Origin of the sequence: Nostoc sp. FACHB-190, from assembly GCF_014696905.1 — a bacterium.
In the GTDB taxonomy this organism is placed as follows: domain Bacteria; phylum Cyanobacteriota; class Cyanobacteriia; order Cyanobacteriales; family Nostocaceae; genus Nostoc_B.
In genome coordinates this window covers 57,672-115,342 of record NZ_JACJQW010000004.1, presented here as the reverse complement: position 1 = coordinate 115,342, position 57,671 = coordinate 57,672, and the positions used below count along the sequence as shown (strand labels likewise).

The 57,671-nt window shown below is 40.4% G+C and carries 50 protein-coding genes and 1 tRNA gene (2 of these 51 cut by a window edge); 33 read left to right on the top strand and 18 right to left on the bottom strand.

The features are described 5' to 3' along the window. A protein-coding gene (locus H6G28_RS06860; protein WP_190669859.1) for a B12-binding domain-containing radical SAM protein crosses the window boundary here: on the top strand, positions 1–437 show its 3' end. 1,153 nt of this gene lie to the left of the window's left edge; 437 of the gene's 1,590 nt are visible here — the last part of the coding sequence; its start codon lies off the left edge, out of view; it ends in the stop codon at positions 435–437. Between the two features lie 60 nt (positions 438–497). Here H6G28_RS06860 and H6G28_RS06855 read toward each other — a convergent pair whose 3' ends face one another. Next, on the bottom strand, positions 498–1,322 hold the full coding sequence (locus H6G28_RS06855; RefSeq protein ID WP_190589800.1) for a lectin OAA family protein: 825 nt from the start codon (positions 1,320–1,322) through the stop codon (positions 498–500). Between the two features lie 905 nt (positions 1,323–2,227). Further along, the gene (locus H6G28_RS06850) at positions 2,228–2,899 is read right to left on the bottom strand and encodes a LuxR C-terminal-related transcriptional regulator (RefSeq protein WP_190669857.1); all 672 of its coding nucleotides are present in this window, start codon (positions 2,897–2,899) and stop codon (positions 2,228–2,230) included. A 94-nt stretch (positions 2,900–2,993) separates the two neighbouring features. On the opposite strand from H6G28_RS06850, the gene H6G28_RS06845 reads away from it, so the two are divergent. After that, positions 2,994–3,827: a sulfurtransferase gene (locus H6G28_RS06845; RefSeq protein ID WP_190669856.1), complete on the top strand. Its 834-nt coding sequence runs from the start codon at positions 2,994–2,996 to the stop codon at positions 3,825–3,827. 74 nt (positions 3,828–3,901) lie between these two features. On the opposite strand, the gene H6G28_RS06840 is transcribed toward H6G28_RS06845, so the two are convergent. Both H6G28_RS06840 and H6G28_RS06835 read right to left on the bottom strand, forming a co-directional pair. Beyond that, positions 3,902–6,034 carry a serine/threonine-protein kinase gene (locus H6G28_RS06840; RefSeq protein ID WP_190669854.1) on the bottom strand — a complete coding sequence of 711 codons (2,133 nt, stop codon included), beginning with the start codon at positions 6,032–6,034 and terminating at the stop codon, positions 3,902–3,904. 108 nt (positions 6,035–6,142) lie between these two features. After that, a complete protein-coding gene (locus H6G28_RS06835; RefSeq protein WP_190669852.1) occupies positions 6,143–7,828 on the bottom strand; it encodes a serine/threonine-protein kinase in 1,686 nt (561 codons plus the stop codon). 414 nt (positions 7,829–8,242) lie between these two features. Between H6G28_RS06835 and H6G28_RS06830 the strand changes: the two genes are divergently transcribed. Both H6G28_RS06830 and H6G28_RS06825 read left to right on the top strand, forming a co-directional pair. After that, a complete protein-coding gene (locus H6G28_RS06830) occupies positions 8,243–9,817 on the top strand; it encodes a phenylacetate--CoA ligase family protein (RefSeq protein ID WP_190669850.1) in 1,575 nt (524 codons plus the stop codon). Positions 9,818–9,955: 138 nt separating this feature from the next. After that, positions 9,956–10,639 (top strand): TetR/AcrR family transcriptional regulator, encoded by a 684-nt coding sequence (locus tag H6G28_RS06825; protein ID WP_190669848.1) that lies wholly within the window; start codon positions 9,956–9,958, stop codon positions 10,637–10,639. A 149-nt stretch (positions 10,640–10,788) separates the two neighbouring features. Here H6G28_RS06825 and H6G28_RS06820 read toward each other — a convergent pair whose 3' ends face one another. Continuing rightward, positions 10,789–11,226, bottom strand: coding sequence for a hypothetical protein (locus H6G28_RS06820; protein WP_190669846.1), 438 nt, complete (start codon positions 11,224–11,226; stop codon positions 10,789–10,791). 13 nt (positions 11,227–11,239) lie between these two features. Continuing rightward, complete coding sequence (locus tag H6G28_RS06815; RefSeq protein WP_206758255.1) at positions 11,240–12,184, bottom strand: hypothetical protein; 945 nt, start codon at positions 12,182–12,184, stop codon at positions 11,240–11,242. 458 nt (positions 12,185–12,642) lie between these two features. Between H6G28_RS06815 and H6G28_RS06810 the strand changes: the two genes are divergently transcribed. The 4 genes from H6G28_RS06810 (at position 12,643) to H6G28_RS06795 (ending at position 16,537) form a co-directional block, all read left to right on the top strand. Then, on the top strand, positions 12,643–12,957 hold the full coding sequence (locus H6G28_RS06810; protein WP_190589789.1) for a DUF6825 family protein: 315 nt from the start codon (positions 12,643–12,645) through the stop codon (positions 12,955–12,957). Positions 12,958–13,111: 154 nt separating this feature from the next. Beyond that, the gene (locus tag H6G28_RS06805; RefSeq protein ID WP_190589887.1) at positions 13,112–14,797 is read left to right on the top strand and encodes an ABC1 kinase family protein; all 1,686 of its coding nucleotides are present in this window, start codon (positions 13,112–13,114) and stop codon (positions 14,795–14,797) included. Between the two features lie 18 nt (positions 14,798–14,815). Beyond that, positions 14,816–15,544 carry a PP2C family protein-serine/threonine phosphatase gene (locus H6G28_RS06800; protein WP_190589788.1) on the top strand — a complete coding sequence of 243 codons (729 nt, stop codon included), beginning with the start codon at positions 14,816–14,818 and terminating at the stop codon, positions 15,542–15,544. 795 nt (positions 15,545–16,339) lie between these two features. Beyond that, entirely contained in the window at positions 16,340–16,537 is a 198-nt protein-coding gene (locus H6G28_RS06795) for an NblA/ycf18 family protein (protein ID WP_015113604.1), read from the top strand. A gap of 379 nt (positions 16,538–16,916) precedes the next feature. On the opposite strand, the gene H6G28_RS06790 is transcribed toward H6G28_RS06795, so the two are convergent. The 4 genes from H6G28_RS06790 to H6G28_RS06775 form a co-directional block, all read right to left on the bottom strand. Continuing rightward, on the bottom strand, positions 16,917–18,509 hold the full coding sequence (locus tag H6G28_RS06790; RefSeq protein WP_190589787.1) for a serine/threonine-protein kinase: 1,593 nt from the start codon (positions 18,507–18,509) through the stop codon (positions 16,917–16,919). A 758-nt stretch (positions 18,510–19,267) separates the two neighbouring features. After that, complete coding sequence (locus H6G28_RS06785; protein ID WP_190589786.1) at positions 19,268–19,717, bottom strand: hypothetical protein; 450 nt, start codon at positions 19,715–19,717, stop codon at positions 19,268–19,270. 88 nt (positions 19,718–19,805) lie between these two features. Continuing rightward, positions 19,806–20,966 (bottom strand): anhydro-N-acetylmuramic acid kinase, encoded by a 1,161-nt coding sequence (locus H6G28_RS06780; protein ID WP_190589785.1) that lies wholly within the window; start codon positions 20,964–20,966, stop codon positions 19,806–19,808. Positions 20,967–21,334: 368 nt separating this feature from the next. Continuing rightward, positions 21,335–24,046: a DUF3536 domain-containing protein gene (locus tag H6G28_RS06775; protein ID WP_190589784.1), complete on the bottom strand. Its 2,712-nt coding sequence runs from the start codon at positions 24,044–24,046 to the stop codon at positions 21,335–21,337. Positions 24,047–24,850: 804 nt separating this feature from the next. Here H6G28_RS06775 and cax point away from each other — a divergent pair. The 3 genes from cax to H6G28_RS06760 all read left to right on the top strand — a co-directional run bounded on the left by cax (position 24,851) and on the right by H6G28_RS06760 (position 26,957). Continuing rightward, complete coding sequence (cax, locus tag H6G28_RS06770; RefSeq protein WP_190669845.1) at positions 24,851–25,942, top strand: calcium/proton exchanger; 1,092 nt, start codon at positions 24,851–24,853, stop codon at positions 25,940–25,942. Further along, entirely contained in the window at positions 25,935–26,099 is a 165-nt protein-coding gene (locus tag H6G28_RS06765; RefSeq protein ID WP_190669843.1) for a hypothetical protein, read from the top strand. The genes cax and H6G28_RS06765 overlap by 8 nt, the downstream gene beginning before the upstream one ends. 255 nt (positions 26,100–26,354) lie before the next feature. Next, positions 26,355–26,957, top strand: coding sequence for a peptidoglycan-binding domain-containing protein (locus tag H6G28_RS06760; RefSeq protein ID WP_242048187.1), 603 nt, complete (start codon positions 26,355–26,357; stop codon positions 26,955–26,957). Positions 26,958–27,039: 82 nt separating this feature from the next. Here the strand turns inward: H6G28_RS06760 and H6G28_RS06755 are convergent, their stop codons facing one another. Both H6G28_RS06755 and H6G28_RS06745 read right to left on the bottom strand, forming a co-directional pair. After that, positions 27,040–29,460, bottom strand: a complete 2,421-nt coding sequence (locus tag H6G28_RS06755; protein ID WP_190669841.1) for a sucrose synthase — start codon at positions 29,458–29,460, stop codon at positions 27,040–27,042. 1,018 nt (positions 29,461–30,478) lie between these two features. Next, a tRNA-His gene (locus H6G28_RS06745) sits at positions 30,479–30,551 on the bottom strand. A 127-nt stretch (positions 30,552–30,678) separates the two neighbouring features. On the opposite strand from H6G28_RS06745, the gene H6G28_RS06740 reads away from it, so the two are divergent. The 3 genes from H6G28_RS06740 to cobA are packed head-to-tail and all read left to right on the top strand — an operon-like array spanning position 30,679 to position 32,617. Further along, positions 30,679–31,059, top strand: a complete 381-nt coding sequence (locus H6G28_RS06740) for a DUF4359 domain-containing protein (protein ID WP_190589885.1) — start codon at positions 30,679–30,681, stop codon at positions 31,057–31,059. 59 nt (positions 31,060–31,118) lie between these two features. Then, positions 31,119–31,841 carry a sirohydrochlorin chelatase gene (locus tag H6G28_RS06735; RefSeq protein ID WP_190589780.1) on the top strand — a complete coding sequence of 241 codons (723 nt, stop codon included), beginning with the start codon at positions 31,119–31,121 and terminating at the stop codon, positions 31,839–31,841. Further along, a complete protein-coding gene (gene cobA / locus H6G28_RS06730) occupies positions 31,838–32,617 on the top strand; it encodes a uroporphyrinogen-III C-methyltransferase (protein ID WP_190669839.1) in 780 nt (259 codons plus the stop codon). Before H6G28_RS06735 ends, cobA begins: the two co-directional genes overlap by 4 nt. Positions 32,618–33,577: 960 nt before the next feature. Here cobA and H6G28_RS06725 read toward each other — a convergent pair. After that, complete coding sequence (locus H6G28_RS06725; RefSeq protein ID WP_190589778.1) at positions 33,578–33,769, bottom strand: hypothetical protein; 192 nt, start codon at positions 33,767–33,769, stop codon at positions 33,578–33,580. A 158-nt stretch (positions 33,770–33,927) separates the two neighbouring features. Between H6G28_RS06725 and H6G28_RS06720 the strand changes: the two genes are divergently transcribed. Further along, the gene (locus H6G28_RS06720; RefSeq protein WP_190669837.1) at positions 33,928–34,878 is read left to right on the top strand and encodes a hypothetical protein; all 951 of its coding nucleotides are present in this window, start codon (positions 33,928–33,930) and stop codon (positions 34,876–34,878) included. A 218-nt stretch (positions 34,879–35,096) separates the two neighbouring features. Here the strand turns inward: H6G28_RS06720 and H6G28_RS06715 are convergent, their stop codons facing one another. Both H6G28_RS06715 and H6G28_RS06710 read right to left on the bottom strand, forming a co-directional pair. Beyond that, on the bottom strand, positions 35,097–35,468 hold the full coding sequence (locus H6G28_RS06715; protein ID WP_190669835.1) for a response regulator: 372 nt from the start codon (positions 35,466–35,468) through the stop codon (positions 35,097–35,099). A 54-nt stretch (positions 35,469–35,522) separates the two neighbouring features. Next, positions 35,523–36,644, bottom strand: coding sequence for a response regulator (locus H6G28_RS06710; protein ID WP_190669833.1), 1,122 nt, complete (start codon positions 36,642–36,644; stop codon positions 35,523–35,525). A 1,024-nt stretch (positions 36,645–37,668) separates the two neighbouring features. On the opposite strand from H6G28_RS06710, the gene H6G28_RS06705 reads away from it, so the two are divergent. From H6G28_RS06705 to H6G28_RS06620, 18 genes are all read left to right on the top strand, one after another. Beyond that, positions 37,669–38,385 carry a Uma2 family endonuclease gene (locus H6G28_RS06705; RefSeq protein WP_190589774.1) on the top strand — a complete coding sequence of 239 codons (717 nt, stop codon included), beginning with the start codon at positions 37,669–37,671 and terminating at the stop codon, positions 38,383–38,385. A gap of 321 nt (positions 38,386–38,706) precedes the next feature. Next, the gene (locus H6G28_RS06700; protein ID WP_190589773.1) at positions 38,707–39,645 is read left to right on the top strand and encodes an RluA family pseudouridine synthase; all 939 of its coding nucleotides are present in this window, start codon (positions 38,707–38,709) and stop codon (positions 39,643–39,645) included. Positions 39,646–40,424: 779 nt separating this feature from the next. Next, entirely contained in the window at positions 40,425–40,943 is a 519-nt protein-coding gene (locus H6G28_RS06695) for a phycocyanin/phycoerythrocyanin subunit beta (protein WP_190589772.1), read from the top strand. Positions 40,944–41,016: 73 nt separating this feature from the next. After that, a complete protein-coding gene (locus tag H6G28_RS06690) occupies positions 41,017–41,505 on the top strand; it encodes a phycocyanin alpha subunit (protein WP_190669831.1) in 489 nt (162 codons plus the stop codon). Between the two features lie 136 nt (positions 41,506–41,641). Then, positions 41,642–42,478: a phycobilisome linker polypeptide gene (locus tag H6G28_RS06685; protein WP_190589770.1), complete on the top strand. Its 837-nt coding sequence runs from the start codon at positions 41,642–41,644 to the stop codon at positions 42,476–42,478. Positions 42,479–42,592: 114 nt separating this feature from the next. Further along, positions 42,593–43,366 carry a HEAT repeat domain-containing protein gene (locus tag H6G28_RS06680; protein WP_190669829.1) on the top strand — a complete coding sequence of 258 codons (774 nt, stop codon included), beginning with the start codon at positions 42,593–42,595 and terminating at the stop codon, positions 43,364–43,366. Between the two features lie 322 nt (positions 43,367–43,688). Next, a complete protein-coding gene (locus H6G28_RS06675; RefSeq protein WP_190669826.1) occupies positions 43,689–44,324 on the top strand; it encodes a HEAT repeat domain-containing protein in 636 nt (211 codons plus the stop codon). Between the two features lie 563 nt (positions 44,325–44,887). Then, positions 44,888–45,409 (top strand): C-phycocyanin subunit beta, encoded by a 522-nt coding sequence (gene cpcB / locus H6G28_RS06670; RefSeq protein ID WP_190589767.1) that lies wholly within the window; start codon positions 44,888–44,890, stop codon positions 45,407–45,409. A gap of 79 nt (positions 45,410–45,488) precedes the next feature. Then, positions 45,489–45,980 (top strand): C-phycocyanin subunit alpha, encoded by a 492-nt coding sequence (gene cpcA, locus H6G28_RS06665; protein WP_190589766.1) that lies wholly within the window; start codon positions 45,489–45,491, stop codon positions 45,978–45,980. A 229-nt stretch (positions 45,981–46,209) separates the two neighbouring features. Further along, entirely contained in the window at positions 46,210–47,070 is an 861-nt protein-coding gene (locus H6G28_RS06660) for a phycobilisome linker polypeptide (protein WP_190589765.1), read from the top strand. 45 nt (positions 47,071–47,115) lie between these two features. Beyond that, positions 47,116–47,358, top strand: a complete 243-nt coding sequence (gene cpcD / locus H6G28_RS06655) for a rod-capping linker protein CpcD (protein ID WP_062292420.1) — start codon at positions 47,116–47,118, stop codon at positions 47,356–47,358. A 10-nt stretch (positions 47,359–47,368) separates the two neighbouring features. Then, on the top strand, positions 47,369–48,199 hold the full coding sequence (cpcE, locus tag H6G28_RS06650) for a C-phycocyanin alpha-cysteine-84 phycocyanobilin lyase subunit CpcE (RefSeq protein WP_190589764.1): 831 nt from the start codon (positions 47,369–47,371) through the stop codon (positions 48,197–48,199). 73 nt (positions 48,200–48,272) lie between these two features. Then, on the top strand, positions 48,273–48,872 hold the full coding sequence (gene cpcF, locus H6G28_RS06645; protein ID WP_190589763.1) for a C-phycocyanin alpha-cysteine-84 phycocyanobilin lyase subunit CpcF: 600 nt from the start codon (positions 48,273–48,275) through the stop codon (positions 48,870–48,872). A gap of 41 nt (positions 48,873–48,913) precedes the next feature. After that, positions 48,914–49,753: a phycobilisome rod-core linker protein CpcG1 gene (gene cpcG1, locus H6G28_RS06640; protein WP_190589762.1), complete on the top strand. Its 840-nt coding sequence runs from the start codon at positions 48,914–48,916 to the stop codon at positions 49,751–49,753. Between the two features lie 70 nt (positions 49,754–49,823). Beyond that, complete coding sequence (gene cpcG2, locus H6G28_RS06635; RefSeq protein ID WP_190589761.1) at positions 49,824–50,567, top strand: phycobilisome rod-core linker protein CpcG2; 744 nt, start codon at positions 49,824–49,826, stop codon at positions 50,565–50,567. Positions 50,568–50,779: 212 nt separating this feature from the next. Beyond that, positions 50,780–51,493 (top strand): phycobilisome rod-core linker protein CpcG3, encoded by a 714-nt coding sequence (gene cpcG3, locus H6G28_RS06630; protein WP_190589760.1) that lies wholly within the window; start codon positions 50,780–50,782, stop codon positions 51,491–51,493. A gap of 111 nt (positions 51,494–51,604) precedes the next feature. Next, on the top strand, positions 51,605–52,372 hold the full coding sequence (gene cpcG4 / locus H6G28_RS06625; protein WP_190589759.1) for a phycobilisome rod-core linker protein CpcG4: 768 nt from the start codon (positions 51,605–51,607) through the stop codon (positions 52,370–52,372). A 338-nt stretch (positions 52,373–52,710) separates the two neighbouring features. Next, positions 52,711–55,317 carry a bifunctional serine/threonine-protein kinase/ABC transporter substrate-binding protein gene (locus tag H6G28_RS06620; RefSeq protein WP_190669824.1) on the top strand — a complete coding sequence of 869 codons (2,607 nt, stop codon included), beginning with the start codon at positions 52,711–52,713 and terminating at the stop codon, positions 55,315–55,317. Between the two features lie 166 nt (positions 55,318–55,483). On the opposite strand, the gene pstB is transcribed toward H6G28_RS06620, so the two are convergent. From pstB to pstC, 3 genes are all read right to left on the bottom strand, one after another. After that, positions 55,484–56,290 (bottom strand): phosphate ABC transporter ATP-binding protein PstB, encoded by an 807-nt coding sequence (gene pstB / locus H6G28_RS06615; RefSeq protein WP_190589757.1) that lies wholly within the window; start codon positions 56,288–56,290, stop codon positions 55,484–55,486. A gap of 130 nt (positions 56,291–56,420) precedes the next feature. Further along, a complete protein-coding gene (gene pstA / locus H6G28_RS06610) occupies positions 56,421–57,302 on the bottom strand; it encodes a phosphate ABC transporter permease PstA (RefSeq protein ID WP_190589756.1) in 882 nt (293 codons plus the stop codon). Between the two features lie 20 nt (positions 57,303–57,322). Next, positions 57,323–57,671, bottom strand: partial view of a phosphate ABC transporter permease subunit PstC gene (pstC, locus tag H6G28_RS06605; RefSeq protein ID WP_190589755.1) — the 3' portion only. The gene runs 602 nt beyond the window's last position; only the last 349 of its 951 coding nucleotides appear in the window; its start codon lies off the right edge, out of view; its stop codon occupies positions 57,323–57,325.

Genomic DNA, 57,671 nt, shown 5'->3' with positions numbered 1-57,671 from the left:
AGAATACCTTAATGAATTTCATCCCCTCACGCTCCATTGATGAAATTGCGAGAGAATATGTAGAAGGCTTATGGACTTTATATGAACCCAGAAACTATCTAAGACGCTGTTTTCAGCAATGTCTGAGTCTTGGTTCCCTCCCCCAGCGAAAACAAACTATGCAATTGTCTCCAGGAAAGGCATTGCGGCTGGTTGTTAAGTTAATCTGGCTTCAAGGTTTACGTCAACCAGAAATTCGTGTGCAGTTCTGGCAACAACTCTGGGCAATTCTGCGGACAAAACCGCAAGTTCTGAATATGTATTTAGGACTATGTGCTGCGGGAGAACATTTTTGGGAGTATCGGGTTTTAGCTAGACAACGAATTACTCAACAATTAGGCTACGACCCACTGATAGTCTCTGCGTTACCTAAGCCAGAACCAGTACTAGTCAAGTAGGATATGCGATCGCATATCCTACCTGACTGACTATACTAATCTTTATGCGCGATCGCCTTTTTAGATTTTGGTGGCGCGGAAACCGATGGGGCCTTCACCAGCATAAGTAATGGTTCCGGTTAAGGTTTTGCCACCATCATTAGATGTAACATTCACCGCCACTACATTTTGTCCGGCGCGACTACCAATTACCCAAGTTCCACCTGCATTCCAAGGCGCGGAAGAACCTCCCCATTGGTTTTCTACGTTGTAGTTATTGCTACCAAACAGGTTGCCTCTAAAACCGATGGGGCCTTCGCCTGTATATGTGTTAGTTCCAGTTAAGGTTTTGCCGCCATCATTAGATGTAACATTGAGTGCTACTACATTTTGATTATCCCGGCTGCCCAGTACCCAAGTACCACCAGGATTCCAAGGTGCAGAAGAACCTCCCCATTGGTTTTCTACAGTGTAGACACTGCCGTTTGCAGCCGCACTCTTAAAGCCGATGGGGCCTTCGCCTGCATAAGTTATTGTTCCGTTAAAGGTGTTACCACCATCGTTGGATGTGATATCAATTGCCACAACATTTTGATTTCCCCGGCTGCCTAGTACCCAATTTCCACCTGCATTCCAAGGCGCAGAAGAACCTCCCCACTGATTTTCTACTTTATATGTGTCGCTGGTAGTTAAGGTAGCTCTAAAACCAATGGGGCCTTCACCAGCATAAGTGGTGGTTCCATTTAGAGTCTTACCATTGTCGTTTGATGTAACTTTGAGCGCGACAACACGTTGATTTGATCTACCTCCAATTACCCATGCGCCACCGGGATTCCAAGGAGCAGAAGCACCACCCCACTGATTTTGGACGATATAGAGATTGTTAATTGTTGCAGTAACTGTCATTTTTTTCTCCAATATTTTTGATAATTGAGTTCAGAGTTCTCCTTTAAGAACCCCATTTGATTTCTGAAAACATAGATGAATCCCAGCACAATTGAAAGTGAATTATTTCACTCATTTACAACTTTTATGGGTATTGCAAAGCTTACTAGCTCAAAGCTAGTTAAGCCCTTTTTATATATGTGTCTTCAGAAATCAAATAGGATTCCTACAGAGCAATTTCCAAAGCAAGTCTAAAATCTGGCTAGAGACTTTTTAGAAGCTGTTTAGTGTACATCAAAGCCTTATTTTAGACTTGCTATATTCTTTCGATATCTTGGCAAACTTGGGGCGGTTTTATTTATTGTTCAGATTGATTTATTAAATCAATCATAGATATAGGGAACTATCAAGAAGTTATCAATGTATTTTGATTTTTTACAAAATCAAATGTGATAACTATGTGATAATACTATTCAATGAATTTTTATTTGTCAATACGTTAAACAGCTATTTGCTGCTTTAATTTAATTTACAAATCAAGAAATAAGTCTAGCAATCCGACAGTTAAGACATTTAAGACTATTCAAGTTAATAAAATCGGACATTTAAGACAGTTAACAAGTTAATTCAGTATTTCTTATGTAAGTTATAAATAAATATTTATTTATTAAAAGGCTAGTAAAGTAGAGACAAGGCAAAGACATTGGTAAATTACAGCACTTTTGCAGTAAGTAAGTGAAGTAGACTATGAGTAATAAGTAATGAGTAATAAGCAGGACTTACGCAAAAATTGCTCAAAAGCTTAATTTATCGTAGACGCGAAGCGGCTTCCCGCAGGGTACCGCCAAGTCGCCAAGAACGCCAAGAAATCTTAGAGTTTACGTAAGTCCTAATAAGTAAATTTATTACTCATTACTCATTACTCATTACTTTTTTGGTAGTTGTTTGAACTGGGTAATTGTAGAAAGCTTTGCTAACATTTGCGTGCGAGATGAAACTTCTAACTTGCGGAACATTCTTTTTAAAGCTTGTTTAACAGAGTTTTGGGTAATCCACAATTCACGACTTATTTCTGCGTTGCTACAACCTTGCGCTACTAGTATAGCAATTTCCACTTCTCTAGGGGTTAAATTTGCGGTTTGGAAAGGTGGATGTGGGGATTTTGTCATTGTTACCCAAGTGGAAATATGCAGACAAATCGCACTTAAATCTGTGAGGTTTTGCGAATCGAATGCAGGTATGTTTTGTTGACGGGTAAAACCTAATGCGCCTACTAATTTACCAGTGCTGACAATTGGCCCGGCCATGACATGATAGTGATCAGGACGGGGACAAATCAATTTCCATGTTTTTGGTTCGACTACTAAGGCTTCGTGAACTGGGGCGTGGCGTTCTAGTAAGTAACGTGCGACTGGGTTGTATTGGGGTGATAAAGCTATTAGTATTGCTTTGTCAATCAGATGAGTTTGATCAAAGAAAAATAGCCCACTGCGTGTAGCGGCAAAATACTGACTGATATCTGTGGATATGTGCGATCGCAATGTCTGTTCATCTTGAGCTTGAGCAATTGCCCGAAATATATCTTGTAATGCGACCATAGGCAAATTGTACACTTTCGAGGTCTAGAAGTAATATCGCCCCAAATTTATCTTAGAGCAATGTACTGAGTGTAGATTTTGGGATAAATTAACTATGACTGCCAATTCTGATTACGCTGATCCATCAGTTATCGTTGATACCCAATGGTTAGCAGATCATCTCCATGATCCTCATGTTCGTATTGTTGAAGTAGATACAAGTCCAGAGCTTTACAAAAATGCCCATCTACCGGGTGCTGTATTTTGGAATATTTTTACAGACTTACTTTTACCAGATTTCAAAATTAATTTAGATGCGATCGCTTTTACCAAACTCATGGCACGCTCTGGTATCACCAATGATACAACAGTTATTGCTTATGGCAATTATCCCGGTATCGGTGGCTGGATTTTTTGGTTGTTAAAAGTCTTTGGTCATGATAATGTCCGAGTTCTCAATGGCGGCTATCAAAAATGGCAGTCAGAAAATCGTCCACTCGCAACTGAGTTATCTACATTTCCATCCACTGATTATCAACCCCAAGCGCCTGATCATAGTTTGAGAGTCTTACATCCTGAAGTTGAAGCTGCAAGTCATCAACAGGAACCCATTTTGTTAGATGTCCGCACAATTCAAGAATACAACGGTGAGTGGTTTTTTAATCAGCCACCCAAAGCCAATGAACGCACTGGACATATCCCTAGCGCAGTTCATCTTGAGCATATCCTGACACTGAATGAGGACGGTACTTTTAAATCATTTGCTGAATTGAAAAATCTTTATACCAGCCAAGGTATTACACCTGATAAAGAAATTTTTCCTTATTGTGCGATCGGTGGACGTTCTGGATATATTTGGTTTGTTTTAAAGTATTTACTAGGCTATCCAAATGTTCGCAATTACGACGGCTCTTGGAATGAATGGAGTCGCCTGAATGACTTATCGTAGGGAACAGGTGATAGGTGACAGGTAACAGTTTTGATGATGTTGGGTTCTGTTCCTCTACCCAACCCTAGTCTCTATCAAAGTTTCTGTTCTGTTCCCACAGGCGTAGGTGTTTCTGTAGGCGTTTCTATCGGTGTGGGGGTTTCTATGGGTGTTTCTGTAGGTGTGGGTGTGGGTGTCTCCACAGGGATGGGACTTTCCGCAGAGATGGTGAGTTGATAATCTACTGGAGTTGTGGCTGTAGAAACAATCACAAACTCGTAGTATCCTTTTTCTGGTAGCTCTGTAGTTAAAGTGCGTTTTGTTGAGTCTTCTAAGAGTTTGAGTTTACCAGAAGGGGAATAAATTGATAACAAAACTTTAGAACTAGCTTTGAGGTTTAAGTCTAAGGTTTGCCCTTGAGCTAGTCCAGCTATGAAAACTTTACCACTTCCTGGTTTGAGAGTTCCACTGACGGTTTCACTTGTTGCGCCTGTATCAAAGACAATCTTGGCAAAAGCATTGCCATTGAGGATAGCATTTAGTTGATCGTTCACAAACCCATGCCAAACTTGACCGATGGGTTCATTCATAAAATTTCGTCCACGCTGTTCGGGAAAGACGCGGTAAAAAGCTGCATCGCCTAAATCATATAAAGCGCGACTACCAACGTTAATGTTATTTACGGCAGCTTTCCAGCGATCGCGGTCGGTTGCGGTATAATTCCCTAGTTGCCGTCGGGATTGGTCGCTGAGAAAGGCTAGTTTACCTAATAATTCATCCGCAGTTTTATCCCAAGTCGCCCGCAGACTTTCATCTTCTGGTTTATTGCTGAGGGTGCGTCCTTGTAAACTCGGATTTCTCCGCCAAAAAATTTGATTCACCACGTTTATATAAAAGTCTTGATCAATTCCCAGTGCTTGACGGCGATCGCTTAATTTTTCTTTGCGTTGCTTTTCTTCTGGGGAATAATTATCGGAAGCATCCACAGGTTGAGTAACTGTTGGTGTGGGTGTGGGTTCGACATTTCCACCATCACCACGATTGCGATTTGTGCCTATCCAAACAGCTCCAATCACACCCACTACAGCTAATGTTGCCATAAAAGTTTTCGTTGTTGTCCACCGACTTTTGGCTTGGGGAATAGGTGCGGGAGAGGGCGAAATTGGGCGGGGTGGTGTGGAGTTGATATGAGGAGAAGGAGAGACAGCGACAGTTGCAGATGTTTCTGGCGCTGGTGGTACTGGTGGTTGAGTGATGGGGTAGTTAATTGGTGTTGGGTTCAGGACGTACAGAACTTGACTAGCAGATTGATAGCGATCGCTTGGTCGGGGTGCTAACATTTTGTCTAACACCTGTCCTAACATCGGACTCAGACTAACTTCTTGATGCCATTTCCAAGTTAGGGTGTAGTTATCTAATAATTCTTGCGGTTGTTTACCGGTTAATAATACTAATATGGTGACAGCTAAAGCATATAAGTCACTATGGGGAGATACTGCACCAGTTTGCATTTGTTCCGATGGTGCAAAACCGATTTTTCCTAGTAGGGTTGGTGCAGGCATTTGACCTGCTGCATCTGGTTGGTAATATTGAGAAGCTACGGTGGCGACTACTTGTTTAACACCACCAAAATCAATTAAGACTGGCAGTTGGTCGGCGGCGCGTAAAATTAAATTATCTGGGGAAATATCTCGATGTATTACACCCAGGGAGTGAATATAATCTAAAACTGGTAAAATTTGCTGTAATAGTTGTCTGACTTCTACTTCTGTAAATCGTAACCCTTGCTGCTTGCGGGTATTTAATAAGGAATTGTAAGTTTGTCCTTCGACATAATCTTGGACTAAAAACAAATATTCCTTACCTTGAAGATTTGTGCGAAACAGTTCCCGAAAGCGGGGAATTTGGGGATGTTGCAATTTATAGAGAACGCTGGCTTCGCGCTGAAACAGTTCTTCGGCTTTTTGCAGCACGTAGGCTGTTTGCACTTGGGGAGAAAATTCTTTTAAAACACAAAGTTCGCGGAAACGGTTGATATCTTCCGCTAAATAAGTGCGTCCAAACCCACCTTGTCCGAGTTGACGAACAATTACATAGCGATCGCTTAAAGTTAACCCAGGTTGGATACCATAACTTACAGGTACATCTTGCAAATTTTCACCACACTGGAGACAAAACCGACTACCTGCGGGATTTACATGACCTTTAGAGCAATAAAATTTAGTCATTAGTGCTGAGTGCTGAGTTTTAAGTAATATATTTTCGTTTTATTCCCCCTGCACCTCTGCACCCCTGCACCCCTGCTTCCATACTCACTCATCACCCTGACACCTTAACTAATTGTTCGATTGTATTTTACTAACTTTATCAGCCGCGATCGCATACCAAATTTGACCGTAAGTTTGTTGGTTCTGTTTCTCCCGTTGTTTTCCGGGAAATAACTCTTCAAATTTTTGATTGGTTTCTCTGTTCAACTGACTCATTGTATAGTCACCGAACTTTCCACTTCTGGCTTGCTGTCTCCATCTTTCGTAATCTTGTTGACTGTAACTACCCAATTTCCGGCGGGCTGCGGGACTAAGTTCAGCCTGTTCTAGTTTATCCAACAAGTCATCAGCAATTCTCAACCATTCATCCCGCAAAGCCTTATCTTCTGATTTTGAGGTGATGGTTCGCCCTTGCATTTCCGGCTTTTGGCTATAAAACAACGAGTCTACCATACGAATAAAGAAGACTTCAGAAATTTCTAATTCTTGGCGACGCGCCATTACATCCCCGTTTCCTTTGTTACTGACTGGTTGCGCTAGGGGATTCGGTAATGATGGCATTGTGGGCAGAGAAATGGAAGGTATGCTGATAGATGTGATACCCCGCACAACCGCATTTACCGCCGCCCAAGTTCCCGCCACGGTTAACCCAACTATGGCTGTACCCGCCATACTCACAGCAAAGGGACGTAACCACATAGGTAAAGGTAATTTGCGGCTGACAGCTTGAGTTCTTTGATGAATTTTACTGACAATAGCGTTAGCGCGTTTCTGCCCAGGGGCAACAATTTGAGTTTTCAACTTGGTAAGATAAGGATTGCTGGGTTGGGTGACAGCAGGCGATGGTAAATCTTTGAGGACTTGTTCGGCTGTTTGATAGCGATCGCTTGGTTTATAAGCCAGCATTTTTTTCAATACCGATTCTAATTTGGGGCTAACTTTAATTTCCTTACCCCAATACCACAGCCCTTGATAGCTGTCGTATAATTTTTGCGGTTCCTTCCCTGTTAATAATACGAGTATTGTCACCGCTAAAGAATATAAATCACTACTTAAAAATACTTTTCCCTGGCGAATCTGTTCTTCTGGTGCGTAGCCTTTTTTACCTAACAAAGTATGATTCACGGCTAACTTAGTAAACCAAAAACCTTGGGAAGCGGGTAACTGCTTCACCCCACCAAAATCAATTAATACAGGTAAATGGTCAGAACGTCGCCAAATTAAATTATCTGGTGAAATATCCCGGTGAACAACATCTTTAGAGTGGATGTAGGACAACACAGGTAAAATTTGTTGCAGCAGCAGAATCACTTCTTCTTCACTAAAAGTTTGTCCTTGAGCTTGACGCTGTTCTAATAACTGGCAATAATTTTCACCCTGGATATAATCTTGCACCAAAAAGAAAAAATCTTTACTGCCTAACTGCACCTGTAAAGAAGCATGAAACCGAGGAATTTGTGGGTGCTGGAGTTGCTTCAGCACATTGGCTTCCCTTTCAAATAACTCCTTGGCTTTTTGTAAATCTTGCTGTGCTTGGACTTGGGGTGCAAATTCCTTCAGCACACACATTTGATTCGCTTTTTGTTTATCTTCCGCCAAATAAGTACGTCCAAAACCGCCCTGCCCTAGCTGACGTATAATGTGATAGCGTTGATTAACAATCTGCCCAACCGCAAGCGGTAACGGTTCACCACAAGAGGTACAAAACCGATTACTTTCAAAATTTGCGTGTTGTTTACTGCAATAAACCTGCATGGTGCTGAAGGATAAGGTAGGGTTTTTATAAATTACTACAGCTGAGGTAGTTCTGTTTACGGACAACTCACCATATACACCAATCTTCTTAAAATAGACTCTATTGGTGGTAAGGGATACTCAGTCAAATCAATAGTAATTGTACTGTCTTGCAACCGCAGAAAACGCCAAACTGTGCCAGTCGTAACAGTTCCATAAATGGTATCTGCAACACATTGTCCTAAACCGCCTTTTAAGAGTCAGGTTGAAATCTTTAGGACTTAAGCAAGAACTCTCTTAAACTCTTAGAACTTCGTGTCCTACCCTGCGGGAAGCCGCTATCGCGTCTATGTGTCCTTTGCGGTTCGTTTTTTCATACTTCTGCGTAGTTTAAAATCAAATCTAGCTTGATATTCAACGACTGGATATAGATTTATGAACGCCAATTCCCAACAACAGCGCAGTATTAAGGCATTTACGGACTTTATCTTTACTCCTATAGAAACCCTACTACAGAGACATCACAACACTGTTAGTTCACAAACAGTCTTAACATTGTTTCGGGATGTGGCGGCGAATGTGCCAGCATACAAGGCATTTTTAGCCGAAAGAGGCATTAATCCAGCGACAATTCAAAGTTTAGAAGATTTTCAGCAATTACCTGCGATCGCTAAAGAAAATTATATACAACGTTATCCTCTGCCAGATTTATGCCGCAATGGACAGTTAGCAGAGTGCGATATGATAGCTGCTTCCTCTGGTTCTACAGGTAAACCCACATTTTGGCCTCGCTTCTTCACCGATGAACTGCAAATAGCCACCCGCTTTGAGCAAATTTTTCATGATAGTTTTTTTGCAGATACTCGACGCACCCTGGCTGTAGTTTGTTTCACCCTGGGAACTTGGGTGGGGGGAATGTTCACTACAAATTGTTGTCGCTATTTAGCGAGTAAAGGTTATCCCATCACCCTTATTACTCCTGGTAACAACAAAGAAGAAATCTTGCGCGTCGTTCAAGAACTAGGGGGAAACTTTGAACAAGTGGTTCTGTTGGGATATCCGCCATTTCTCAAAGATGTTATTGATACTGGTTTAAGTCGTGGCGTGCAGTGGTCACAATATCACATCAAACTAGTTATGGCGGGAGAAGTATTCAGCGAAGAATGGCGCAGTTTAGTTAGTGACAGGCTAGGTTCCCAAAATCCTTGTTATGATTTCGCCTCACTTTATGGAACTGCGGATGCTGGGGTGCTGGGAAATGAAACACCGTTGAGTATTTGCATTCGCCGTTTCTTAGCAAACAACCCCGATGCTGCTAGAACTTTATTCGGCGAATCTCGTCTACCCACATTAGTACAATATGACCCCACCAGTCGCTTTTTTGAGGTGCAGAATAACTCCTTATTATTTTCTGGCGATAATGGCATTCCTCTAGTACGTTACGACATCCTCGACACTGGCGGAATTATTACCTACGATGCAATGCTTGAGTTTTTAGCAGAATGGAACTTCAACCCACTAGAAACACTCAGTACTCAAAACTCAGCACTCAGCACTCAGCACTCAGCACTCAACACTCAGCACTCAGCACTCAGCACTCAGCACTTATTGAGAGGAATACACCCCTTACCTTTCGTCTACGTTTTTGGACGCTCTAATTTTACCGTGTCTTATTTTGGTGCCAATATCTATCCTGAAAATGTCTCTGTCGGTTTAGAACAACCCGCAGTACAAGGGTGGGTAACAGGGAAATTCGTCTTGCAAGTCAAAGAAGATGCAGACAAGAACCGATTTTTATCTGTAGTTGTAGAACTCGCACCCGATGTTGAAGAAAGTGAAGACAAACGCCAAGTTATCACCGAGTCAATTTTGGCGCAACTTTTACGCCTCAACGGTGAGTTTGCTAATTATGTCCCCCCAGAATATCAAACACCACAGGTAACTTTAAGCGCAACAGGCGATCGCGAATATTTCCCCATCGGCGTTAAGCATCGTTACACACGTAGATAGACATTTCGTAAAGCTTTATTAATCTCAGTAGTATTAGTCTGTTATAACTTTGCAACTCTTTGTTAGATATTGTAGTAAGTTGCTTAATAAAATCTTATTCAACCTTAAATATAATGCAAGTAAGTACTTGCAAGCAAAATGACTAAAAACATCCGTTCATCCACCCTCACCCGCACACGTTTAATTACAGCAGCCTCACAGGTATTTGCCAGTTTAGGTGTGCAAGGCGCAACCACCCGCGAAATAGCTCGCGTTGCTGGCGTGAATGAAGTCACTTTATTTCGTCACTTTGCCAGCAAAGAACAACTCCTGAAAGCAGTTATTGAAAATGCTGTAGCACTCCAGTTAGAAGCTTTGGCTCATCCCGAAACCTGGACACAAAATCTCAGTGTTGATTTGAGACACTATGCCAAACTTTATAACTCCATGTTAGAAGCGCAAGAAGATTTAATTCGTACTTTTATTGGGGAAGCTAAACGTCATCCAGAAGCAGCTAAACAAGTTATTCAAGAAGCTGCTCAACCTTTAAGCGAAAAACTCATTACTTACCTCAAATCTTGCCAGCAAAATGGTACAGTTAGACCCGAACTTGACCCCGCACCAGCAGTTGATATGTTTACGGGAATGCTATTAGCAGCTATGCTCTGTCATAATGCTAAACTCAAGTACAAGAGTTATACCAGTGATGAATATATTGAAACTTGTGTAGATATTTTTGTCCGGGGTATTAGTTTAGCTCCTGTGCCAGTTATCAATGCAGGTAAGATAAACAGGAGTCAGAAGACAGAATACTCCACCCATAAAGGGATAGAGTTTAAATGAAGAAGAAAGTTTGATTTTGATTTAGCTCACGGTGGACGAGGTTTTCCAGCAACATTCATTACCCAGCGATGCACTAAGCTTGCCAAAGTGTCATACAGAATTCATGCTGCATTCTGACTCCTGATTTCTGAATTCTGCTTCATAAATTGCTAAAGCAAAATTCTCCCAGATAATAACCTCCGCACAAAGCCAAATAAACCAATTGCCACATTAATCTGCGTTTGGGTTTGACTGGCTTCATCTATATTCGCCAAAATTTTCTGCATTTCGGCAAAATTATCAGAATTAACTTCAATCACAATTTTATTAATAATGGCGGCTCTCACACTATCAATGGTATATTTACATTCCTGAATTGCTGGTCTTAAGGTATTGACTAAATCCCAATTACTTTTATCTTTAGCTTGTTTTAATTCAAATTGCAACATAAGTAAAATATCTTCTAATTCATCTTCTGTAGACTGCAATTTTGGTAAATCAATGCTATTTTTGGGTTCCGCTTGTAACTGTTGAATAATTGTAGCTAAACTATCTATGGTTTTATTGCCAACCACCGCTATAATGTTATTCACAGGCTGATTATTCATAATGATTACCTTGTTAAATTTGGCATTTAAGTTGAGATTTATCAGGCTGAGATTGTCCATTGACAACATCAATAAAAAAACTGCTCAGAGTTTGATCAGATTTAATTTCTTGCTCAACAATATTAATTCTGCCTCTGAGTGAACCGTAATTATTACCAGTGATATCTGTAGTTAAATTTAAGATTTGGGTAATTCTCGCCGCCACCACATCAAAGCTAAGATGGGGATATTCATCAATGAGTTTGGATAGTCTTTGTCCTTTATCTGCTGCTACTATAAATTTAGCGATCGCTGCTTCTATCAGTTCCTTTTCCTCAACATCTAAACTGCGCCACTGATTAACTAACACACCGACTTGCTTTTCAATTCCTTCCTTCTCGGAATTTGATATATTCGCTTGTCTGTAGGCTTGGCGCAGCTTAATTAATTCGGCTCCAATATCTGCTCGTTCAGGGTTTTTTGGCTTGGGTGGATTTTCTTGCAAAAGTTTCGCCAAACGCAGCATTTTCACTGTTAAACACCTTGCTGGTCGCGCTGTTTGTGCTACTATCTTGCTACTACCATAATCAATAGCTTCCAGATTGCTAAATATTTGTGCAACTTGATCATATTCTGCCTGTAAATTGTTTAAAGCGGTATCAAGTTCTGTTGGTTGCTTTTTTTCTCCTAAAATAATTAAATCTAATTCTTGAAAATTAATACTGCCACCATCACTATCATCTTCCAGAATAGGATTATTTAATAATTCCTCAATAATTTTATCTGGGTCATCCCCAGTAGAATCTCGCAGTTGCAGTTGATTAATCTCTCTATATGAATTAATCGCCTCAGAAGCTTGGTTACGAAAGTTTTCCGCCGTAGCTCTGAGCATAGCTCTTCTTTCTGGTGTACAGCTACTAAGGGTCAAACTAATAGCAACAAAAATTAAAGTCAACTTACCTAGTGGATTTTTGGTCAAACAACAAAGTTTGATGGACATAATTATGTATAAAGAAATATGCCAATCTTGATAAAATACTATTATTTAATATCTGCTACTATAATCCCTTAACTACTGTATTTTTTAAAACTTAAACAAAATTCAGTATTTTAATTTTCATTTAAGCAGAAAAAATATTTAAAAATTTGTGACTAAACCAATAAATGTAAATATATATAATGAATTACTTCACTATGGAAATAAAAAATCAACCACTCCGAAAAAAACACAAGCAAGTTAAATTAATTAATTTTTAGATTTTCTTAATCTATAGTTTTATATGTAACTAAATACATATACAGTTATATGATTATAATAAAGAATTGTAAAGGGGGGTAACTTTAAACCTGTAAAATTGACTCCAAAACTCTCAGATAGAAGCGGCAAAGCATACGAGCAAGTTATAATTCTCTTGCGGATGAGCGTAACAAAAATTTATGAGTAACCCCCTTTTACAAGCCTTTTTTGTAGGCAGAGCAGTAGCGGAAGTGATTAATGAGCGCCTAGAAGTCGCCTTGACCGATGCGCTCAGTGAGTTAGGTAAATTTGATGCTGAAGCTAGAGAGCAACTGCGTCAGTTTACAGAAGAAGTCACAGCCAGAGCAAATCGCGCCGCAGAGGCGGCTAATGTTGGTCAAACCACAACAGTCGGAGAAGACCCAGTTGATTTGCAAGCCAACATTGACGAATTACGCGCCGAAATTGCCCTATTGCGGAATGAACTACAGCGATATCGCAGCAGTTCTGTTTAGTTAATGGTCAAGAGTTAATAGTCAAGAGTCAAAATGACGACTGACAAATGACCAATGACGAATGACAAATGACTCTTTAATCAAACAAAGTTTAGGAATCAGAGTGTCTTATCTTCCAGTTGATTCAGTGACAAACCAACGGTACGCAAAAGATATGGAACAAAGTTATTCAGACAAAGCATACCGTTGGAATCGTGAAAACTACTCTAGCAAACGCCGTTTTGTGGACATTTGGTCTTTTGTGTTGACTTTTATGTTCAAAGTTTGGCGTTATAACAAATCTTGGAGTTATCCAGGTGGTGTAACAGAAGCCAAACAAGCAGCAAGGCGCAAAGCCCAAGCAATTTGGGTAAGAAATACATTACTAGATTTAGGTCCGACTTTTATTAAAGTTGGGCAATTGTTTTCAACTCGTGCTGATATTTTTCCCAGTGAATATGTCGAAGAGTTGTCAAAACTGCAAGATAAAGTGCCGGCATTTAGCTATGAGCAAGTAGAAACGATTATTGAGCAAGAATTAGGGAAGAAAATTCCGGAACTTTTTCAAAGTTTTGAACCTATTCCACTAGCGGCTGCAAGTTTAGGACAAGTACACAAAGCTGTGCTGCACAGTGGGGAAGCTGTTGTCGTTAAGGTGCAGCGTCCTGGATTAAAAAAGTTATTTGAAATAGATTTACAGATTCTCAAAGGAATTGCTCGTTACTTCCAAAACCATCCCAAATGGGGGAAGGGACGAGACTGGATGGGGATTTATGAAGAATGTTGTCGCATTCTTTGGGAAGAAATTGATTATCTTGGGGAAGGCCGTAACGCTGATACATTTCGCCGCAACTTTCGCGGTTATGACTGGGTGAAAGTGCCTAGAGTCTATTGGCGTTACGCTTCACCACGAGTTCTGACCTTAGAATATTTACCCGGCATTAAAATCAGTCAATATGAAGCTTTAGAAGCGGCGGGTTTAGACCGGAAATTGATTGCGCGTCAAGGCGCTCAAGCTTATTTACATCAACTGCTGAATAATGGCTTTTTCCATGCTGACCCCCATCCAGGTAACATTGCTGTCAGTGCCGAGGGTGGTTTAATCTTCTACGACTTTGGGATGATGGGACGCATTAAGTCCAATGTCCGAGAAGGACTGATGGAAACCTTGTTTGGCATTGCTCAAAAAGATGGCGATCGCGTAGTAGAATCACTAATTAATTTAGGCGCGATCGCACCAGTCGATGATATTGGGCCAGTCCGGCGTTCTGTCCAGTATATGCTGGACAATTTTATGGATAAGCCGTTTGAAACACAATCAGTTGCAGCAATTAGTGATGATCTATACGAAATAGCTTATAATCAGCCATTTAGATTTCCTGCAACGTTTACTTTTGTGATGCGAGCTTTTTCCACTCTAGAGGGGGTAGGTAAGGGCTTAGATCCAGAATTTAACTTTATGGAAGTTGCCCAACCTTATGCAATGCAGCTTATGACAAACATGAATGGCGCTGATAGCAATAGCTTTTTAAATGAATTAAGTCGTCAAGCAGTACAGGTGAGTACCACCGCATTCGGCCTACCCCGCAGGCTAGAAGATACTCTGGAAAAATTAGAGCGGGGCGATATGCGGGTGCGGGTACGTTCTATCGAATCAGAACGCCTCTTGCGACGACAGGCAAGTATTCAGCTTGGAATTAGCTACGCTTTGATAATCAGTGGATTTACTCTGTCAGCTACCATTTTATTGGTGAATCATTATGTATGGTTAGCGGTGGTAGCTGGCTTGATTGCAGCAGCCGTCTCAGTAATCCTGATCCGTTTGCTTCTTCGCCTCGACCGTTATGAACGTATGTATTAAATATTGCCTTAAAAAATTATGAAATTAAAATTCACGGGTTTTAGTGATCCGGGTCTTATTCGTTCGAGTAACCAAGATGCTTATTATATCGATCCTGAAGGACGATTTTTTGTCGTTGCTGATGGTATGGGTGGTCACGCAGGCGGTGAAGAAGCAAGCCACATTGCGACAAGGGAAATTCAAGCCTATTTAGTAGCAAATTGGGATGGGCCTGAACCAAATGAAAAAATCCTCGAAAAAGCTTTGTGGCAAGCTAATGAAGCAATTTTACTAGATCAGCAAAATCACCCCGAACGCGCTGATATGGGTACTACCGTAGTTGTAGTACTTTTCCGTCAAGCAGAAACTCCTTGGTGCGCTCATGTTGGCGACTCTCGATTATATCGCTTGCGTAATTCACAACTAGAGCAAATCACCGAAGACCATACTTGGGTAGCCAGAGCGATTAAAGTTGGCGACATCACCCCTGAAGAAGCCAGAATGCACCCTTTTCGTCATGTCTTATCCCGGTGTTTGGGTCGAGAAGACCTGAATCAATTTGATTTGCAACCACTGGACGTAAAAGGGGGCGATCGCTTGCTATTATGCAGTGATGGTCTTACTGAAGAACTAATAGACCCACAAATTGCTGAGTGTCTGCAAAACATCCCTATACTGGAAAAAGCCTCTATCTCCCTCATAGAAGCTGCCAAAGAACAAGGCGGGCATGATAACATCACAGTTGTGATCGTAGAAATACAAGACTGAACAAATCAATTGTCAATGGTCAAAAGTAATTTTGACCAAACATTTCTCTTGTTTTCCGCCAGCCAGCAGCCCCTCTGGTAAAGTTTGCTGTGGTTAATGGCTTTTTCTTCATTTCTCTGCACTACCTGACTATACAGCCCACCTCCACCAGTCTAGAATGTAAAACTTACGCAGTGATATGAAAAATCAAGGGTGAAAGGGTGTAGGGGTTTTGAATACAACACCCTTTCACCTCTAAACCCAAGCTTTACGAGTAAATCCTGGAATCAACTGACTCAAATTTTCGCCAAACGTTATCTTTAGTAGATATACTCAGCAATTTGTTCAGCCTGAGCATTTTTATTTTTTACAACTTGATAAAAATACTCTTAACTTCCAAAATTTAGCAGTTGGAGGTAGAGTTTATATAATTTGTTGAATTGACATCTTGCACCTAATACGGTATAGCGAATATAATTCAGGTTTAATACCTTATATTTACCTTTGCACTCACCAGTTTCTCCCTCCCAGAGAAGCTTGACTCGGAAAGGCTAAAATCAGGTATTTAGATTCACTATTTGTGAAATTTCCCGGAATTTGCCTCAATATACTTGAGTTGTATACCAGTAGGTTTAGGCAAAGACGGTTAAGGACACAAAAAATTTAATCCCCAAGGGTGTGGGCAAATAGTCAAACAATTGTTATCTTTCTTAATACGTAGGAACAAATGTAGAGCTACTGCTAGTCCCAAAACTATCCTTTGAGGGATTTCTAACCCTAAATCTCACTTTTACGCGTTGTTTTTCGGAGTTTACTATGAACCAGCCAATTGAATTATCTTTGGAACAACAATTCAGCATCCGTTCATTTGCTACTCAAGTACAGCACATGAGCCATGACCAAGCGAAAGACTTTTTGGTCAAACTCTATGAGCAAATGGTTGTGCGCGAGGCTACTTACCAAGAGCTTCTTAAACACCAGTGGGGCTTAGACTCAGGTTCCACTCTGGCATAGACTTATTTTTGTGTCGCAGTGGGCGACCTCCTTCTCTTGCTCGGTTCCAAGAAGGAAAGGAGCTGGGGATGCTGGGGCGTCAACTTTAGTTCAGCGATTGTAGATTGATTGTTTTAACCCAAAACTATGCCCAGCCATCTAAAAGGCTGCACATAATTGTTAAGAGTAAACTGTATTGTAGGGGATAAATTAGTCGCATTAGGTAGCCCAGGTAATTAACTCAAGGCTAGTTAAACAAACTAATTTGGGTGCTGTATTGGACACATAGCACTATCTGCGTAGATCCAATTAAATTTAGTTGACCACTCGCCATCGCTAATCATTATATTTGCTATAACGTAAGGCTTACAACCGAATATAGTTTTTTCGTCACAAAAGTTTACATTTTGCAATCCGCCACATTCTCACCGGAAAGATCAAAGGGAATGTCTGTAGCCGTTGCTTCTAATTTAGATAAAATTTGGGGTTTAATTCTCTCGTATTCACTTTTTAGTACATTTTTACTAAGTTGTGGATCAACAGATGATGCTGAGATTTTACTTTCTTCAGCCCATTGTTCGAGATTTTGGCGTTGAGCCGTAGCGATGCTGCAAAGTAAGATGTGAGAACAGCGACTTGGTGCTTCTCTGGCAAAGAATAACAATCGATAATAACCAGTTTTTGCAAGTAATCTAGTTATTTCTTGGCCGAAACTAGTTTTGAGATCAAGATAGTAAGGCAGCCACTTTACACCATGTTGACGATTGTAGATAACAGTAATCCACAGTGTCATCGGATGCGGTGCAGGCAGAAAGAGAAATTGATTATAACGATTACAGGCAAACCGTTTGATAATTTCCTGCTGTGGTAGCATCACCCAAAGAGTTGGTAAAACTTCGTTATTCAAACGAATTGTTTTGGGGAAGACAATATCCGCTATGGGTTTGTTGTCTGGCCAAGCAGTAGTACGTAAGATTTCATCATGAGCAGATAATACCTCTATATCGGCTTTTGTCTGGGGCTGAACTTCTACAGGAATTGTTAAGCTGCGAGTTGCTACTGTTTTGGGTGCGGGTTTATCTGGTTGAATGATGGGCGAGCGATAATTCTGTTCGATGGATTCTAAGGCCTGCAAAATTTCGCTTACTTTTTGGGGGCGATCGCTTGGTGATTTAGCCAGACAACTCATGACCAAATCTTCTACTTGTTTGGGTATTTCTAACCCAGGATTGACTGCGGCAAAAGAACGTGGTTCTAGCAAGTGATGGGTTTTGTACCACGCGCCAAAGGAATGAGTTGCAGCGACTAACGGCATTTTGCCAGTTAGCATCTCAAACATCATCACACCTAAACTGTAAATATCTGACCGATTATCTAATTCCTTACCCTCCATCTGTTCGGGAGAAGAATAAGCTAAAGTTCCTAAATAAAATTTTGTTTGCTCGTTGTTATTGGCTTGGAGTAACTTAGCAATACCAAAATCAAGAATTTTAATTAACTCCCCAAAGCTGGAGTCTTGAATGACGAGTATATTACTGGGTTTGATATCACGGTGAATAATCGGATAAATAGCGCCATCAACGGGAATCCCATCATGGGCGCACTGTAATCCCAGTCCGATTTGACGCACCATGCTCAAGAATCTGGGTAAAGCTAAATGATGCTGACGAATAATCTGACTGAGGCCATGTCCTTGAAGATATTCCATCACGTAAAAGGGCGTATTATTTTCATCTACGCCATAGTCCATGACTCGCACAATATGAATGCTTTTTTGTCCCAGCAAAGCACAGGTTTTGGCTTCTCGCTCAAAGCGTTCTTGTAACCGCATCTTTTCATTTTGAATCGAGAGGGCGAGAAACTTGACTGCTACTGGTACGCCTCCCAACAAAATATCTTTAGCACGATAAACTCGACCCATTGCTCCAGTACCAATTAGTTCCTGAAGCTGGTAGCGTTTGCCGAGTAAGCGTCCAATGTTGGGGTCTGACATAAAACATTCGACTCCAAAAGCAGATTGATGTTAAGTGTGTAGGAAAACAAGTATTTTCAAACTGGCGTTTTTGATTGATTTAGAATGAGTTTCTAGATCAATCAAGTTCAGAAGCAGTTTTTAGTTCTCTGGGGGGAGAATTGCTACTCTTGGCCTGCGGTTTGTCAGCAATTAGTGTTTACAATTGGTGGAAGATGCCAATTCAAATCTACGGAATGGTAGATTCATCCTGAAGTTTGCTCACATTCCGCACGCTGATGTTGATGTATTTCTAGTCTGCCCAAATTTGGCTAAATAATTATCTATAGTTTCTATTGATTTACAATCGCTGATATATGGCAAAGTGCTGAGTACTGAGTCCTAAGTAGAAACCCAGTAATTTCAAGGTCAGGACTCAATACGATTCAGTTAAGGTGATGAGAGTTGATTTCTCAATTTCTGCTCTACCTATTAGACAATGAGCAAGATTTGGGGGAGAATCCCCCAAGCCCCCGATTGGGGGACGGTTGCGTCCCCCAAACCCCCTCCAAAATCATTTTTTCGTTTTTTATTGAGTCATTAGTTATTATTTGTTGCTTTTGTTGTCATTTAGGGTTCTTATCTGAACCGTATTGGGTCAGGATTAATGCACAGACTAGGGAACGTTAAACAACTCCAGACGCAAGATGCAGAGTTCCCTGAGAAATGAGAGTTTTAGCGGTTTTTGCATAAGTCATGAGTATCTTTACAACTCATCACTCTGCATTTCCAACTCAGCACTATTTGAGCGGTTGCCGTTCTAAACTGGCTTCCATTGTACTGGTGAGGGAATGACCGGACATGACACCAGAACTTAAATAATAAGCATCATCTGAGAGACGATAGACTGTTTCAAAGCCACTGCGACGTTGACGATCGCTCAATACCCAATAGCGTTGCACAATTGTATCGAGACCAATCCAACCTTCGCCTTCGATCTGTCCGAACAAATTATGTTGAAGTAAAAAAGTATACTGGCGTTCACCTTCATGCAACCGCCCTTTGTATACTAAGGAAATTTCTGAGCGATCGCTACCAGGAAAAATCAGCTTGGTTGCCATTGTGAACCAGTTATCTCGATTCCAAGCAACTAGGGTCATACCCTTAACGCTGATTGGCATTCCATTGTGTTCTAGCCAATTGCCTTGTAATGACCAGCGTCCTGGTTCCATTAAAAAAGTATGACCCACCTTCTCAGTTCCTTGTCTTAATCAAGTACCCTTACGACTTAAAGATATATTTGAAACCTAAAAATGTCAGGTGCTAAGTCCGCAAAACTTATTTTTCGGCTGGATGAATTTCTCCCAGCAGGACTTCATGGGGTGCGCCTGTGGCTGATGGTAGGTTTCCGGGCATATCTAGCTGTCGCCAGTAGGCTAAAACTGCAAAAGCGATCGCTTCTTTAAAGTCTCCACTCAAGCCGACTTCATCGGTAGTTAAAACGGGGATTGTTTTTAATAATGACTGCAAACGTTCTTTTAAATACAGATTCCGACTACCACCACCACATAAAAATACCCGTTGTGGCATTTGCGGTAAAAAGGTTTGGTAACTGTGAACAACAGAAGCTGCTGTCAGTTCGGTAAGGGTGGCGAGAAAGTCCGCCGGACTGAGTTGATATGGCCCGGCATCTTTTAAACATTGATTTAAGTAATCTACACCAAATAACTCACGTCCTGTAGATTTGGGCGGTGGTAAATGAAAGTAGTCTTGCTGCAACCATTGTTCGACTAAAGATTGGCAAGGACTACCAGTCGCCGCCCATTTACCATCTTCGTCATATTTTTTAGCACCATTAGTTAAATGCTCTACTGCTAAATCTAACAAGCTGTTGCCTGGGCCTGTATCCCAACCGCGCATTTTTTCTAACCAGTTGTCGCGGCGGGGTGGGATATAAGCCACATTCCCGATACCGCCTAAATTTTGAATGCAGCGTGCTTCTTCTGGATGACTTAGTAAAAAGGCATCAACTCTGGGTACTAGTGGTGCGCCATGACCACCAATCGCAATGTCAGCAACACGGAAATTACTGATGGTAGTAATTCCTGTGATACTAGCAATCAATTCACCTCGTCCCAATTGCAGTGTATAGCCTAGAGACTGGGGTTGCCCAAATCCCTGGCTTTGTGGTGGTCTATGATAAACTGTTTGCCCGTGGGAACCAATTAAAATTGCTGGCTGATGACCAGTTTGAATGTTTTGCGCGGCTTGGGCAAAACTAAAGGCGATCGCATCATCTAATGCTGCTAATTCTGCCATTGAAATGGCTTTACCTGCACAAACAGCTAAAATACTGTCTCGGAGTTCAGCCGGATAAGGATATGTTTGTCCTGCTAATAACTCAACTTTCAGGTCTAAATCTGTACCAGAAATATCTACTAAAGCAGCGTCAATGCCATCTACGGATGTACCACTAATTAAACCGATAATGCGAGTCATAAAAGATAATTAATAGTTTGATTGCTCAATAATCATCAGTCAATCCAAAATTGACTACGACTAAAAGGGTAGAGTTGGGGATTTTAAATAAATCAGACAAGTTACTATATCAGCCTGATGACGTATAGTAAATCTATCTTAAGTATGTTAAATGAGATTGCTACTCAATACATAATTACTAATGTTCCACTTTTGTTTGTGCAGCGATCGCTCCCTTAATTTAGGCTAATAGGAGCGATCATTCCTCATATATATCAGACAAGATTATTTGGCCGATTAATCTAGTTTTATAGCAATTATCAATCATTCGTGAATAGCAAGATCCCCGACTTCTTGAAGAAATCGGGGATCTAAGTTTGAGGAATATACTAATCTAACTGACTTAAAATTCCCTTCACATCAACGGCTAACTTTTGACCTAATTTTAATAACTGCCGACATTGACTAGTATCCTGTTTATTGATCAGGCTGGCAAAACAAGCGGGTGCTATCTGACTGTGCAGACAACTGAAGTATAGTTCTTGAGAACGATAGAGAGAAATACCTAAGTTGAGTTGATATCCCACATCAATCAATCTTTCTAAGAGTTGGATATCGGTGGCAAAACTACCGTTGGTGTCATGTAATAATTGCCAGAGCGATCGCAAAATTAATTGCTCTAATATTTGCTTACCTTCGGGAATATTGAAGCGACAACGCAGATGCTTGGCTTCTGTGGCGATCGCTTCTAATTCTACAATGTGATTTCCACAAGATTGCGGTTCTGTGATGTCTTGCTCTAGCGATCGCAATGTCGTCATACAGCGATATCCTAAAGCAATCTCGGCAGCCACTTGCAATTCTTGGGGTACTTCGAGTTCATCCCGATGAAAGGCCATGAGTACGCCGTAGTTTTCGCGGTATGTTTGGGTATACAGTTGGTCAAGTCGAGTTAATGTTTCTTGACTGATTAACCGCATAATCCGGTGGCGTTCTTCAGCAAATAAATTCTGTAAGCTAAAGGTTTCATTGCCAAACACCTGTGTCATCACCAAAATAGTCTGGGCTGCACTGGCTTGCTGGAGTGCGGTGAACAATTTTTCTTTTAACTGGCTGTAATCACGTCGCCCTGTAAACTGTTGAATGCAGCAGTGAAAATCCCAACCGCCTAAATGTAGCACAGCAAACACTAAATGTTCGCTTTCCCAAGTAATTTCGGAAACTAATTTTAAATGTCCGACAACTAAAGTCAATGCTCCCATGCGTTGCCGTTGGTAGTCTAACTCATTACTTGTGTAGCAATAAACTCGCTTTTGGCAATGATGACGCAGTTTACCAGAGGTATCTTGCCCTGGTAAATTGCAAGTCTCTACGGGTCGATGATTATTAAACAGTGAAGTAATGGCATAGTGAGCAGCAACTTGCTTGAAGCTAACTTGAGCAGTTAAGACTAACTGACGATATATTTCACCGCCATGTTTGAATAAGTCTACATTGCTTGGTGCTAAACCCAAGCGTTTGACGAAGCCTTTTTCTAACTGCACACCTGCGACATCTCCCGCCAGTTCTAAGGCGCGGGCGGCGTAACGCAGAATTTGAGTACCTTCTGGGCGAGATAGTTCTTCAAAAAACCAGCCGCAACTGGTGAACATTAGTAAAGAGTGACGCTGCATTTCCAATAGGCGCAAAGCATCTACTTGTTCGGCGGCATTGAGTTTGTGGGTTTGATGGCGGGAGAGAAAGCGGCTGACATTAGCGGGTGAGCGATCGCGGATGACTTTGATATACTCATCCCTAGCTAACCACGGATCTTTGAAAAATTGCTGCCCATATTCTTCATACACTTCCACTAGCTGATCCCGCAGCCAATTTAAGGCGTTACGTAAAGGTCGCCGCCATTTTTGATGCCAAACACCACCCTCACCACCACAACCACAGTCATCCTGCCATCTATCAACACCGTGGGCGCAACTCCAAGCGGTGATAGGCTTGAGTTCTACTTCCCAAGTTGGTGGGTTTAAGCTGAGGTAGTGGGCAAAGTTGGTGACTGTCCACCCATGACGGGGAAGTTCGGTGGTAAAGGCGTAGGCGATGGTTTTTTCTGTGCCTTTTTTATGATGTCCAAAGGTTTCCCCATCGGTAGCCACAGATATCAATTGGGCGGGACGATGATCCCCACGCACAGCTGAACCTATACGTCCGGCTAAGTGATGGGAACTATAGGTGACATCTGTAAAACCCATGTCGCGGGATATTGGGCCATCGTAGAAGAAGATATCTATATATTTAGAAGTGTCCGATGTCGGGAGTGGTGAGTTGAGGATATCTCCTTTTTCAAATCCCCATTCTTTATTTCCTTTCAAATAGCAACGATAGGGACGGGTGGGATCAATCTGACTACCACCAACTTCGTGCCATTCTGGTTGGGGATCATTTTGTTTGGGTAGAGGACGACAACGTTGTGCTTGGGATGGTGCAAGGATAATGAAACGAATCCCTTCAGCAATTAAAGCTTCGATAGTTGCGTAGTCTACACCTGTTTCTGCTAACCAGATGCCTTCGGGATCACGACCAAAGCGAGATTTGAAGTCTTCTTTGCCCCAGCGAATCTGCGTGTATTTATCCCGTTCGTTAGCCAAAGGCATGATGATGTGATTATATACTTGCGCGATCGCATTGCCATGACCTTGCAGGCGATCGGCGCTTTTGGCATCTGCTTCTAATATTCGTTGATAAACCTCCACATCATAGCGTTCTAGCCACGACATCAAGGTAGGGCCAATATTAAAGCTGAGATACTCGTAATTATTCACGATCCCCATCACTTCGCCTTGGTCATTGACGATTCTGGCAAAGGCATTGGGACGATAGCATTCATAGTGAATCCGCTCATTCCAATCATGGAAAGGTGCAGCACTGGGTTGACGCTCAATTGCGTCTAGATAAGGGTTTTCGCGCGGTGGTTGATAAAAATGACCATGCACTGTGACATACACACCAGTCGCTGTTTTTAGGGGATCATGCTGGTGAGTATCTTGGGTAATTGAATGATCAATAGACGTAGCGCCAGGGCTGGCTGGCAATTCAGCAGCAGAAGTCATGTAGTATATTTATCCAAAACAAAAAACTTGCAGCAACGCGGAAAGCGTTTTCTTTCAACCTCATCTACACAGGCTTGAACACAAAATCCGGTATAGACTAAAACTATGGCTATAGGATACAGTTTAATTCTTGAGACAGCAGTCTGACTAGAGTGTGAAATCTGCGTTATCCTATCTCTGTTTTTCAAGTATCGCTAATTTTTCAGCTATTTCACAATTTTAGATTTTAGACTGACCCCACAGATAAATCTGGGCATTTGCACCATTTAGGGACTATTGGTCAACATGAATTGTCTTTGAATCTATTAAACTCTATTTCCTGTGTAGTATGCTACCTGAAAATTGATATTTTTACTACAAAATGTTGCAGAAAATCTGTAAAACACAACGTTAGTTTACATTGAGCATTGATCTGTTTTCATCAATTTTGATAAATTGCCACGAGTTCAGGACTTACGCACCAAAATTGTCTATGGGGATTGGGTGTGGGGGTGAAAGGGTATGGGGTGTAAGGGTTTTGAATACTTCCCCCCTTACACCCTCATACCCCTACACCCTGTTCTAAAATTTTATTTTTTCGTTTTTTTGCGTAAGTCCTAGAGTTTAGTAAATTCTCTCAATGGGTTAACTAAAACTTGAGAGTATCCTATTGGAGTGCTGAGTTATGAGTACTGCGGGGGATGAGGAAGAGAAGCAAAACAGGGAAGAATCATTTTTTGTTGACTCACTTTACTTACTTCACTACCTCATCTTCCCCATATTTCACTCAGCTTTTTCCAGGATAACTTTTACTAAAGTAACCAAATGTCAGGTAAAAACATTCTTTTTTTCGTGCTGTTACTGTTTATTCCCGTGTCGCTGGCGGCGCATTTTCTCGAATGGGGAGACTTAATAGTGTTTGTCACTGCTGGTTTGGCGATTTTGCCTTTAGCCGCTTGGATGGGAACAGCAACAGAGGAAATTGCTGTGGTGGTAGGCCCAACGCTGGGAGGGTTATTAAACGCCACCTTTGGTAATGCAACAGAATTAATCATTGCTTTAGTTGCTTTGAACGCGGGACTGGTTGGTGTAGTCAAAGCCAGTATTACAGGTTCGATTGTCAGTAACTTATTACTGGTGATGGGTCTTTCGATGTTTCTGGGAGGATTGCGCCACAAAGAGCAAACATTTCAGCCTATTGTAGCGCGTGTAAATGCTTCCTCGATGAATTTGGCGGTGATTGCCATGTTACTCCCCACGGCAATGAACTATACTTCCAAAGGCATTAATGAACAAACTCTACAAAATCTTTCCTTGGCTGTGGCAGTGGTGTTAATTGTGGTTTACGCCTTGACATTGCTGTTTTCGATGAAAACCCATACTTATTTGTATGATGTGGGCGTGGCTGAGGCGGAAGACAATGAAGGTTCCCACGAGAAACCAAATATGTGGTTGTGGACTGGGGTGTTATTGGTTTGTACCTTGCTAGTCGCACTGGAATCAGAAATGTTAGTTGATTCTTTAGAAGTAGCCACATCCCAACTAGGTTTAACAGCACTGTTTACAGGTGTAATTTTAGTACCGATTGTGGGTAATGCCGCAGAACACGCCACGGCTGTGACTGTAGCAATGAAAGATAAGATGGATCTTTCTGTATCTGTAGCTGTGGGTTCCAGTATGCAGATTGCTTTATTTGTAGCCCCGGTGTTAGTCATCGCCGGGTGGATACTTGGTCAACCAATGGATTTAGATTTTAATCCCTTTGAATTAGTCGCTGTGGCTGTGTCGGTATTAATTGCCAACAGTATTAGTTCTGATGGTAAATCTAATTGGTTGGAAGGTATTTTGTTGTTAGCGGCATATACAGTTTTAGGTTTTGCTTTTTACTTTCATCCAGTAATTACCAGTATTGGATAGTAATAATTATGCAGACAGCGATCGCTGTTACTTTGATGAGCGATCGCTTCTGCTGAGAGATAGAATTAATTTAAATTTTTGTTCGCTACGTAACCAGATTTTTGTATCTTTATCAAGTCTGAAAAATCAAAGTAATTTCTTATTCAAATCTTATTAACCATTAGAGATACTGCTTCAGATAGAGAAAATTTTTTATTATCTAGAGTTTATTATTTTCAAGGAAAGCAGGACATAAAACCAAATCAACGATTCAGATGCAATTGTGTCAAGCATAATTGAGGATTGCTAGGCGATCGCAGTTGTTTATGATTACGCAAAATTATTATATTTTTTTATTTCTAGGACACACCATTCCGGAACAACGACGATTTTTCTGTCAAAGGAAATATGGGTGTTAATAACATCAAAAAAAATGAGTGATATTGTCCTGCTGATGACGGGCGTGTTAATTGTCAAACAACCATCTCCGTCTCATATCAACCAGCAGCATGTAATTCAGCTAGATAATGGCGTGCAGAAAACACCACAGGGGCAGTCATCTCAATTTGATTTAGATAGAAAAACCACGCCGTCTGAATTCATGCAGCTTCAAGAAAAATCTGAAGCTACTCTAGTAGCTTTTAATGCTAATTCTGAAAAAAATCTAGTAAAAAAAACAGACAAAAAACCTGCTAAAGACTTATATAGCTTATCAGAATTTAAGAACTTTCAACCTGTAAATATCAAGTTTCCGCGTTCACAACGCCTCATCGCCCAAAAATTGAGTGACGATGAACTTTTATTAGCTAGGTCTACAAGATTGGGTGGTCGTACTGTACCTAATTTACGTTTTGGAAATTCAGGTCTAGCTGTGAGAGTTTTACAAAAGTTACTCATAGCTAATGGCTATACAATTCGTGTAGATGGGGTTTACGGTGCGTTGACAGAAAGTGCTGTCAAAGCCTTTCAAAATCGTCGCAATATCAATGTAGATGGCATAGTCGGGCCAAGAACTTGGTTTCATCTAACAAGATAAAAATAAAAGTAAAAAGGCAAAATAAAATAAGCTTTTGCCTTTTTACTTTTACCTTTTGCCTTTTTATTTTTTCCTTACATAATTACCGATATTTATGCTGTTCGAGAAGTTGTTGCGCCCTGGGTTTATAAATTAAGTAAAACAGTGCTTCCAAATAACGCAATAAATCTTCGCGGTTTTCTTGGGAGGTAAAATTCCAGAAGCCGTAAATTCTAGCTAAAGATAACAGCTTGGTGGTGTGTATTTTCCAAGTATAGGTAGTGTAAACTCGGTTAATTGCCTTTTGAGAAATTGTTTGCCAATAGTCGGGATTTTGTTCACATTTGGTAACAAAATCTAAAATTTTCGTGGCTGTCTCTGCTAAATTCGTAGGGTTAATGTAAAAGCCATTAACTTTATCTTGAATGATTTCTAGCGGCCCGCCAAATTGAGTTGCAAAAGTTGGTAGTCCAGAAATCATTGATTCTAAAATTGTTAAACCAAAGGCTTCAAATAAAGCAGGTTGGACAAAAATACCTTGATGGTCAGCAATCACGCGATAAATTTCGCCAGAATCACTTTTTGATAACCGGACACCTAACCAACGAATTTTGCCGTGAAGATTATATTCATCAATGATGTGATAAAGTTTGATAATTTCGTCACGTTCTTCGTTGTCGTCTGATTCTTCGGTGCGTAATTTACCCGCAACTAAAATCAAGTTACAATGCTCTTGCAAATCTTTACTTTGACCAAAACATTCAGCTAAACCAGTCAAGTTTTTAATGCGGTCGAGACGCGCCATTGAAAAGATAGGGCGCTTGTTGGGGTCATCCAGTTTACCGAAAATTTGGCTAGAGTCTTCTAAAGTAAATAACATTTCAGCGAGGCGCAAGCGATCGCTTTCTACCCGTTCTTGAGTCTTGGTGTAGGGGAAGTAATAACTTTCATTCACCCCAGGCGGAACAACGTTAAATTTTGGGCTGAATAACTCAATGCCATTCACCACATGATACAACTCTGGCATGGTGAAGCATTTATAAGACTCATATTGTCCCACACTATCTGGCGTACCGACAATTTCTTGATAAGTACTGCTGACCACAAAGTTAGCAGCATTCATGGCTATCAAGTCAGCAGTAAATTGTAGAGAGAAATGATATTTATCTTCTAAATCTTGCCAGTAAAGATTACTAAACAAATATTTAGATTTTTCTAAAGCATGGGCGATGTTACACTGGGTAACTTTCATCCGTCGCGCTAATAAGAAAGCTACTAAGTTCCCATCAGTGTAGTTACCGACAATTAAGTCTGGTTTACCGTGAAATTCTGCTAATAATTCTCTTTCTGAGTCGATAGCGAAGGTTTCTAAATAAGGCCAAAACTCAAAGCGAGAAATCCAGTTTTGGGTCATGTTGGGATTGAAATCCCGCAAAGGTACGCGCAAAATCCAAGCATTGTCTGTACTGTGGACTTTCTCTAACCTTTCGTTACATAAAGTACCATCACTATTGGGAATCAAGCGCGAGAGAATAATTACTTTTGGTTTAACGTTGAGTCCGTCTAAACCAGCGAGTAAGACATCTTCTTGTAGTTGCTTTTCTAAATTTCTGGCTTGGTCGAGAACATAAACTACTTGACCACCTGTATCGGGTCTTCCTAAAACTCCCTCTTGTCCAAACCAACCATGTGCGGAAACCAAGACGATTCTAAAAATCATCGGGACGCGGGAAATAAATTCTTCGAGAATTTGGGGGGCTGGTGAGTCAATTAATTCATCTAAAATATTCAGAGTTTCTTGTACTCGTTGGGCGGTGTTACCCCAACCAGGTTCAAAACCCATTGTTTGCAATTGAAAGCGAAAATCATCGTAAGGTTCATCACTGGGGCGTTCGTTGACAAATGCGATCGCTTTTTTGAGTTGTTGGGAAAGTTGCTGCTGTGATTGAATCCGATTGTTAATTAAGAGTTGAATACCGTTATATTGGTGCAGGCGCAAAAAGTTAAATAAGCTTTCTAGCCATTGTTTGGGGTCTTGGAAGAGTTTACTAGAAAGATAACGGTTGAGATACTGCACACCCTTACCAATATTTTTGGGGTCGCGGATAACTGGGGTGTAGTCGTAAAAAGGGGCGAAGTCTAATTCTAACAAGTCACCTTCGTTGGGATGATATTTATTGACGAGGCGATCGCGCAGATCCAGCAGTTCTTGTACTGTCATTGCTTCCGCACTCAAATCTGCTGTGAGTCGATAAACTTCTTGACTAGCAATATAAGGACGGATAATAAAACAAAAGTTGGAGTCTTCTTGAATAATTTCTTGCGTGTAATAGAGGAGTTTTCCTAACAGAGATAAGTTGTGAGACTGTTCCGGCTGACCATGTTTAGCACAATATTCACTATATACCTGGAGTATGTCATTTCTCAGCAAATAATTTTTTTCTTGTTGGCGTAATTCACTAATAAAAGCACGCAAATCATTTTTTTCTTCACTTTCTAGAACTGCTTGAATCAATTCAGACATATTCACCTCACAGTCAATAGGTACAAACACGAATAAACACAGATAAACTCTTTCTATCTGTGTTTCACAAAGTCTATGGACTTTTTGCGTGTTCTTCTTTACCTAAACTATCGAATAATCAGTATTATTCCCTCTAGCTATAGGCGGACAATTTTCGTAACTTTAGGCTGATTCACTATATTTATTGCTGGAAATGCCTCAATTATCAATTGATTAGGACTTACGCAAAAAAACGAAAAAATAATCAACCACTGCTAATTAAAAAGTAAAATTATTTTGCTTTAAATGTAAAAAATTCATACTTGTTTGTGGCCAGTATACTCATCATTTTATATACATTCTGTTACAGTTAGTTATATTAGTCATTCAATTTAAAGTTCTATCAAATAACAAAATTATCTCCTGATTTTTAGCAACAAAATTTAATCTTTATGTTGTGATATCAACAATGAGTTTGTATTTAAATCAAATAAAATCAACTTTTGATATTAGTGAGAATAATTTAAATTTGCCCTCGCTATAATTGCACCACGAAGTAATTAGAAACAGGGACGGTATATATGCAAGACCATTCACATAAATTAACAACTACCGACCACAGCATAGGCAACATTTTAATTGTCTCATTCATGCTATTCTGCGGAATGACTTTTATCTTTCTTTTAGGAATTTTCTAACAGTGACATTGGGAAATCAAGGATTTATAGGGAAGCAAAAAACTAAAATTTGCTTCCCTTTTTAATTGAGATTTATGCAAAAAACTATGAAACCTATCCCGCCTAGAAATATAGGGTTTCTCAGTTGAGTGCGGTACAAGTTGATAGGGGGGCTAGATTTGATGTACATCATTGGAATGAAAACCGCTATAAAGTCTCAGGCTAATCGCTATGAGACTCAGAGTTGATTCCAAGGCAGGACTTAAAATTAAAGTTTTGATAAAAGTGTTACCGGGATAGCTAAAGGTGATTGTAGCCATTCCGGTTTATAACTTTTAATTAGAGTAATTTGTATTAACTAGGGCGAACGATGGGACTCGAACCCACGGATGGTGGTACCACAAACCACTGCCTTAACCACTTGGCTACGCTCGCCATTGACTTATCGATTAATAATCATAGCATCTATTTAGTGATTGAGCAAGGGTTTTTTCAAGGAACGGACTTTACTAATGTATAGTCCAGGAACACTAATGGCTATCAGAAGATGACAGTGAGAAATATGAAGCTTTTGACGATGATGGCATTGGCGATCGCTACTAGCATTGCTGTAGTTGGCGTAGCCATGTCTAAAACCAATCCGACATCCAAGGAGTATGAAGATTATGCAGTCAATCAACTCACCCAATATCTCAAAAATGATGTGTGTCAAAAAACCTCAAAGTTAATTGAGAGCTTACTTAATTCTCGCTGTGACAAACTTGTTGATTCCACTAACCCCCAAATGCGAGATTTGGTCAGAACCACAACGGAACGGCAAGATTTTCTGTTGTTTAGTGTGTATCGGACAGATTTAACCCTTGGTGCTTGGCTACCAGGGTACAAGTTTGAAACGGTGGGAGCTTTTCATAATTTTTATACGTACAGTGCTGAACAGCAATAGCCTTCACTAACTCCCGCATCTAAGATTAAGCTTAGTTAGCAAGAGTTACACCTTTACCCATGTCATCTGCATATCTGTTGGTATCGCACGGAAGCCGTGACCCTCGTCCAGAAATCGCTTTACAGCAATTGACAGAATTCTTAAGTCAAAAACAGCAAAGTTACTCATCAAGCAAAAAGCTAGTCGGCTTGGCTTACTTAGAAACACGTCCAGAACCGTTACACATCCAAATCAAAGAATTTGCTCATAGTGCATTTGTGGCTGGATGCGAGAGCCTCAAAATCATACCGCTATTTCTTTTACCGGGAGTCCATGTGATGCAAGAAATCCCTGAAGAAATAGCATTAGCACAACAAGCCTTGGGCAAAGATATTAATTTGGAATTACTACCATATATAGGTAGCAACCCTGGTTTAAGCAAGTTGCTATCTCAACAAATGGCTGAGATTAAAACCCAAGCCTGGGTTTTAATTGCTCATGGGAGTCGCCGTCCGGGTTTTCAACAGCCAGTGGAAACCATAGCAGCAAATATAGGTGCAGTAGCAGCCTATTGGTCTGTGGCTCCTAGTTTAGAAGCACAGGTAGAACAGTTGGTAGCTGCTGGTAAAGAAAAAATTGCAATTTTGCCATATTTTTTATTCGCAGGTGGCATAACAGATGCGATCGCACAACTCACAGAAACGCTAAAATTAAAATTTCCGGCTGTGACTTTCCAATTAGCTCAACCTTTGGGAGCAAGTGCAGAGTTAGCTGATTTGATTTGGGATTTGATGAAGGAATGAACTGCACAGAAAAAGAAGAGCAGAAGAATTTGGGAAAAGTTTATTTAGTAGGTGCAGGGCCGGGAGATCCCGGACTGATGACTCTCAAAGGCAAAAGTTTATTAGAATGTGCCGATGTCGTGATTTATGATGCGTTGGTGAGTCCAGCTATTTTAGCTATGATTAACCCCCAAGCCGAAAAAATCAATGCTGGTAAGCGGATGGGGAGACATTCACTATTACAAGATGAAACCACGCAGTTATTAATAGATAAAGCCCAATATAACACCATAATAGTAAGACTCAAAGGCGGCGACCCGTTTATTTTTGGTCGTGGTGGCGAAGAAATGGCAGATTTAGTCCAAGCCGGGATTTCTGTTGAAGTTGTGCCAGGAATTACATCGGGAATTGCCGCTCCAGCTTATGCTGGCATACCTTTGACCCATAGATTGTATAGTTCTTCAGTAACTTTTGTCACCGGGCATGAGTCGGCTGGTAAGTATAGACCGACGGTAAATTGGCAAGCGATCGCCCAAGGTTCTGAGACAATTGTCATTTATATGGGCGTTCATAATTTGTCGCACATCATTGAAGAGTTAACGGCGGCGGGTTTAAGTTTAGCAACACCAATTGCGTTAGTGCGCTGGGGTACAAGACCAGATCAAGAAGAACTCATTGGTCAGCTAGGCACAATTGTAGAGCAAGTTGAACAAACCAAATTTGATGCGCCGGCGATCGCGGTTATTGGTTCTGTAGTGAATCTGCACGATATCTTATCCGCTTGTCGTCCAGTTTGATCAAAGAGTCTAGATATATCGCACCTGATTTTGCATTTCGTCCGCCGTAACGTGATTACTTATCACCAATAATCTTTGATGATAAGTAATCACTTTCTCTGTACCTCTGCTTCTGTTCGCCGAGCGACTTGTACCGAGCGTTCGCGCAGCGTCTCCTTCAGGAGAAGTCGAGGTCAGTCGAGGCGCTGCTTGTATCTCTGTATTATTTTTAAAGTGAAATATGATCACAGCCAAGCCCTGACACCCATATACCCCTTCACCCTTCTTTAAACCCTTTATTTCTGCTGTAAAACTTGACATCAGCAGTTAACTTAACACGCAAAAAAATAAATGTAGTTTAGTTAAAGATTAAAGTGTAAATTTAAATTTGATCCAAAGTTTTTATCAGTAATATCACTATAATTTTAAATATATATCACTTACGTAGATACACACTGATAAATTATATTAATTTTATATAAGGTGATTAAAGTTACTAAATTATAAAAAATTGATTAAAGAGCAAAAATCATAAAATAAACTGTTTTAAGCAATTTATGCCTGAATTGCTTAATTTATCTAGTAAAGTTTTTATTTTACATTAACCTAAAAATTCCTTAATCAAATTTTGTTTATGTATTAATACTGTCAGTAATGTATTAATAAAATTTATTTTATATGTATAAAAAGCAGCATTATAGCATGTGACATAAATTCCTTTTTTATTATTTGTGATAAATCCGTATGTTCTTACTCGTGAATAATTTATTTAGAATACAAAAAAGCTAAGTTATACTACTTACTAGTTTCAATTGAATTAACCTTACTCATAGAGGATGTCTGAAAACTTTTTAATGTTGTAATGAACTCTGACAGATTACTCTAAACCACCCATAAAAAATGATACTTTGCAGCATTTTAGGGTGGTGAGTATAGGTACTGAATCCTCTGAAGAGGATGTTTTCAAAACCTTCTTGATTATTAGCAACAAGTCTTAGATTCTCTCAAATCTTCCCACGCAAGAGAAACCAGTTTGTTGAATATCAATAGCTGTATTAAGGCAGGTGCAGTCTGAGGATTTCCCCTGGGAATAACTGCTGCAATCATCTGCTGATTTAAAGCGGCTGTTGTTGTATATAACAACTTCTGGTCAGACTCTGTTTGCCTATTCATACTCTATAGACATATCTGAATAGGGTCACTTTGGAGGATGAAGAGAAGACACAATGCTGATAATTACAAGCAAATTCTGTTGAAACCATCTCCCAACTTTCAGCTAATTGTTCACTTTGGTCAGAATCAACACACCTACTTGTAGAGAGAAAACCATCATGAATACACCTTTGATTAAATTGGAAGAATTGCAACAAGGTAAAGTTCTTGTTGATGAGTTGGGGTTGTTAACCGAAATGCCTGATGAGATAATTCAACTCTCTCAGAGAGTGAAACAAATCATGGGTGCTTCTAAAGTCGTCCAAGGTATGTGTGCAGGTGATTATTTTTCTCTAGTGTCATATTCAGCAATTTATTGGGGAATAGTCAAAACCTTTCCTCGCACTGTTATCAGAAACGTCAAGAAGTTTTTGAACCGTTTCTCTGAACAAAATTCCAGCCGTAATTTGCTTTTAGTCTTCAACTACACAGGTAAAGAACGCGAAAAAATCTTAGCTTCCCTACAACATGGTATTTCTGGTATTGCCAAAGACTATGGTTTTGAAGAAGGTAGTCATTTAGATTATTGGAAAAAGTTGATGACTGCTGTGGGAATCATGAATGATTCCAGTACTGGTAAGCTTTCTCCTGAAGGTGCTAAACTCCTAGCCCAGCTTGAAAAAGCAGAACCAATTATGTTGATGGATACTTTGATTAATAAAGAAGCCGATATGCGAAACGCCTTAATAGCGATGTTAGCTGTTGAGTTTATCGCTGTAGGTATTTCAGAATGTGTTATCGACTCTCCAGAGTCTCAAATATTATTTGCACCAAATGGAAGAGGAATCACCAGAGAGTGGTTTGATGTTCATTACCATTCTGGCGATCATCATATATTAGAGAATAGCGAATATGATTTGACTCCAGATTTTGACCAGCTAAAATTGCCCCATGATACTATCAACTACAATATGTTGAAAATGGCGCATAAGGCTGATTATGAGGGTGAGTCATTACAAGATATTTTAGAAGCAAAAGTGTTACACGTCGCTGAGGCTTTTGCTGCTGCGGGTAATTACACTTGGAAATTTGACGAGTCGATTAATCTGCATTTGGCAATGAAGGCTTAAAAATTTCAAACTAGAGTCTAGTATGTGTAGGGTGTGTTAGGCGTAAGCCGTAACGCACCGAAAACTTTGCCATAGATGCGTTACGCTGTCGCTAACACATCCTACGTACATTTCAGAAATCAAATATTGAGTATTAAGTAATGAGTAATAAGTAAATTTCTGACTCATTACTTTTTTCAATCAGTTGCTGTACCTTATAAACATCGAATCTGCTGTAATTAGTTAATCTCAACCAACTGAATAGCATTCAGCAATTCTTCGGCGGTGTAAGGCTTGCTTAAATAAGCATCCGCGCCCTGTTTTCTACCCCACACTAGATGACTGGTTTGATTTGTGGTACTACAAATTAAGATAGGTGCTTTGGCTTGACTGGGATGACTTGTGAGGAAGCGACACAATTCAAAACCATTCATCCCTGGCATAAATACATTAGTAATAATTGCATCTGGCTTTTCTTCTAAAGCCATTTCTAAAGCTTCTTTTGCAGTTTTAGCTTTAATAATTTTATAACCTTTATCTCCCAGCACATTTGCTAGTTCACTGAGAGTGTCTTCTAATATCAGAATTGTCCCTACCCATGTAATACTCAATTCTGAATCTCCATATCAGCGATTTAGTTGATTTATTCTAACTAAATCTGAAAATTAGACAATATGCTTAAAGATAATTTTCATTAAATCTCCTTGGGTAAAAGATTTAGTCAGATAGCCAGAAGCTCTGACTATTTTAGCTTTTGCTCTGTCGATGAGGCTGACTTTTTCTGTCAGCATAATTATGGGTGTATTTTTGAAATATGTGTGTTGTCGTAATAAAGTGCATAACTCATAGCCATCTAAATCAGGCATATCTACATTTAATAAAATAATGTCTGGTTTAGTCCGCAGAATTTCCATTAAAGCTTTTAAAGAATCTGTAACTCCAATTACAGAAAATATTTGCTCATCTAAAGCATTCTTCACGACATTTAATAAAGCAGGACTATTATCAATACAAAAGATTGTGTAGACTTTCTTCTCTGGTGATGGTGAAGAATGAGTTTGATAATTATGATGGCTAGGGCTAGTAGCCTGCGATGGATAGCGGTTAATTTTGGGTAATTGTGGTTCTGGTTTGGGTTGTGTCCGGGTTGGGGTGGTAAATGGTGATGGCTGCGCCACAGTTGTTGATGAACGGAACTCTTGATGATTGAACCCAACAGAACTACTTTCGGTATATGGCGAACTATCTTGATAAACGCCCTCTTTTCCGCGCTTTTGACAGCGTTCGACTAACAAGCGGAGATTAAGATGGCAGAATTTAGGCATATCATCCAAAAAGCTTTCGGGGATGAATTCATAACTACCCTCTTCTAGGCTCAAGAATGAGTCGAGAACTTCTAATGCTAGTTGTTCGATGAGTACGGCTGCTTCTGTTGGACTAATATACTTTTGATTAACTAACCAGCAAATTGCCAAATAATCTGGGTTAGGTATGGCTTGACTACCAGCGCCATTTTCAAATATTGTCCTGAGTTGAGCGTCAATTCCATACGGTAAGGTCGAAATTTGCTCACTCAAATGTTGTAGATTCCGGTAAAGCGGTTCAAACATCTTTTCGGAATAGCAGGCATATATTAGCTTACCTTCATCTATATATATTGACCAAGCGCCAGATGTACTAAAGACTTGTAAACAACCAGTGACAGATTTACTGGTGATTTTCTTCAATAAAGATAAGGGCTGGATTTTTTGGAAAAATCTATATCTACTAATAGGGAGGGTTTTCATAGAAATATCTTTAGATAAAAGTACATATTGGCAAGGCAAATTTGTGAATTACCTAGTTGGTATCCACAAGCAAATATTTTTTGAGATTCTATTCAGCTAAATATAGCGGTCATATTTGGGTTCGTACAGAGATTCTTTACCCCTAACTCTAAAGTAGTCAATCTCTGATAAGATGTTGCTAACCTAACTACACTTAACTAAGAAATACCAAACTAAGCGATCGCTTAACAAAAAAGTAGTTGGATTTGTTCATGGTAAACATTATCCAAAAAACAATTTTGCTTTCTTCGCTTGTAATAATCTGGCTAGTTTAACAGTACATCATATTTTGCATTTAGACGTATTGGCTCCAACCCATCAGTAACAAAAAAAACTTTTAAATACGGATATTTTGGCTAAAAATGCAAATTTAAGTATATACTGAGTCATCTGGTTTTTTATTACTTTAGTATATCTTGCAACTCCGTAGCATAATTTTTCCCAGTAATAAGTTGAATATTGATTCTGAACAAGACTTACAGCAGTTAATGGAAGCATCAGCACTAAAAACAGGCTTTGCTGTTATTGGTCGAAAAATATTTACCCGGAAATATTTTTGTGTTCTGTCAATCCAATCTGATGTAAAAGTCAAAAGTGTACTTGATAGAAGCTGGATATCTAAATTCAGCTAAATGCTAAATGGCAACATCATAGATTTTTCTGTATTCAGATAAAAACCAGTTATTTTTATGATAAACAACCTCTGAAGATATAAATATAATTATTATTTAAAGATTTTAATTGTCGGAAATATAGCAATAGATCCGGAGAATTTAAAGAAGTACAGTAATTAATCATCGTGTGCAGGGTTGGAGAAAAGGTAAGAATTCAGTGTTCAAAAGTCAAGATTTGTTTGCTGCTCATTTGGGAATGCTTGGTGAGTTACTCAAATCTAATGAATTCTGACTTCTGGATTCTGAATTATAGCTATTGAATTATTAAGCTAGAATTAACTATGCCACTTGTGTAATTTGGACTTACGCTCATGGTGACTCAATTACCTTCTTCTACCAAAAAAGATATCATCTACCCGGAAACTGATGGACAGCCGATGGCGGAAAATACAAAGCAGTTTGAATTGATTGTATTGATTAAAAAGAATTTAGATTTATTATTTGCCAACGAACCTAATGTATTTGTCGCGGGTGATCTGTTTTGGTATCCTGTTGAAGGTGATAATGTGACGCGGAGAGCGCCTGATGTGATGGTAGTGTTTGGTAGACTAAAAGGCGATCGCGGTTCTTATTTACAATGGCAAGAAGGTAACATTCCGCCACAAGTGGTATTTGAAATTCTTTCCCCTAGCAACACTGCCAAAGAAATGATTGCTAAGTATAAATTCTACGATCGCTATGGGGTGGAAGAATACTATATATATGACCCAGAGACAACAGAGTTAAGCGGTTGGTTGCGTTCAGAACATGAATTAGCTGAAATTCCGCAAATGATTAACTGGATAAGTCCGCGTCTGGGTATTCGCTTTGAGTTATCAGACGGCGAACTTCTAATTTATCGTCCCGATGGACAGAAGTTTCTCACCTATTTAGAATTAGCGCAACAACGCGAGCAAGCACAAATAGCAGCCGAGCAAGAACGCCAACGTGCTGAACGAGAATGTCAACGCGCTGAACAAGCCGAAACTCAACTAGCAGCACTCCGCGCTTTACTCCGCGATAGGGGAATTAACCCTGATGAAGTGTGAAGTGTGAACAGGACTTACGCACCAAGATTGTCTATGAAGATTGGGTGTAAGGGTGTAAGGGTTTATGGCGTAAGGGTTTTAGATACATCCTTATACCCCTGTACCCCTACCTCACAAGTGTAGGTTTTCAACAGAGTGATGAGTAGCGACTCTAAAAATCATGATTGAATCAGAGTTCCATTCCCCTCACACCCTTACACCCCTACACCCTAAATCAAGGTTTTTGGGGCATAAATAACCTACAAAACCTCACCTGTCAGCGTACCCCTACACCCTTGTCAAAACCCTTAATTTTTCGTTATTCCCCACTCCCTATACTCAATGCAGACCGACATTAATTTAGAAGTTTTAGAAAATAGCGCACGTTTAGACCGTTATCTTGCACAAGAGTTATCGGATGTTTCTCGTTCTCGCATTCAGCAGTTGATTGAACAGGGAAATGTCCAAGTTAACGGTCAAGTCTGCACGTCTAAAAAGGAGAATGTGAAAATAGGCGATCGCATCATTCTACAAATACCAGAAGCACAGCCCCTAGAGCTACAGGCAGAAGATATTCCCCTTGATATTCTTTACGAAGACGAACAATTACTTATCCTCAATAAACCTGCTGGCTTAGTTGTCCATCCCGCACCAGGACATTATGATGGCACATTGGTAAATGCTTTGTTGGCGCATTGTCCAAACCTTCCCGGTATTGGCGGAGTTCAACGTCCGGGAATTGTGCATCGATTGGATAAGGATACCACCGGTGCGATCGCGATCGCCAAAACCGACATTGCTTATCAACACTTACAAGCACAACTCCAAGCCAAAACCGCGCGGCGAGAATATTTAGGTGTAGTTTACGGTGCGCCAAAAACTGAAAGTGGTAAGATAGATTTTCCGATCGGTCGCCATCCCCAAGACCGCAAAAAAATGGCTGTCATTCCTGTAGAACAAGGTGGACGCACAGCAGTTACACACTGGCATATACTAGAACGCTTAGGTAATTACACATTAATTAAATTTCAATTAGAAACAGGTCGTACCCATCAAATTCGGGTTCATAGCGCCAAAATTGGTCATCCCATTGTGGGTGATCCTGTTTATAGTTCTGGTCGTTCGGTGGGTGTAAATCTTCCTGGTCAAGCATTACACGCTTGGCGGCTCAAGTTACAACACCCCATTTCACAAGATTGGATTGAAGTTACAGCACCAATACCCCAAACTTTTACAACTTTGTTAGAAGTCCTCCGCCGCAGAATCGCCGTCTCTTCTTGAAAAAAGAATATAAATAATTTTCAGATTTCGCTTTACTTTGGTTTACAAAAGCTTACACAGAAATTTTGGGCAAAAATCTCATTTACAAGCTGTAGTAATAGATGAAAGGCTGGTAAACAGAAAGTTATAAGCAAATTCAGCATATATTTCAGACTTGACATCTTCTTGATTTTTATCTGATGCAATAAAAATCAAAATTGTGATTTAAATTACAAAATTTCTCTAACAAATTGTTCACAGTCTACTAACACCTGTTAGTAGCCAAAAGTTTAAAGTTAACAATCAACAACCCTAAATTTTCAACTTTTGGTTCTGCTTGAACAGTAGCTTGATTCCTGCTGTGCTAATCACTTTCTCAAGCTACACTGTCAGAAATTCTAGATATATAAGTTTTATTTGTTACTAAGCTCAAAAAAGTCCAGGGAATATGTGAAGTAAGTTTTCTAAAAATGTTGGAATGTAAAGCAAAAATTTTCTGATGATGCCTCAAAGCTATGTAGGGAGATAGTTTAGCGAAAAAGCTGTATGGAGAAATACTATTTCATAAAACTTAAGAATAAACTAACTCAACCAATATATAAAATACGAACAAGGTTTTAAAAGCAATTAAAAAAACAAGCAAAGTTAGCTGTTTTAAAGAATAGTTAATTGCGGCAAAAAGTTATTATTTCAAATTAACTATTTGAAGTAGTGATTTTGTAATGCAATGAATTTTGCTCCATAGATTAATTGCTATGAACCACATAAATATCTGCAATTAATGGTCGGAGGAATCAAAAATGCTCGACGCTTTTTCCAAAGTAGTTGAACAAGCCGATAAAAAAGGTTCATATTTAAGCGGTGAAGAAATAAACGCATTATCAGCTATGGTTGCTGATAGCAATAAGCGGTTAGATATCGTTAACAGACTCACCAGTAATGCTTCTTCAATTGTGGCTAACGCTTATCGGTCTTTAGTAGCTGAACGTCCACAAATTTTTAATGCTGGTGGTGCTTGTTTCCACAACCGCAACCAAGCTGCATGTATCCGTGACTTAGGATTTATTCTGCGTTACGTTACTTATTCTGTATTAGCTGGTGATGCTAGTGTGATGGACGATCGCTGCTTAAATGGTCTGCGTGAAACCTATCAAGCACTAGGTACTCCTGGCGATGCTGTAGCTTCTGGAATTCAAAAAATGAAAGATGCTGCTATTGCAATTGCTAATGACTCTAATGGTATTACAAAAGGTGATTGTAGCCAATTAATTGGTGAATTAGCCAGCTATTTTGATCGTGCTGCTGGTGCTGTTGTTTAATAAATTGTTTGTGCCAACTGTTCGCAAACTGGTTGTTAGGAATTAGTCAAAAATCGAGGAGATTAGGAGAGTTATGAAAACACCTTTAACGGAAGCGATATCTGCTGCTGATTTGCGTGGTTCTTATCTCAGCAATACCGAAATACAAGCAGTATTTGGTCGGTTCAACCGCGCTCGTGCAGGTTTAGAAGCTGCGAAAGCATTTAGCAATAATGGCAAGAAATGGGCAGAAGCAGCAGCCAATCATGTTTATCAAAAATTCCCCTACACCACTCAAATGAGTGGCCCTCAATATGCGTCTACTCCCGAAGGTAAATCCAAGTGTGTACGCGATATTGATCACTATCTCCGCACCATCAGCTATTGCTGTGTTGTTGGCGGTACTGGCCCCTTAGATGAATATGTAGTTGCTGGTTTAAGTGAACTCAATGGTGCTTTGGGTTTATCTCCTAGCTGGTATGTAGCTGCACTCGAATTTGTGCGTGACAATCATGGTTTAAATGGTGATGTTGCTGGGGAAGCTAACACCTATCTCAACTATGCAATTAACGCTTTAAGCTAATACAAAATTGTGGGTCTTTGTCAATAGAAAATTGCTCAATTAGTAGGAAAATTTTCTACTTAAATTGTTGCGGTTTTCTACTGCCAAAGACCCAAATTTATTGCTAACCAAAATTGAAAAAGGAGCGATAGTCCAAATGAGTGCTTCTATTGCAGACCGACTAGGCATTAGAGATGCAATTGCCATTAAAGTAGAGCTACGCCAAAATTGGAGCGAAGACGAATTACAAAAAGTATTTCGTGCTGCTTATCAGCAAATTTTTGGTCGTCAAGGAATCTACGCCAGCCAAAAATTTACTAGTGCCGAAGCTTTATTGCGAAATGGCAAAATTAGCGTGCGGCAATTTGTAGAAACTTTGGCAAAATCTGAATTTTACAAAGAATGCTTTTTTTATAACAACTCCCAAGTGCGTTTTATCGAATTAAACTATAAGCACTTATTGGGACGTGCGCCTTACGATCAATCAGAGATTGCTTACCATGTAGATTTATATGCTGCGCGTGGCTATGATGCAGATATTGAATCTTACATTTACAGCCCAGAATATGAAAATGCTTTTGGAAATGCTGTTGTGCCTTATCACCGGGGATTTCAATCAATTCCTGGCATGAAAACTGTTGGTTTTAATCGGATATGTGAGCTTTATCGCGGTTCTGGTAATAGTGATAATGCTCAAATGGGACGCAGAAATTCTCGCTTGCGGACGAAAGTTTCATTGAATTTAGCTAATGGAATTTTACCGCCAACTTCCGCAGGCACAGGGTTTGTCTCAGCAGCGCCAACTTTAATTAGTTCGGCTCAACGCGGAGATAGTCGGATGTTTGTAATTGAAGCGATCGCCGGTACAATTGGCTCTAAAGCATCAGTACGCCGTAGCCGCCAAGTGTACACTGTACCTTACGAACGTCTTTCAACCACCTACCAAGAAATACACAAGCGCGGCGGTAAGATAATCAAAATCTCTCAAGTGTAAATTTCAGCAAAAATCAGGAATTCTCTTTTTGATGGGGTGTGAGGGTGTAGGGGTATAAGGGTGTAAAAAAATTCCTACACCCCTACACCCTTAATCCCTTACACCCTTTTCACTATGACTATTACTAACTCTGCTGAACCAATTCTTTCACCAGAAAGTGCGATCGCGGCATTATCTAGTGAGGATAATCAAATTCGTTATTACGCTGCTTGGTGGTTGGGTAAACATCAAGTCCAAGCTGGCTGTGTGGCGTTATGCGAGGCTTTATTTGATGAACGTTATCGCATTCCCGGTGGGGGTTATCCGCTACGCCGTCAAGCCGCCCGCGCATTAGGACAATTGAAAAATCCCCAAGCTGTACCAGCGTTAGTAAAAGCGTTAGAGTGCGATGAGGATTTGCGTTTAAGGGAAGCCGCGATCGCCGCTTTAGCTGCTATTGGTGACAAAAGGGCTGTGACTCCTTTGTTACATCTGTTAGCAACCAGTCAAGAACAACCTTATGAAGCCTTGATTGAAGCATTAGCAACACTCCAAGTTTGGTCAGCACGTCCGCAAATCGAAGATTTTTTGCAACATCCTTCAGAACGAGTTCAATGTGCGGCGGCGCGATATATGTATCTGTTAACGCAACAACCCGAATACATTGAACGTATCGTCAAAAACCTCAACCACGACAATATGTATTTACGTTGGGCTGCTGTTTTTGACTTAGGCGCAGTTGGTCATCAACAAGCTATCCAGGCTATCTTAAAAGCCCAGGTTCCTAATAGTTTGAAGTTATTAAACTTAAAGCGCATTTTAGAAGCATTTCTAGAAATTCATAGTTATGCCGAAGAGACAGCTTTATTAATTTTTCAAGCGATAGATAATTTACTAATTCAACTTTAAAAGTCAAAATACATTTTTTTGAAATTAGTATCACAAGTAAAAAGTAAAAAGGGAAATTCATATAGGGCTGACGTAGGGTGTGTGACGCAACGAGAAGATTTAAACGTAGTCATCAGATTTATAGCGTCACGCACCAACCACCAATTGTGACACTTACGTAAGTCCTGCCATGTTGAAAATTCATTGGTCTACAATTAGTGGCAAATCTGATTTGCCTCACTAGTTGACCCTGAGCGTTTTTCTAACCGGAGTCGTTTGCTCTTTTTTACTTTTACCTTTTTACTTTATTTTGCCATGCAATTTTTTATCAGTGAGCAGAACCATGAATGAGCAATTAATTTCCCAAATTAATCAAGCTGCAACACCAGAAGAAGTAATTACAGCAATTAGGGCTATAGCTGTGAGTGATACTCCAGAAATCGACTCTATCAATGCTGTAATTACAGCTTTAAGTCATCATCACCCAATGGTGAAAAATGCAGCAGTAGAGGCCTTAGTTAAGTTGGGAAATGTCACAGTAAAACCCTTAATTACTGCTTATGCAACTTCTCGTGATCAGGGATTACAAGCTTATATTATTCAAGTCTTAGCTCAAATTGGTTCAGATGAAGCGATGGATTTGTTAGCGGAAGTTTTGGGGACAACTGTAGCAAATCATTGCCAAGGTAATGTGCGGCGAATTGCAGCACGGGGGTTAGGAAAAATTGCCAGCAATTCTCAAGATGCAGGAGTGATTGGTTGTGTACAAGAAAAGTTGATTTGGGCTTTGGTTTCTCCTGAAGATTGGGGACTGCGTTATGCTGCGGCGGTGTCTTTACAAGAATTAGCCACACCAACAGCAAAGGCGGCTTTACAAACTGCGATCGCGCAAGAAACCGATTCTGTGGTGCGATCGCGCGTAGCTTTAGCCTTGGAGTCAGGGAAAACAAACAAATTAGCTATGACCTATGACCGATGAGAACCGTCTCTTGACCCTAAACCAAGCACTCACGAAAATGTTGCGAAATATTTATTTTATGTTTCTTCACAATAACCTTCCGGATGCAAAAACTGGTGTAAAACTGCAATATCTTGCTCTGTAAGGGTTCCGGGAAAATTAAGAAAATATTAAATACGCAATATTTTCGGAAAAACTTATCAAATGTGAAGCTATGTAACAAAAAAAAGCGCGTTTTCTCAGTTACAGCCCTTGTATGTAAAGGATTTGAGGTGGTTCTTATGACTGCAACTTATTTATTCATAATTTGTAACAAATAAAGGATCTATAGCATTGTATAAACATAAGCTGGAGGGGTAAATAACAGACAGAACATAAACAAGACAATCAATTCGTAAAGTTTGCTGGTTTCTCATAAAACAAACCCTAGTTCTCATAATTTTCCTCATGAAGCAACAGGCGGACTTGAGAGCAGCAAAACGAGAAATGGTTACTTGGTCTGTTAGTTGCCAGCCCAAATTGATAAAACATTACCAGTTTTAATCGAGACATCTCTCAACTAAGGAATTAGGAGATTAGAGTCCATGACATTAGATGTATTCACCAAGGTAACTTCTCAAGCCGATTCTAGAGGCGAGTTCTTGAGCAACGAGCAATTGGATGCTCTAGCTGCTGTTGTTAAAGATGGTAGCAAGCGCCTAGATGTTGTTAACCGCATCACCAGCAATGCTTCCTCTATCGTTACCAACGCTGCTCGTTCTTTGTTTGAAGAACAACCCCAATTGATCGCTCCTGGTGGTAATGCTTATACAAACCGCCGCATGGCTGCTTGCTTGCGCGACATGGAAATTATTTTGCGCTATGTAACCTACGCTATTTTGGCTGGTGATGCAAGTGTCCTGGATGATCGCTGCTTGAACGGCTTGCGTGAAACCTACAGCGCCCTAGGTACTCCTGGTTCTTCCGTAGCTGTTGGCGTTCAAAAAATGAAAGATGCAGCTATTGGGATTGCTAACGATCCCAACGGTATCACCAAAGGTGATTGCAGTGCATTGATCTCCGAAGTAGCTGGCTACTTTGATCGCGCTGCTGCTGCTGTTGCTTAATAGCAGTCTAGAGTCTCAATACGCAAGTATTTAGGCAACCAGGTAAAAAGACTAAAAAATACCAAGGAGATTTGAAAAGATGGTTAAAACACCAATTACCGAAGCTATCGCAGCTGCTGATACCCAAGGACGCTTTTTGGGCAACACTGAATTACAAGCTGTTAACGGTCGTTATGTACGTGCTGCTGCAAGCTTAGAAGCTGCTCGTGGTTTGACCTCCAACGCTCAACGCTTGATCGATGGTGCAACCCAAGCTGTTTACCAAAAATTCCCCTACACCACAAACACTCCTGGCCCTAACTTTGCTGCTGATAGCCGTGGTAAATCCAAGTGCGCTCGTGACGTTGGTCACTACCTCCGCATCATTACCTACAGCTTGGTTGCTGGTGGTACTGGCCCATTGGATGAATACCTGATTGCTGGTTTGGCTGAAATCAACAGCTCCTTCGAGTTGTCTCCTAGCTGGTACGTAGAAGCTCTGAAATACATCAAAGCTAATCATGGTTTGTCTGGTCAAGCTGCTAACGAAGCTAACACCTACATCGACTATACTATCAACGCTCTCAGCTAGATAGTTTTCTGCCCGGAGAGGGATACAAGTGCTGGATGGTAATCACCTAGCAGTTGGATCAAGCTCCGGGCATAGTTTTATGTAGGGATGAAAAGAAGAATGCAGAATCCAGAATTCAGCGTTGGTTAAATCTAGTTATTCTGACTTCTGACTCCTGAATTCTTATTCAAAAAGCTTTTTAGAGCAAGCAGTCGGCGCAAACCGCCGAACATCAATAAGGGGATAAAAGATGGCAATTACAGCAGCAGCATCTAGGCTAGGGACAGAGCCATACAGCGAAGCACGTCGAGTTGAACTGCGCCCCAACGCCAGCAAAGCAGAAGTCGAAGCCGTGATTCATGCCGTGTATCGGCAAGTCTTGGGTAATGATTACATCATGGCATCAGAACGTCTGGTAAGCGCAGAATCACTCCTGCGGGATGGAAACCTGACAGTGCGGGAGTTTGTGCGTAGCGTTGCCAAATCAGAACTCTACAAAACCAAGTTTTTCTATAGCAGTTTCCAAACTCGTTTGATCGAACTCAACTATAAGCATTTGTTGGGTCGCGCTCCTTACGACGAGTCAGAAGTTGTTCATCACCTCGACTTGTACCAAAACAAAGGTTACGACGCAGAAATTGACTCTTACATTGATTCTGTAGAGTATCAAAACAACTTCGGCGATAACATCGTGCCTTACTATCGTGGTTTTGAAACTCAGCCTGGGCAGAAGACAGTAGGTTTTAACCGGATTTTCCGGTTATACAGAGGCTATGCAAATAGCGATCGCGCCCAAGTAGAAGGTAAGAAGTCACGGTTAGCACGGGAATTAGCGAGCAATCAATCATCTTCAATTATTGGCCCCTCCGGCAGCAATAGTAACTGGAGTTTCCGTGCAACAGCAGATTTAGCGCCGAAGCGGAACTTAGGCAACGCTGTCGGACAAGCTGATCGTGTTTACCGCATTGAAGTTACAGGACTTCGCAATCCCGGCTATCCGAGCGTAAGAAGAAGCAGCACAGCTTTCATCGTACCTTACGAACGGCTTTCTGAGAAAATCCAGCAAATCCATAAGCAAGGCGGCAAAATAGCCAGCGTTACACCAGCTTAAGTTGCTGCTACAGGGATTGTAAACCAAACAGGAGATAGAGAAGTAATGTTCGGTCAAACCACATTGGGTGCTAGTAGCGTTTCTTCATCTGCTAGTCGTGTGTTTCGCTATGAAGTTGTAGGCTTGCGGCAAAACTCCGAAACTGACAAGAATAAATACAACATTCGCAATAGCGGTAGCGTATTTATTACCGTGCCATACAGCCGGATGAATGAAGAATACCAAAGAATTACCCGTCTGGGTGGCAAAATCGTCAAGATTGAGCCATTAACTGCTGACGAGGAATAATCCCCTGGCAATGATAGAACCCAGTGGGGAGCAATTTGCCCCAGAGAACGGGCCTCAGCTCACACCAGATATAGCGATCGCTAACCTGCAATCACCAGATTTGAGTCTCCGCTATTATGCAGCTTGGTGGCTGGGCAAGTTCCGGGTTAACAGAGCAGATGCTGTGGATGGTTTGATTGCCGCATTAAAAGATGAAGCTGATAGAACAGAGCTAGGTGGTTATCCTCTGCGCCGAAATGCAGCTAGGGCATTAGGTAAGTTAGGTGATGCCAGAGCAGTACCAAGCTTAATTGAATGCCTTGAATGTTCTGATTTTTATGTGCGCGAAGCTGCTGCTCAGTCTTTAGAAATGCTGCGCGATCGCACTGCCACATCAGCACTGATCAAAATGTTAGATGGGGGTGTAGCCGAGGCCGTGCAAGTACCGGGACTCCCTCATCTAACACAACCCTATGAAGCAGTCATAGAAGCCTTGGGAGCAATTCACGCCACTGAGGCAATTCCACTCATAGAGCCTTTCCTAGAGCATCCATTACCACGAGTACAATGTGCCGCCGCCAGAGCCATGTACCAACTCACACAAAACCCCATCTACGGAGAAAGGTTAGTGAAAATGTTGGCAACAGGCGATCTGAAATTACGCCGTGTTGTCTTAGGGGATTTGGGTGCAATTGGGTATTTGGCAGCAGCAGAAGCGATCGCTCAAGCTCAGGTCGAAAATAGCTTCAAACTTATTGCCCTCAGAGGATTGCTAGAGCATCAATTAACAGACAAGTTAGAGGAGCTTGCTGTATCTGATGACGCAATTCGGGTAATGAACTTGATGGATTCACTTTTATAGTCACTTGTCATTTGTTATTTGTCCTTGGTCAAAAGCTGATGACAAGTGACTATTGACCAATGACTAACGACCAATGACTGAAGAACTAATTCGTGCCGTCGCCTTAGCAGATACACCAGCAAAAATGGTGACAGCAGTGCAGAACTTGGCAGCCAAAAAAGATATAGCTGCAATTCCTACTTTGATTGCTGTGTTTGGATATAACAATCCAGCCGCCGCCGCAGTAGCCGCCACCGCCCTCACAGAAATGGGAGAAGCGGCAGTACCACAGCTAATATCTCAAATTGATGACTACAACTATGGCGCGCGGGCTTATTCGATTCGCACAATAGCTGCGATCGCAGACCCTCGTGCTTTAGAGTTATTAGTCAGCGCAGCTGCCACAGACTTTGCCCCTAGTGTCCGCCGCGCTGCTGCCAAAGGTTTAGGAAACTTGCACTGGCATAAGCTAGATTTGCCCCAAAGCCATACAGCACCCAAAAGAGCCTTAGAAACCCTTATATTTATTTCTCAAGACTCTGAATGGTCAATTCGTTATGCTGCCGTTGTGGGTTTACAAGCCTTGGCAAAAAATAGCGATTTACAACAACCTATTTTCGCCAGACTCAACGAAATGCTCACAACCGATACCGAAAAAGCCGTCCGCGCTCGTGTGCAACTAGCTTATCTTTAAATAAAGCTATTTGTTTACCATAAAACAAGGTAAAAGTAAATATGTCAATACCACTACTTGAATATTCACCAAGTTCCCAAAACCAACGGGTAGAAGGTTACGAAGTCCCCAACGAAGATACCCCAACTATTTATCGCTTATCTGCTGCGGTTGACGATAAAGATATTGATGCGATTATCTGGGCAGCTTATCGGCAAATTTTCAGCGAACAACTCATTATCAAAAGCAATCGCCAAACCTTCTTAGAATCTCAATTGCGGAATCGGGCAATTAACATCCGGGATTTCATTCGCGGCTTGGGCAAATCTGAAGTTTACCGCACCCAAGTAGCAGATATTAACTCCAACTACCGCTTAGTAGACATCACCTTAAAGCGGTTTTTGGGGCGGGCTGCCTATAACAAAGATGAAGAAATTGCCTGGTCAATTGTCATTGCCACCAAAGGTTTACACGGGTTTATTGACGCATTGCTAGACAGCGACGAATATCAGCAGAACTTTGGAGATGATATCGTACCTTACCAACGCCGTCGCTTCAAAGACAGACCCTTTAACTTAGTTAATCCACGCTACAACAGTTACTGGCGCGATCGTCAAACCCTCAACTACCTAGGTGGTCGTTCCTTCTACAGCGCCCGCACCACAGGTTATGCCAGCAAAGAAGAAATTCGGCGCGTAATTCCTAGCAACTTCTTAGCAATGGCTGGGAACATAATTACCAACGAACGTAATTATCAACGTATAACCGCGACCGTTGTCTCCCAAATTAGAGATATGAATATCCCCGACAACAGCCGTGAAGGTGGTACTCCCCAACCAACAGTTAAACCCACAGCCGTTGCCTTACCTTACCGTTATCTTCCTGGCACTAAGACAACCTGAGTAGTCAGTCGTCAAAAGTCAGTATTAACAAATGACAAAGGACAAATGACAAAGGACAAACCCTAAAACTATGGCAATACCTTTACTAGAATACAAACCCAGCTCTCAAAACCAGCGCGTCCCAGGTTACGAAATCCCCAACGAAAATACCCCCAGACCTTATCGCATCGAAAACTGTGCTAGTGATGGCGATGTTCAGGAATTAATTTGGGCAGCTTATCGTCAATTATTTAGCGAACATGAAATTTTAAAATTTCATCGCCAAGGCAATTTAGAGTCTCAGGTAAAAAATCGCGCCATTACTGTACGTGACTTTATTCGCGGTTTAGCCAAATCTGAAGCCTTTCGGGGTTTAGTCATCGAGACAAATTCTAACTACCGTTTAGTAGAAATTGCCCTGAAACGCTTTTTAGGTCGTGCGCCTTATAATAAAGACGAAGAGATTGCTTGGTCAATCAAAATAGCAACAGCTGGTTGGGATGGTTTTGTTGACGCTTTAATTGACTCAGAAGAATATCTCACCAACTTTGGCGAAAACATCGTTCCTTTCCAACGCCGCCGCTATAAAGATAGACCCTTCAACCTAGTTACCCCCCGCTACGGTAACTACTGGCGCGACAAGCTAGAAGATGCTCGCTACAAAGAAGGAGACATCAAAAACTTCTTGGCTTTGGCTAACTCCCTCAGCATCAGACAAGTTACTTACACGCCAGTTAACCTCACTAACATCAAAATTCCCGACACCACCAGAGAAACCGTACCCCAAGGTATCCCGGTGTCAATTAGTTCCAGTGCTAACTTCCCCGTGCGCTAAGGACTGTTTTTCAGTGGTTTGATAAAAGTATAAGAAGGATATAAGCTCTGCAAAAGCTAACTCATAACCTTCTAAATGTTTTTCCGTCGAGTTACCAAATCATCAAGAGCAAGTAACTCATACCAATTGGAACAATCATGGGTTTCAAATCCAAAATGGTAAAAACGGACTAATTATAAGATGCCAACTTTATTCTTAAGGCGGTCTTTAGTATGGCATTACCTTTACTTGAATACAAACCCACAACTCAAAATCAAAGAGTTAGTAGTTTTGGTGCGGCAGATACCAACGAAGATACACCTTATATCTACCGTACAGAAATCGCCAACTCTCCTAGCGAAATTGAAAGACTCATTTGGGCAGCTTATCGCCAAGTCTTCAACGAGCAGGAAATTCTGAAATTTAACCGCCAAATTGCCTTAGAAACCCAACTTAAAAATCGGTCAATCACGGTTAAAGATTTTATCCGAGGTTTGGCTAAATCAGAGCGATTTTATCAGCTAGTAGTCACACCCAATAATAACTATCGGCTGGTAGAAATGTGTTTAAAACGGTTGTTAGGTCGCTCTCCTTACAATCGTGAAGAAGAAATAGCTTGGTCTATTCAAATTGCTACTCGTGGTTGGCATGGATTTGTGGATGCTTTGATTGACAGTGAAGAATATACCGAAGCCTTTGGTGACTACACTGTACCTTATCAGCGCAAACGTATGACTGTAGACCGACCATTCAGCTTTACTCCCCGCTATGGTGCTGACTATCGAGAACGCGCAGGTATTGTGAAAGGTGGCGGTTATCGCTCCTTATCATCTCTACCTAGTCAAAATGTTGATGGGGCTGCACTATTAGGTGTACTGCTTGTAGTGTCCGCAGGAATAACTTTCTTGTTGGTACTAAATTGGCTAGGAATTCATACTGGGTTCTAACCGAATGCGGGACAATAGATAAAGCATGAGTGAGGATTTGAGTCATCAAACCTCCTCATTAATCACCAGCTAAATCTCTGTGTAATCTTTTAATAAGAGGAAGAAATCAGCATGGCATTGCCATTACTTGAATACAAACCCAGCAGTCAAAACCACCGTGTTAAAAGCTTTGGTATTGCTGACCAAAACGAAAATACACCATATATCTATCGCATAGAAGATGTCAGTTCTTATACTGATATCCAAAACATCATTTGGGCAGCTTACCGCCAAGTTTTCAGCGAACATGAAATTCTTAAGTTCAACCGCCAAGTAACTTTAGAATCTCAGCTGAAAACTGGCGCGATTTCTGTACGTGACTTTATCCGTGGTTTAGCAAAATCTGAAGCCTTCTATCGTTTGGTTGTTTCTGTCAACAATAACTACCGTTTAGTTGACATCACCCTCAAACGTTTATTAGGTCGTTCTTCTTACAACAAAGAAGAAGAAATCGCTTGGTCAATTGTCATTGCTACCAAAGGTTTTGGCGGCTTTGTTGATGCTATTTTAGACAGCGAAGAATACAATCAAGCCTTTGGTGAGAACACTGTCCCCTACCAACGCAAACGCTTGGCAGGCCGTCCTCACAACTTGGTGACACCTCGCTACGGCGAAGACTTCCAAGAAAAAGCAGGTACAGTTCAAACCGACTGGCGCTTTACCTTGGAAAAATTCTATACCCGCAAGTTCCAAGAAAAACGTCTGGCCGAAGGCGACCCACGCAAATATGCAGATTTGGCAGCAGCAATCAATCCTAGCGGTAACTATGCTCAAAGAATATCATCCTTTGATATTGATTATCTAGCCGCAGTGCCTTACCGTGGTGGTAACAGACGCTAAGATTAAAAATTTAGTAGTCTAAAATTTTATACTGGGTCTAGTTTTTGCGTTGATGTAATAACCAACAACTGATATGTAGTTGGATGTTGCATTGAGTGGAAGCTAGACCCAGTAGCTTTGAATAGTATTGTCTCGAAAAATGCAATAATAGCTATACCGTAATGTCTAGCACCATGTCCCCAAGGTTTGCAATTGAGGGGTTAGGTCTGTTTTTTATCGTTTACTCAGCAAGGAACTAGTGTAGTTTCGATTGTTCTGGTGTGTTCTGGAAATTGTCAAATTACTAACATTCAACACAGGTGGAAATTTATTACTTTGTTCTACCTCTAAGCTAATCTATGAAAGTTTACTGTACAAATCCTAACTGCCGCGCCCCAGAAAATGATATTCCTGATGAATTTCGTTCCGCTAAAGGTAAACAGAAATTTTGTAGTAATTGTGGAATGCGACTTGTTTTAAAGACTCGCTACTTAGCTTTAGAACAAATCGGTAGTGGGGGATTTGGGAGAACTTTTCGCGCCTGGGATTCTCATTTAGAACATGAATGTTTAATTAAGCAATTAAGATTGACAAATATTTCTAATGCGCCGTGGACACCTGCACAGTTACAATACATCCAAAATTCTTTTAAAAAAGAAGCACAAATTTTACGTAAGTTAAATCATCCACAAATTCCTAGATTATGGGATTCTTTTGAAATCTCTGCGCCAAATTTAGAAGAATCTGAGCAATCATTAGACTCATCACAAACAGTATTTTATTTAGTACAAGATTATATTCATGGTAATAATCTCAGACAAATAAAAAACACACAATGGTCAGAAGAGGAAGTTGTTAACTTTTTGCGGCAAATTTTACCAGTTTTAGATTACATTCATAGTCAACAACCTCTGATGTTAATTCATAGGGATATTAAACCAGAAAATATAATTCTCGAACAAAGAGGCGTACCTTATCTTATAGATTTTGGGGCTGTAAAACAAGCGATCGCAGGTGTACCCGCAGAACAATCTATCGCCATATCAACTCCTGGATATGCTTCGCCAGAACAACGAGCAGGTTTAGCTGTCTCTCCATCTTCAGATTTATATTCTCTCGCTGCTACTTGTGTGTGCTTACTAACTTGGAAAAATCCAGAAAACTTGCGAGTTGGAGATATATGGAATTGGAGAAATTATGTTTCTATTAGCGACCAAATAGCAACAATTTTAGATACTATGCTCTCGCCTGGAATCAGTTATCGGTTTCAGTCAGCGCGTCAAGTAATGGAAGTTTTAGACAATAAAACAATATCGGCCTCAACCTCAATACCAAAACAAGTATTTACTCAGGAACAGTCCTTACAAACAGCGTCGCAAAATTCATTTCCTCACCAAAATCAGCAACTATTGATCCAGAGAAATTCTTTACAAACAGTTCTGCAAAACTCATTTACTAATTCAAATCAACAGTTACTTCAACATGAACAGACTTTAATAAATTTGCCCCAAAAATCATTATTACCGTCAGTAAATTTATGGAAAAAATTACTTATATTGTGTTTTGGTAGTGGAATCATCGGATTAGGTATTTGGGCATATTTTTCCTTACAGACTAAGATGCTTTGTATTGAAGATTCGCGCTTTAGTTGTGGAAAAAGACAGTTGATACGCTCACCACTAGGTTTAGGAGATAATATAGATTTTCAAAAAGGCATAACAGCTTTTCAAAATCAAGATTATAATCAAGCAATTTCTAGCTTTTCTAAATATCTAGATAACCTTAATCATAAAAATGATCCTGAAGCTAGAATTTATTTAAATAATGCCAGGGCAGCTAAAAGCAATAACTTTATTAAAATATCGGTATGTGTTCCTATAGATAGCGATAATGGACTGGCTAAAGAAATCTTACGTGGAGTCGCTATTGTTCAAAATAACATTAATACCCAAGTAAATAAACTAATAAATGGCAAAATGTTACTTGTTCAAATTTGTAAAGATGAACATCGAACAGATACCGCGCAAAAAGTTGCTAAACAAATGGTTGAACAAGATAAACAAACTTTAGGCGTTATCGGACACAACTCTAGTTTGATTACTTTATCGGCTGCGAAAGTTTACAGTAATAAAATATATGGAGATGAGAGATTAGTGAGTATTTCTCCTACTAGTACGGCTGTTAGGGGAACTAAGTTTAATCAATCTGAAATGTTTGAAATTAATGAGTTTGTTTTTCGGACATCTCCAAATGATGATAAAACAGCCGAAGTTCTCAGCGATTATATTTTGAAAAATAAACGTTATAGAGGAGCAATTTTTCTAAATAGTAAAGAGCCTTATAGTCAATCTTTTAGTCAAACTTTTATTCAACGATTTAATATAACTTCTGGAAATCAGGGAAAAATTGTCAATCAATGTGATTTAGCAGGAGAACAATTTAAGAGTATATCTCAATGTTTAGAAGCTGTTAAACAAAGTAATGCTGACTTTATTCTTCTGACGATAAGTGATGATATATTACAACAGGAAATTGCGAGAATACTGAGAAGTAGCGGAGATGTAATTATTTTAGGCGGAGATACATCGTATGTTAATAGCTCACAAATTAGTGAAATTTCCTACGGTAAGTTAGTCGTTGCTGTTCCTTGGCATAGAAGTAATAATAGTTTATCTGTAATAGAGAAAGAATCTCTGCAACTTTGGGGAACTAAAAAAATTAGCTATGCAAGTGCAATGGCGTATGATGCAACTCAAGCACTTGTGGAAGGTTTAAAGAGAAGTGGGAATAATTTAACCCGTAAACGTTTATATGAAGAACTCAGTAAGCCTAATTTTGTAGTGGAAGGCGCTCAAACCAAAGTAAGGTTTGATCAGAATCACGATCGCCTAGTTAACGAGCAAAATATTCAAGGCTTAGTTATCTTGGTTTCACCTAAAGATGGTGAGTTTCAGGTAATTAAATAAAAAGGGACGTTGGTAAGGTATGAGTAGCTCATACTTCTCACACAAAAATAGGACGCGGAGAAAGGAGAGTTTGAGAAGTTTTTTGCGTAGTCCTAAAAAAATAAAATTAGATATGCACTGCATACCTAATTCTGGATGTGGAAAATATTAAATTGAGTGACAATAATTAACCAAATCTACCGCTAACGTAATCGCGGGTATCTTCTTGCTTCGGATTATTGAAAATTACTTCTGTCGCGTCATATTCTACGAGATAACCGATACGTCCGCCTGATTCTGTAGGACGCACATTGAAAAAGGCTGTTTTATCAGAAACCCGCGCCGCTTGCTGCATATTGTGGGTAACAATCACAATTGTATATTGCTCTTTCAGTTCATGAATTAGCTCTTCAACCCGCAATGTAGAGATCGGATCAAGCGCCGAGCATGGTTCATCCATTAAGATGATTTCTGGTTGAACTGCGATCGCTCTGGCAATACACAATCTTTGTTGTTGTCCACCAGATAAAGAAGAACCACTTTGACGGAGTTTATCTTTAACTTCATCCCACAAAGCTGCTTGACGCAAACTCCGTTCGACTAATTCATCCATATTACCTTTGTAGCCATTAATTTTGGCTCCGAAAGCAATATTGTCATAAATTGATTTAGGGAATGGGTTTGGTCTTTGAAACACCATCCCAATGCGGCGACGCACTTCTACGGGGTCAATATCAGGTGCGTATAAGTTTTTACCGTAATAAAAAACCTTTCCTTCGGCTCTAAATGAATCAATTAAGTCGTTGAGACGGTTATAGCATCTGAGTAATGTGCTTTTACCACAGCCAGAAGGGCCAATAAAGGCTGTCACCTTATTTCTGGGGATATCTAGCCAAATGTTCTTTAATGCTAAGTACTTGCCGTAATAAACGTTCAGTTCTTCTGTACGTAATACGGTATCTGTGCTATTTGCTGTACTAATGTTAGTAGCCATAAAAGGTCTAATGTAAGTTTTTGGGATGGCAATGCAACTTTGCTATTCAGTTACTAGACGGAGCTTTTTGGTATCAATAAAGCACCCATCATCAACAGGCTTCTTGATTTCCGACTTCCGCATTTTTGGACTATGATTTTTGGCGAGTTGCCCAGCGAGCAATAATACTGGTAATTAAAACCATTAGCACCAAGATTAAAGATGCAGCCCAAGCTAATGACTGCCAATTTTTAAACGGAGAAATGGCAAAGTTAAAAACCAAAACAGCTAAAGAAGCAGTGGGTTTAAATAAGCTATTTGGCCAGAAGGTAGAAAATAAAGCAGTAAATAACAAAGGTGCTGTTTCACCAGCAGCCCTGGCGATCGCTAACGTTGATCCAGTTACAATAGCTGGTAGTGCAGCAGGCAATACGACCTGTGTAACAGTTTGAAAGTTAGTCGCACCTAAACCTACAGATGCTTGTCGTAAATCCTGCGATACTAGCTGTAAAGCTTCATCAGTTGTTTTCACAATAATTGGCAACATCAAAATTGCCAAAGCAAATCCTCCGCCAATCGCTGAATATGAGCCTAAATTCAGCCTTACTAACGTTAAAACTACAATTCCATAAGCGAATACCCCGGCAATAATCGAAGGTACTCCACTCAAGACGTTCGTAGCAAAACGTACCCACCTAGCTATTATACCAGAACTAAACTCAGTTAGATAGATAGCTGCAATCACACCAAAAGGAATGCTGATTAACGCTGCAATTCCCACCATCAGCAAAGTCCCCACAATCGCATTCCCAAAACCACCACCTGGACGAAGAGGCGCGGGTGGCAGTTCTGTAAATATGCTGAGATTGAGACTACTAAATCCTCGAATTAAAACGTAAGAAAGTACTGCTATTAAAGGCACTAATGCCAAAACTCCGCAGAGAATTGCCACCCCAGTCATCACTGTATTGAACAGCGTCCGAGGAGACATAGCACTACGAGTTAAACTTCTTTCTTGATAATGAGAAGTCATAAAATTAACCCAAAACTAATCTACACTCGCTTGACTCGAATAACGATCAACTCTGCCAAAATATTGACAATCAAAGTTAAGACAAATAAAACTAAAGCAGCGTACATTAAAGCTGCAACTTGCAAACCACTGGCTTCTGCAAATTGATTGGCTAACAAAGAAGAAATTGTATTGGCTGGTGCGAATAGCGATGCACTAATTTTGTTGGAGTTACCAATCAACATCGTCACCGCCATTGTCTCTCCCATTGCCCGACCGAGTGCTAACATCACAGCACTCACGATTCCCGAAAAAGCCGCAGGAATCAAAACTTGAAAAATCGTTTCCCACCTTGTTGCGCCCAAGCCTATAGATGCTTGACGTAAAGTA

Excerpts from the sequence above, each read along its gene's own strand:
- H6G28_RS06805 (WP_190589887.1), top strand. The coding sequence starts at position 13,112 with ATGGAACAAAGTTATTCAGACAAAGCATACCGTTGGAATCGTGAAAAC.
- H6G28_RS06660 (WP_190589765.1), top strand. The coding sequence starts at position 46,210 with ATGGCAATTACAGCAGCAGCATCTAGGCTAGGGACAGAGCCATACAGC.
- cpcE (WP_190589764.1), top strand. The coding sequence starts at position 47,369 with ATGATAGAACCCAGTGGGGAGCAATTTGCCCCAGAGAACGGGCCTCAG.
- H6G28_RS06710 (WP_190669833.1), bottom strand. The coding sequence starts at position 36,644 with ATGAAAACCCTCCCTATTAGTAGATATAGATTTTTCCAAAAAATCCAG.
- H6G28_RS06825 (WP_190669848.1), top strand. The coding sequence starts at position 9,956 with ATGACTAAAAACATCCGTTCATCCACCCTCACCCGCACACGTTTAATT.
- H6G28_RS06830 (WP_190669850.1), top strand. The coding sequence starts at position 8,243 with ATGAACGCCAATTCCCAACAACAGCGCAGTATTAAGGCATTTACGGAC.
- cpcG3 (WP_190589760.1), top strand. The coding sequence starts at position 50,780 with ATGGCATTACCTTTACTTGAATACAAACCCACAACTCAAAATCAAAGA.
- H6G28_RS06775 (WP_190589784.1), bottom strand. The coding sequence starts at position 24,046 with ATGACTTCTGCTGCTGAATTGCCAGCCAGCCCTGGCGCTACGTCTATT.
- H6G28_RS06755 (WP_190669841.1), bottom strand. The coding sequence starts at position 29,460 with ATGTCTGAATTGATTCAAGCAGTTCTAGAAAGTGAAGAAAAAAATGAT.
- H6G28_RS06760 (WP_242048187.1), top strand. The coding sequence starts at position 26,355 with ATGAGTGATATTGTCCTGCTGATGACGGGCGTGTTAATTGTCAAACAA.
- H6G28_RS06795 (WP_015113604.1), top strand. The coding sequence starts at position 16,340 with ATGAACCAGCCAATTGAATTATCTTTGGAACAACAATTCAGCATCCGT.
- cpcB (WP_190589767.1), top strand. The coding sequence starts at position 44,888 with ATGACATTAGATGTATTCACCAAGGTAACTTCTCAAGCCGATTCTAGA.
- cpcA (WP_190589766.1), top strand. The coding sequence starts at position 45,489 with ATGGTTAAAACACCAATTACCGAAGCTATCGCAGCTGCTGATACCCAA.
- H6G28_RS06855 (WP_190589800.1), bottom strand. The coding sequence starts at position 1,322 with ATGACAGTTACTGCAACAATTAACAATCTCTATATCGTCCAAAATCAG.
- H6G28_RS06780 (WP_190589785.1), bottom strand. The coding sequence starts at position 20,966 with ATGACTCGCATTATCGGTTTAATTAGTGGTACATCCGTAGATGGCATT.
- H6G28_RS06850 (WP_190669857.1), bottom strand. The coding sequence starts at position 2,899 with ATGGTCGCATTACAAGATATATTTCGGGCAATTGCTCAAGCTCAAGAT.
- cax (WP_190669845.1), top strand. The coding sequence starts at position 24,851 with ATGTCAGGTAAAAACATTCTTTTTTTCGTGCTGTTACTGTTTATTCCC.
- H6G28_RS06675 (WP_190669826.1), top strand. The coding sequence starts at position 43,689 with ATGAATGAGCAATTAATTTCCCAAATTAATCAAGCTGCAACACCAGAA.
- cpcG2 (WP_190589761.1), top strand. The coding sequence starts at position 49,824 with ATGGCAATACCTTTACTAGAATACAAACCCAGCTCTCAAAACCAGCGC.
- H6G28_RS06705 (WP_190589774.1), top strand. The coding sequence starts at position 37,669 with ATGGTGACTCAATTACCTTCTTCTACCAAAAAAGATATCATCTACCCG.
- H6G28_RS06840 (WP_190669854.1), bottom strand. The coding sequence starts at position 6,034 with ATGACTAAATTTTATTGCTCTAAAGGTCATGTAAATCCCGCAGGTAGT.
- cpcG4 (WP_190589759.1), top strand. The coding sequence starts at position 51,605 with ATGGCATTGCCATTACTTGAATACAAACCCAGCAGTCAAAACCACCGT.
- pstA (WP_190589756.1), bottom strand. The coding sequence starts at position 57,302 with ATGACTTCTCATTATCAAGAAAGAAGTTTAACTCGTAGTGCTATGTCT.
- H6G28_RS06720 (WP_190669837.1), top strand. The coding sequence starts at position 33,928 with ATGAATACACCTTTGATTAAATTGGAAGAATTGCAACAAGGTAAAGTT.
- H6G28_RS06845 (WP_190669856.1), top strand. The coding sequence starts at position 2,994 with ATGACTGCCAATTCTGATTACGCTGATCCATCAGTTATCGTTGATACC.
- H6G28_RS06695 (WP_190589772.1), top strand. The coding sequence starts at position 40,425 with ATGCTCGACGCTTTTTCCAAAGTAGTTGAACAAGCCGATAAAAAAGGT.
- H6G28_RS06735 (WP_190589780.1), top strand. The coding sequence starts at position 31,119 with ATGTCATCTGCATATCTGTTGGTATCGCACGGAAGCCGTGACCCTCGT.
- H6G28_RS06680 (WP_190669829.1), top strand. The coding sequence starts at position 42,593 with ATGACTATTACTAACTCTGCTGAACCAATTCTTTCACCAGAAAGTGCG.
- H6G28_RS06790 (WP_190589787.1), bottom strand. The coding sequence starts at position 18,509 with ATGTCAGACCCCAACATTGGACGCTTACTCGGCAAACGCTACCAGCTT.
- H6G28_RS06800 (WP_190589788.1), top strand. The coding sequence starts at position 14,816 with ATGAAATTAAAATTCACGGGTTTTAGTGATCCGGGTCTTATTCGTTCG.
- H6G28_RS06810 (WP_190589789.1), top strand. The coding sequence starts at position 12,643 with ATGAGTAACCCCCTTTTACAAGCCTTTTTTGTAGGCAGAGCAGTAGCG.
- cpcG1 (WP_190589762.1), top strand. The coding sequence starts at position 48,914 with ATGTCAATACCACTACTTGAATATTCACCAAGTTCCCAAAACCAACGG.
- H6G28_RS06700 (WP_190589773.1), top strand. The coding sequence starts at position 38,707 with ATGCAGACCGACATTAATTTAGAAGTTTTAGAAAATAGCGCACGTTTA.
- H6G28_RS06690 (WP_190669831.1), top strand. The coding sequence starts at position 41,017 with ATGAAAACACCTTTAACGGAAGCGATATCTGCTGCTGATTTGCGTGGT.
- H6G28_RS06740 (WP_190589885.1), top strand. The coding sequence starts at position 30,679 with ATGAAGCTTTTGACGATGATGGCATTGGCGATCGCTACTAGCATTGCT.
- H6G28_RS06820 (WP_190669846.1), bottom strand. The coding sequence starts at position 11,226 with ATGAATAATCAGCCTGTGAATAACATTATAGCGGTGGTTGGCAATAAA.
- H6G28_RS06835 (WP_190669852.1), bottom strand. The coding sequence starts at position 7,828 with ATGCAGGTTTATTGCAGTAAACAACACGCAAATTTTGAAAGTAATCGG.
- cpcD (WP_062292420.1), top strand. The coding sequence starts at position 47,116 with ATGTTCGGTCAAACCACATTGGGTGCTAGTAGCGTTTCTTCATCTGCT.
- H6G28_RS06725 (WP_190589778.1), bottom strand. The coding sequence starts at position 33,769 with ATGAATAGGCAAACAGAGTCTGACCAGAAGTTGTTATATACAACAACA.
- cobA (WP_190669839.1), top strand. The coding sequence starts at position 31,838 with ATGAACTGCACAGAAAAAGAAGAGCAGAAGAATTTGGGAAAAGTTTAT.
- cpcF (WP_190589763.1), top strand. The coding sequence starts at position 48,273 with ATGACTGAAGAACTAATTCGTGCCGTCGCCTTAGCAGATACACCAGCA.
- pstB (WP_190589757.1), bottom strand. The coding sequence starts at position 56,290 with ATGGCTACTAACATTAGTACAGCAAATAGCACAGATACCGTATTACGT.
- H6G28_RS06685 (WP_190589770.1), top strand. The coding sequence starts at position 41,642 with ATGAGTGCTTCTATTGCAGACCGACTAGGCATTAGAGATGCAATTGCC.
- H6G28_RS06620 (WP_190669824.1), top strand. The coding sequence starts at position 52,711 with ATGAAAGTTTACTGTACAAATCCTAACTGCCGCGCCCCAGAAAATGAT.